We start from the raw sequence: 57671 nt of genomic DNA, 5'->3' as shown, positions 1-57671 counted from the left end.
AGGCCGTCGCCAAGATCACCCCGTCGGGCGTGTGGCTGGAGCGCCTCGAAACCGACCCGGCGCGGTTCCTGCCCGAGGTCACCGACGATGCGCTCGACGCCGAGATGGTCGTCCGGGTCGACCTCAACCGGCCGATGGACGAGATCCGCGCCGAGCTGTCCAAGTACCCGGTGAAGACCCGCCTGTCGTTGTCCGGCCCGCTCGTCGTGGCTCGGGACATCGCCCACGCCAAGATCGCCGAGCGGCTGGACGCCGGTGAGCCGATGCCGCAGTACCTGCGGGACCACGCCGTCTACTACGCCGGCCCGGCGAAGACCCCCGAGGGGTACGCGTCCGGCTCGTTCGGTCCCACCACGGCCGGCCGGATGGACGCCTACGTGGAGAAGTTCCAGGCCGCCGGCGGCTCGCAGGTGATGCTGGCCAAGGGCAACCGGTCGGGTCAGGTGACCCGCTCCTGCCAGCAGCACGGCGGCTTCTACCTCGGCTCGATCGGCGGCCCGGCGGCCCGCCTCGCCCAGGACTGCATCAAGCACGTCGAGGTGCTCGAATACCCGGAGCTGGGCATGGAGGCGGTCTGGAAGATCGAGGTGGAGGACTTCCCCGCCTTCATCGTGGTCGACGACAAGGGCAACGATTTCTTCGCCGAGGTCACCAAGCCGGTGCTGACCATCGGCCGTCGCTGACCGCTTCGTCACGCAGGAGGCGCCAGGCACACCGCCTGGCGCCTCCTGCGTCGGTGGTCGGACTGCGTCGCGCCGTGATCGCCGGACTACTCTGCTGGATGGTGTGCGATCGACGCGGGGGAGTAGATGCGGTTCGGGATCCTGGGGCCTCTGCGTGTCGGCGGTGGCGAGTCCACCGTCACCGCGGGCCGGGATCGGGTCGTGCTGGCGATGCTGCTGCTGCGTGCCGGTCGGCTGGTGCCGGTCGAGGAGCTGATTGACGCGGTCTGGGAGGACGATCCTCCGGCCACTGCCCGTGCCCAGTTGCAGACGTGTGTGTCGCGGCTGCGGCGTCGCCTCGCCGAGCTGGGATTCACCTCCGGGACCATCGTCACCGACCCGGCCGGGTACGGCGTGCGTATCGACCCCGCCGACCTGGATGCGAACCTGTTCGCCCGGGGGGTGGAGGTGGCCCGTGCCGCGGGTGCGGCCGGTCGTCTGGTGGATGCCCGTACGCATTTCCGGGCGGCCCTGGCCCTGTGGCGAGGTCCGGCGCTGAGTGGCATCACGAGCCGTAGTGTCCGTCGTCGGGCGCAGACGCTCGATGAGCAGCGGCTCACGGTGCTGGAGGAGTGCGTCGACGTCGAGCTGCGCCTGGGGCGGGCCGCCGAGCTGATCGAGGAGTTGACCGAGAGCGTCGACCGGCATCCGTTGCGGGATCGGCTGCGGGGTCAGCTGATGCTGGCGCTCTCGTCGGTGGGTCGGCAGGCCGACGCGTTGGCAATCTACCGGGAGGGTCGGCGGTTCTACGCGGACGAGTTGGGTCTTGAGCCGGGCGGCGCTTTGCAGGAGTTGCATCAGCGGGTGCTGGCCGGTGACCTGGCCCTGGCCGGCCGGGAGGTCCGGTCGGCGGCTCCGGTGCGCTCGTTGCCCCGCGCGATCGGCGACTTCACCGGCCGGCAGCAGACGTTGGCACGCCTGCTCAAGGACGTCGAGGCCGGGGCCCGGATCCAGCTCATCGACGGCATGGCCGGCAGCGGCAAGACCACCCTCGCCGTACAGGTCGCGACTGTCCTCGCGGAGAGCTACCCGGACGCCCAGCTCTTCATCGACCTGCACGGGCACAGCGAGCGCACCCCGCTGACGCCGTCGGCTGCGGTGGCAACCCTGCTGCGGCAGCTCGGTGTCCCCGCCGACCGGGTGCCGACGACCCAGGACGACCGGTTGGCGCTCTGGCGCACGGAGCTGGCCGGCCAGCGGGCAGTGCTGGTGCTGGACAACGCCGCCACGGCCGACCAGGTGACACCGCTGCTACCCAACGGCTCGCACTGTCTGGTCCTGGTCACCAGCCGTCGCCGGCTGGTCGGCGTGGACGAGGGACGACCCTTCTCGCTGCCGGTGCTGGACCAGGACGAGGCGGTCGAACTGCTCGGGCACGTGGTCGGCTCCGACCGGGTCGCCGCCGAGCCGGAGGCCGCGGCCGAGATGGTGCGGCGCTGCGGCCACCTGCCACTCGCGATCCGACTGGCCGGCGCCCGACTGGCCCACCGGCCCCACTGGCGCATCGCCGACCTCGCGGAGCGGCTGTCGAGCCGGTCCGACCCGTTGGCCGAGTTCGAGGCCGGCGAACGGTCCGTCGACCGGGCCTTCGCACTCTCGTACGCCCAGGTGTCACCGTCGGCGCAGCGTGCGTTCCGGCTGCTGGGCCTGCACCCGGGGGTCCGGTTCGACACCCCGGTCGCCGCCGTACTCGCGGAGGTGTCCCTTGCCGGCGCGCAGAATCTGTTGGACGAGTTGGTCGACGCGCACCTGGTGGAGGAGGTACAGCCGGGTCGGTACCGGTTACACGACCTCGTCCGCGAGTACGCCCGGACGTTGGTGGCTGATCCCGAACGGCCAGCGGAACGGCGGGGAGGCATCGAGCGGCTGCTCGAACATCACCTCCAGGCCGCCACGACAATCGCCCGCAGGTGGGAACTCTCCGCCGCTCGTCCGCTGCTCGTGGTGTCGGAGCCGCTCCGCCCCGACCTGGCCGCGACCGTCGCCGAACAGGGCAGAGCCTGGCTCGACGAGAACATCGCCCTGTGGCCCGCGCTGGTCCGGCTGGCCGAAACGGAGAGGCTTCTTCGCTACTGCTGGCAGTTGGCCAGATCGTGCTGGCACGCGCAGTTCGAGAGTGGCCGCCTCGACGAGCTGATCGAGACGCACTCTGTCGGCCTGCGCGCCGCGGAGGAGTTGGGCGACGAGAAGGCGGTGGCGACGTTGCTCAACTACCTCGCCTCGGCCCACTACCGGCTGAGCAACTTCCCCGAGGCTATCCGGGTGATGGAGAGGTCGCTCGAGATCTTCCACCGGCTCGGCCTGCGACGCGAGTACCGCAACACCCTCGGCAACCTGGGCACCTCGTACGCCGCCAACTTCGAGTTCGACCGGGCACTGGAGGCCTACGACGCCGCTCGGGCGCTGGCGATGCGCATGCGCGACGATGCCGCGCTGGCGAACGAACTCAACAACCTGTCGTTGACCCTGCTGCTCTGGGGCCGGCTCGACGAGGCGGTGCACGCCGCCCGCAGGCACCTGGGGATCGCCCGCGAGATCGGCGATCCGCGCCGGATCGCCAACGCCATCGGGCACCTCGGGATGGCCCGACACCGGATGGGCGACGTGCGGCCGGCCGGCCGGCTACTTCGGGCGGCGCTCCGACTGAAGCGACAGGTGGGCGCCCGGTTCGGTGAAGGCGAGGTGTTGAACGAGATCGGGATGATGGAACGGGAGGCCGGCCGCCCGGAGCGGGCCGCCGACCTGCACCGTTCGGCGCTCGTCGCGATGACCGGGGCGGGTGACCGTACCGGCCAGTGCGGCACGCGCAACCTGCTGGCCCGAGCGATCCTTGCCCAGGGGGACGTGACAAGCGCCCTGGACCTGTACCGCCGGGTGCTCGCCGATGCGACCCAGTTGGGTGTCCGGTACGAGCAGGGCCGGGCCCTGGAGGGCATCGGCCGGTGTCTGCTGTCGACCGACCCGGTGGCGGGCCGCGCGCACCTCACCCGGGCGTTGGCTCTGTTCCGGCAGATCGACGTGCCGGACCGGCATGACGTTGAGCAACTGCTCGCCGACCTTCGCTGATCGGTCGGTAACGGAACGAGGCGCCAGGCTTTCGCCTGACGCCTCGTCCGTCGGTAGCACCTCCACCGACATCGGTACGCCCGCCCGCTGGGGGGTGGGACGGTCGCACCGCCCCCGTCGGATGTCGTCACCGCCAACCTGGAACAAGTTTGCGGTGCGCCCCACTCGATCCGCTCTCAGATCACTATCACCGGACGATGTCGGTCGGTGACTCCCGGACTACGCTGCTGGATGGTTTGCACGACACGAGGGAAGAGATGCGGTTCGGAATCCTGGGGCCTCTGCGCGTGGGCGGTGGTGAGTCCACCGTCACCGCCGGCCGAGACCGGGTCGTGCTGGCGATGCTGCTGGTGCGCGCCGGTCGGCTGGTGCCGGTCGAGGAGCTGATCGACGCGGTCTGGGAGGAGAATCCTCCGGCCACCGCCCGTGCGCAGTTGCAGACGTGTGTGTCGCGGCTGCGGCGTCGCCTCGCCGAGCTGGGGCTGGCCCCGGAGACCATCGTCACCGACCCGGCCGGGTACGGCGTTCGTACCGCCCTCGCCGACGTGGACGCGCACCTCTTCAGCCGGGGCGTCGAGGTGGCCCGTGCCGCGGGCGCGGCCGGTCGTCTGGTGGATGCCCGTACGCATTTCCGGGCGGCCCTGGCCCTGTGGCGAGGTCCGGCGTTGGCTGGCATCACCAGCCGCAGCGTCCGTCGTCGGGCGCAGACGCTTGACGAGCAGCGGCTCACTGTCCTGGAGGAGTGCGTCGACGTCGAGCTGCGACTCGGGCGGGCCGCCGAGCTGATCGAGGAGTTGACCGAGAGCGTCGACCGGCATCCGCTGCGGGACCGGCTGCGCGGCCAACTGATGCTCGCGCTCTCGTCAGTGGGTCGGCAGGCCGACGCGTTGGCAATCTACCGGGAGGGCCGACGGTTCTACGCCGACGAGTTGGGCCTGGAACCGGGCGGCGCTTTGCAGGAGTTGCATCAGCGGGTGCTGGCCGGTGACCTGGCCCTGGCCGGCCGGGAGGTCCGGTCGAAGGCTCCGGTGCGCTCGTTGCCTCGGGCGATCGGCGATTTCACCGGCCGGCAGGAGACGGTGGCGCGTCTGGTGAAGGACGTGGAGGCCGGCACGCGGATCCAGCTCATCGACGGCATGGCCGGCAGCGGCAAGACGACGCTTGCGGTGCACGTCGCCACCGCTCTGGCTCACCACTATCCGGACGCCCAGCTCTACATCGACCTGCACGGGCACAGTGAACGCAGCCCGTTGACGCCGTCGGCTGCGGTGGCAACCCTGCTACGGCAGCTCGGTGTTCCCGCCGAGCGGTTGCCGGCCAACCAGGACGACCGGTTGGCGCTCTGGCGCACGGAACTTTCCGGCCGGCAAGTGGTGCTGGTGCTGGACAACGCCGCCACGGCCGACCAGGTGACACCGCTGCTACCCAACGCCTCGCACTGCCTGGTCCTGGTCACCAGCCGTCGCCGGTTGATCGGTGTGGACGAGGGGCGGCCGTTCTCGCTGCCGGTGCTGGACCAGGACGAGGCGGTCGAACTGCTCGGGCACGTGGCCGGCTCGGACCGGATTGCCGCCGAGCCGGAGGCGGCAGCCGAAGTGGTGCGGCGCTGCGGTCGCCTGCCACTCGCGATCCGACTGGCCGGCGCCCGACTGGCTCATCGGCCCCGCTGGCGCGTCGCCGACCTCGCGGAGCGGCTGTCGAGCCGGTCCGACCCGTTGGCCGAGTTCGAGGCCGGCGAACGGTCCGTCGACCGGGCCTTCGCCCTGTCGTACGCCCAGGTGTCGCCGTCGGCGCAGCGTGCGTTCCGGCTGCTGGGTCTGCACCCGGGGGTCCGGTTCGACACCCCGGTCGCCGCCGTCCTCGCCGAGCTGCCCCTCCCCGGCGCGCAGGATCTGTTGGACGAGCTGGTCGACGCGCACCTGGTGGAGGAGGCGCAGCCGGATCGGTACCGGTTACACGACCTGGTCCGCGAGTACGCCCGGACCTTGATAGCCCACCCGGATCGGGCGGTGGAGCGCCGGGACGGCGTCGAGCGTCTCCTCGATCACCATTTGCAGGTCGCCGTCGCGATCGGCCGCAAGCGGGAACTCTCCGCCTCTCGTCCGCGGCTCCTGGTGGCCGAGCCGCTCCGCGTCGACCTGGTCGCGACCGTCACCGAGCAGGGCGCAGCCTGGTTCGACGAGAACATGGCCCTGTGGCCCGCCCTGGTCCGCCTGGCCGAGACGGAGCGGTTCCTTCACTACTGCTGGCAGTTGACCAGGGCGTGCTGGTACGCCCAGTTCGAGAGCGGCCGTCTCGACGAGCTGATCGACACGCACTCCGTCGGCCTGCGCGCAGCACAGGAATTGGGTGACGAGACGGCGATGGCGACGCTGCTCAACTATCTCGCCTCGGCCCACTACCGGCTGGGCAACTTCCCCGAAGCGATCCGGGTGATGGAGATGTCGCTCGGCATCTTCCGCCGGCTCGATCTGCGTCGCGAGACCCGCAACACCCTCGTCAACCTGGGCACCTCGTACGCCGCCAACTTCGAGTTCCAGCGGGCCCGGGATGCCTACGACGCCTCCCGGTTGTTGGCGACGCGGATGCCCGACAACGACGCGCTGGCGAACGAACTCAACAACCGCTCGTTGAGCCTGCTGCTGTGGGGTCGGCTCGACGAGGCGGTCTTCACGGCCCGCAAGCACCTGATAGTCGCCCGCGAGATCGGCGATCCGCGCCGCATCGCCAACGCCATCGGGCACCTCGGAATGGCCCGGCACCGGATGGGTGACGTGGAGCCGGCCGGCCGGCTGTTGCGGGCCGCACTGCGCCTGAAACGACAGGTGGGCGCCCGGTTCGGTGAGGGCGAGGTGCTGAACGAGATCGGCATGATGGAGAGGGAGGCCGGCCGCCCCGAGCGGGCCGCCGACCTGCACCGCTCGGCGCTCGTCGCGATGACCGACGTGGGAGACCGCAACGGCCAGTGCGGCTCGCGCAACCTGTTGGCCCGAGCCATCCTGGCCCAGGGCGACGCGACAAGCGCCCTCGACCTGTATCGCCGGGTGCTCGCCGACGCGACCCAGTTGGGTGTCCGATACGAGCAGGGCCGGGCCCTGGAGGGCATCGGCCGCTGCCTGCTGACGACCGACCCGGCGGCGGCCCGCGCGCACCTGACCCGGGCGTTGTCCCTGTACCGGCAGATCGACGTGCCGGACCAGCATGCGGTGGAACGGCTGCTCGCCGAGCTGGGCTGACGGATCATCTGCGGTTCCGCGGCGGGCGCGGCAGGATGGTACGCGTGACGACTCCAGAGGCGACCGGTTACCGGATCGAACGTGACTCGATGGGCGAGGTGGAGGTGCCCGCCGAGGCGCTGTGGCGGGCGCAGACCCAGCGCGCGGTGCAGAACTTTCCGATCTCCGGCCGGGGCATCGAACCCGCCCAGATCAAGGCCCTGGCCCAGATCAAGGGCGCGGCGGCCGAGGTCAACGGCGAGCTTGGCGTGATCGACGCCAACGTGGCCGCCGCGATCGTCGCCGCTGCCGCGCACGTCGCCGACGGCGGGTACGACGACCAGTTCCCGGTCGACGTCTTCCAGACCGGTTCGGGGACGTCGTCCAACATGAACGCCAACGAGGTGATCGCGACCCTGGCGAGCCGGGAACTGGGCTCGCCGGTGCACCCGAACGACCACGTCAACGCGTCCCAGTCCAGCAACGACGTGTTCCCGTCCTCGATCCACCTGGCGGCCACCCAGTTCATCGCGGAGGACCTGCTGCCGTCGCTGACCCACCTCGCCGAGGCGCTGGAGGCCAAGGCGGCCGAGTTCGAGACGGTGGTGAAGGCGGGGCGTACGCACCTGATGGACGCCACGCCGGTCACCCTCGGGCAGGAGTTCGGCGGGTACGCGGCCCAGGTCCGCTACGGCATCGAGCGGTTGCAGGGTTCGCTGCCCCGGCTGGCCGAACTGCCGCTGGGCGGTACCGCCGTGGGCACCGGGATCAACACGCCGCTCGGCTTCGCCGCCGCCGTGATCGGCAAGCTGCGCGAGTCGACCGGGCTGCCACTGTCCGAGGCCCGTAACCACTTCGAGGCGCAGGGCGCACGCGACGCCCTCGTGGAGACCTCCGGGCAGCTCCGGACCATCGCCGTGGGCCTCTACAAGGTCGCCAACGACATCCGCTGGATGGGCTCCGGCCCCCGGGCCGGCCTGCGGGAGCTGCGCATCCCCGACCTTCAGCCCGGCTCGTCGATCATGCCGGGAAAGGTCAACCCGGTGGTCGCCGAGGCGATGCGGCAGGTCTGCGCCCAGGTCATCGGCAACGACGCGACCGTCGGGTTCGCCGGCTCCCAGGGCGACTTCGAGCTGAACGTCATGCTCCCGGTGATGGGTCGCAATCTGCTGGAGTCGATCCGGCTGCTGGCCGCCGCGAGTCGGCTGTTCGCCGACCGCCTGGTGGCCGGCCTGGTCGCGGACGCCGAGGTCTGCCTGGCGTACGCCGAGGGCTCACCGTCGATCGTCACCCCGCTGAACCGCTACCTCGGGTACGACGAGGCCGCCTCCATCGCCAAGGAGGCGCTGGCGAAGCAGGCGTCCATCCGTGAGGTCGTCATCTCCCGGGGACACGTCGACTCCGGCAAGCTCACCGAGACCCAGTTGGACGAGACCCTGGACCTGCTCCGGATGACCCACCCCTGACCGGTCGCCGGGTGACTCCGCGCCGGCCGCCTCAGGGCGGGTCGCCGCGCGGAGTCGCCCAGGCGAGGAACCGCGTGTAGAGGGCCTTCGGGTCCGGGCCGTCGTGCGGATTGAGCCGGTACAGGTCGGCGACCGCGTCGTGCAGGACCGTGCACAGGTAGATGCTCAGGGCGATCCGGTCGTGGGCGTACTCCTGGCGTAGGGCGAGTCGGGCCTCCGGGCACGGCCACGGTGCGGCGCAGACCCGGCAGAGCCACAGCGGCCGCAACGGCAGGTGCGGTCGACGGGGTGCGGTCGTGCGGTCGTCCGGGGTGGTCCGGGGCATGGTGTGGGGGTCCTTTCGAGCTGAATCGCTTGTGACATCGCCCCCGCGTCCGCCCCCCGCGTCCGCCCCCCGCGTCCGCCCCCCGCGTCCGCCCCCCGCGTCCGCCCCCCGCGTCCGCCCCCCGCGTCCGCCCCCCGCGTCCGCCCCCGCGTCCGCCCCCGCAGCCGGCCAGCGCCCGTCACCCGGCCCCAAGATCGTGCTCGATCCTGGATGTAGTGGTCTCGACGCGTACGAAAGGCCACTGTTTCCACGTTCCAGCACGATCTTGCGGGGTGGGACCGCCCGGCACGGGGGTTCGGGCGGTCCCGTGCGATGCCGCTGGGCCCGGGGGACGGGGAGCGGCGTCGCACCTCACAGTCTGGTGACCGGACGACTACGGTCGGAAGGGTTCGGCCGACCTGTCGGGGCTGCCCTGTTCCGGGGCCGTGCCGGCTCTGTTGGCCCTGTGGAGTTGATCGCCGGCGGGTTGGAGAGTGGTCGGGCATGGCCGATGGGCAGATGACGGCGGCGGCGTTCCTGGTCGCGGAGCTGCGCCGGGCGCGGGCCCGCCGGGGTTGGAGCCAGGACGAGCTGGCCAAGGCGGTCAACTACTCGCCGTCGATGGTCAGCGCGGTCGAGCTGGGTCAACAGCCGCCCACCGCGAAGTACCTGGAACTCCTCGACCGCGCCCTGGACACCGGCGGCCTCTTCAGCCGCATGTCCACCGAACTGGTCAGCCTGGACCGGACCCAGCCGTGGTTGCGCGGCTGGCAGGCGATTTTCGAGCAGGCGCGCACTGTCAGGTGGTATGAACCCCGCTATGTGCCCGGGCTCCTTCAGACGGAGGACTATGCGCGGGCGGTCTTTGAGGCGGGCAACTTGCTCGACTCCGACGAGGTCGACCGGCGGCTCGCCGACCGGATGAACCGCCAAGGCGTGCTACATGACGAGCGGTCGCCGCACATCGTGGCCGTGTTGGACGAAGCAGTGCTGCGGCGACGGGTGGGCAGCCGGAAGGTGATGCGCGACCAGACGCTGCACCTCGCACGCATTGCCACTGAGCATCCTCGGCTCCGGCTGCACGTGGTGCCGCTATCCGCCGATGAGTACCCGGGGCTCGGCGGACAATTCGCGCTAGCGACCCTGCCTGATGGCGTCGAACTGGCCTATATGGAGTGCCAGGTCCGCGGCCAGGAGTTAGACCAGCCGAAGGATCTACTGCGGTTGCAGCAGGTCTGGGAGGCTACCCTGGGCGAGGCCCTGCCCCCGCAGGCGTCCATCGAGTTGATGAGCGAGGTGGCCGAGTCGTGGAGCTGACCGGCGCTCGCTGGCGCAAGAGCAGCCGCAGCAACCAGGACAACAACTGCGTCGAGGTGGCTACGGATCTGGGGGGCGTGGTCGGGGTGCGAGACAGTAAGGACCCGGACGGACCCGTGCTGGTGGTCGACGCGTACTCCTGGCGGCTCTTCGTGGTCGCGCCCCCGCGCTGACGCGACCGCCCTGCCCGCGACGGTGGTCGCGGGTAATCGGGTCGACGGTGTCCCGCAGCGGCGCGATGATCCGGTCCATGGATGGACAACCTCCGGCGACCGAGCGGCTGCGGATGCGCCGGTTGACCATGGCTGACGTGGACGCGTTCGTCGAGTTGGACAGCGATCCCGAGGTGATGCGGTTCCTGACCGGCGGTGTCGCCACGCCGCGTGCCACTGTCCGGGACGAGCAGTTGCCGAGGCTGATCGCCCAGTACGAGCGGCATCCCGGCCTGGGTCGGTGGGCGGCGCTCGACCGGGCGTCCGGTGAGTTCCTCGGCTGGTTCGCGCTCGACCCGTCGGACGACGGCGCCGAGGCCGAGTTGGGCTACCGGCTGCGCCGCGCGGCGTGGGGGCGTGGCCTGGCGACGGAGGGGTCCCGGGCGCTGGTCCGGTACGCGCTCGACGTCGTGGGCGTGCGGCGGGTGTGGGCGCAGACGATGGCGGTGAACGAGCGGTCCCGCCGGGTGATGGAGAACGCGGGGCTGCGTTACGTGCGGACGTTCCACCTGGACTTCGACGACCCGATCCCGGGGACCGAGCAGGGTGAGGTGGAGTACGAGCTGCGGGCCGCCGACGTCGCTCAGGACCGGCCGGCGGCCTTGCGAGCCCGGTAGGCGGTCACGGCGGCGCGGTTGCCGCAGCCGGCCTCGCAGAACCGCCGCGACCGGTTGCGGGACAGGTCGACGACGACGTTGTCGCAGTCCGGGTGTTCGCAGATGCGCAGCCGGCTCAGCTCGCCCATCCGGACCAGGTCGGCAATCGCCATCGCCGCCTCCACCGCCATGCGGGTGGCCAGCGGCGCGTCGCGGGGCACGGCGTGCAGGTGGTACGGCTCGTCGTCGTGCTCGATGAGCTGCGGCAGCGCCCGGTGTTCGCGGAGCAGACCGTTGACGATGTCGACGACCTCAGGCGGTTCGGCGTCCCAGATGCGGCGCAGGTGGGGGCGCAACTGTCGGACGGCGCGCAGCTCCGCGTCGGTGTGTTCGTGCCGCCCGCTGTAGGTGTGTCGGATGAAGAACGCGTCCAGCGCGGCGACGTCGGGCAGTAGCTCCCCGTCCCGGCCACCGGTGTTGACCAGCGCGGCTGCGGCGGTCAGCGAGCATTCGGTGTCATGAGCGAACAGCAACTTGACTCCTGTCACGATGGCCGCCTAGCGTCATGGGCACAAGGATAGTTTGCCCATGACACCCGTGCGCAGCGAGGAGCGCGAGATGCCGCAACGACCCGCCGTCGGCGCCGCGCTGGCGCTGCTCTCCGCCGTCACGTTCGCCACCTCGGGCACCTTCGCGCGCTCGCTCATCGAGGCCGGCTGGTCGGCCGAGGCCGCCGTCGTCGTCCGGGTCGGGGTGGCCGCCCTGGTGCTCGCGATCCCCGCCCTGCTGTCGCTGCGCGGCAGGTGGCACGTGCTGCGCGACAACAGCCCGGCCGTCGTGATGTTCGGGCTGCTCGGCGTGGCCCTGGCGCAGGTGTGCTTCTTCAACGCCGTGCGCTACCTGCCGGTGGGCATCGCGCTCCTGCTGGAATACCTGGGCATCATCCTCGTCGTGGGCTGGATGTGGCTGCGGCACGGCCAGCGACCCCGGCGGCTCACCGTGGCCGGCTCCGCCGCCGCGCTGTGCGGGTTGGCGTTCGTCCTGGACCTCACCGGCGACGCCGGCTTCGACCCGGTCGGCGTGCTGTGGGGCATGGGAGCCGCGTTCGGCCTGGCCGGCTACTTCGTGCTCGCCGGCCGGGTCGACCCCCGACTGCCCTCGGTCGCCATGGCCAGCGGCGGGATGGCCGTCGGCGCCGCCGTGCTGCTGCTCGTCGGGCTGACCGGGCTGCTGCCGCTGCGCGCCACGTTCGGCGAGGTCACCTTCGCCGGGCACCGCACCACCTGGCTGCTGCCCATCGTCGGGCTCACGCTCGTCGCCGCCGTGATCGCGTACCTGGCCGGCATCGCCGGCAGCCGGATCCTCGGCCCCCGACTGTCGTCGTTCGTCGGGCTGACCGAGGTGCTGTTCGCCGTACTCATCGCCTGGCTGTTCCTCGACGAACTGCCCACCACCTGGCAACTCCTCGGCGGCCTGCTGATCGTCGCCGGGGTCGCCCTGGTACGCCTCGACGAGCTGCGCGGCGTGCCCGCGCCCGCCACGCCCGAGCCCGCGCTGGCGGCCGGCATCCGGTGAGGTCGCCGCTCGGTGCGGTCGGCCGCTCGGTGAGAGAGTGGCGGACGTGCTGACCACTGTGGTGTTCGACGCCGACGAGACCCTGCTCGACCTGCGGCCCGCGGTGACCGGCGGGCTGGCGGCCGTCCTCGACGAGATGCGGCGTCGCACGCCCGTCGCGGCCGGCGTGACGCTCGCCGAGCTGGAGTCGGACTGGGGGGCGGTCTTCGGTGAGCTGAGCGCCGCCCCGGTCATGGAGATCCGCCGCGCCGCCCTGGCCCGGTCGTTGGACCGCGCCGGCCTCGGCGACCACCTCGACGAGATCACCGCCCTCTTCTTCGCCCGCCGGTTCGCCCTCACCCGACCGTTCCCGGACGTTCCGCCGGCGCTGGCGGCGCTGCGCCGGCGGTACACGCTGGGCTTCGCCACCAACGGCAACAGCCGCGCCGAACGCTGCGGGCTCGCCGGCGAGTTCACCTTCGAGGTGTACGCGCACGAGAACGGCCTGCCGAAGAAGCCCGCCCCGGAGTTCTACGCTGCGGTCGTCGAAGCCGCAGGGGTGCCCGCCGAGCAGATCGTGTACGTCGGCGACTCGTGGGAGCACGACGTAGTGGGACCCCGGCAGGCCGGCCTGCGGTCGGTGTGGCTGAACCGGTACGGCCTGCCCCGCCCGGCCGGGCTCGCGCCCGACGCCGAGGTGGCCGCCCTGACCGATCTTCCGAAGGTGCTGGCCGACCTGCCGGCGGCATCGTCCGACCGGGCGAACGCGGGCATCGACCTGGGCGGATGACGAGGAGATTCACCGGCATAACGGACGTTCACCTGGCGGAAACCCGCCGCGTGTTGTGTGATGGCGCCACGTCCCTCAACGAGAGGATTCGATGTGGTGAGCAAGCGCTTCACCGTCGGTGCCGTCGCGACCGCGGCGGTACTGGCACTTACGGCAGCGGGCCTGGGTGTACCGGCCAGCGCCGCGCCGAGCACGTCCCGCACCTTCACGGTGGTCGCCGAGGACGGGGTTGCCGCCGACACGGCGGTCGCCGCCATCCGGGCCGCCGGCGGCACGGTGGTCTCCTCGTCCGACGAGGTCGGCATGTTCCGGGTCACCAGTGACCGGGCCGACTTCGCGGCCAGGGCCGCCGCCGCGCCGACCCTGATCGGCGCCGCCGAGCAGAAGGCCATCGGCCGCAAGCCGAAGCTGGACCGGGTCGAGCAGGAGCACCTGACGGTCGCCACCAAGGCCGCCGCCGGCGCTGCCGCCCGACGCGGGGCCAAGATGGACCCGCTCGACGACAAGCTCTGGGGCCTGGAGATGATCCGGGCCGACAAGGCCCGCAAGGTCGAGCCCGGTGACCGACGGGTGACCGTCGGCGTGCTCGACACCGGTGTCGACGCCAGCAACCCGGACATCGCGCCCAACTTCAACTGGGCGTTGTCGCGCAACTTCGCACCCGACCTGACCGACGTGGACGGCCCCTGCGAGGTGCCGAGCTGCCTCGACCCCGTCGGCACCGACGACGGTGGGCACGGCACCCACGTGGCCGGCACCATCGGCGCCGCCGCCAACGGCTTCGGCCTGTCCGGTGTCGCCCCGAACGTGTCGCTGGTCGAGCTCAAGGGCGGCCAGGACTCCGGCTACTTCTTCCTCGACCCGGTCGTCAACGCCCTGGTCTACGCCGGCCGCAACGGGCTCGACGTGGTCAACATGTCGTTCTACGTCGACCCGTGGCTCTACAACTGCACCGCCAACCCGGCCGACTCCCCCGAGGCGCAGGCCGAGCAGCGGGCCATCATCAAGGCCATGAAGCGGGCGCTGGTCTTCGCCCACAATAAGGGCGTCACCCTGGTCGGCGCGCTCGGCAACAACAACGAGGACCTGGGCGCACCGCGCACCGACACGTCCAGCCCGGACTACGGCGCCGACCCGTACCCGCGCCCGATCGACAACAACAGCTGCTGGGACCTGCCCACCGAGGGCCCGCACGTGATCGGTGTGTCGTCGGTCGGCCCGTCCGGCAAGAAGGCCGACTACTCCAACTACGGCACCGAGCAGATCTCGGTCGCCGCGCCGGGCGGCTGGTTCCGCGACGGCTTCGGCACGGACACCTTCCGCACCGACGCCAACATGATCCTGTCGTCCTACCCGAAGCACGTGCTCCAGGAGGAGGGCTCGGTCGACGCCGACGGCAACATCGTCGCCGGCTTCGAGGAGTCCGTCTTCAAGCAGTGCAAGCGCAACGGTGAGTGCGGCTACTACACCTACCTCCAGGGCACCTCGATGGCGTCCCCGCACGCCGCTGGTGTGGCCGCGCTGATCGTCAGCCGGTACGGCAAGCCGCAGGGCCGGGGCGGCTTCGGTATGTCCCCGGACCAGGTCGAGCAGCACCTCTACCGCACGGCGGCCGAGCACGCCTGCCCGGAGCCGCGCCTTCAGCAGTACCGCAACGAGGGCCGTGACGAGACCTACGACGCGTACTGCGCCGGTGGGGTCAACTTCAACGGCTTCTACGGGTACGGGATCGTCGACGCGTACGCGGCGGTGACCACCCCGTTCAAGGCCAACGCACGCCCGTAACGCACCCGCGGGGCCCGGTCGACACTCGTCGGCCGGGCCCTGCCGCGTCCGGCGGTCGCGTGCGGGCGTGCGTGCGGCGGTCGCGTGCGGTGCCTGCGTGATCGACTCCAGGTCGCCGATGTGGCGGCATCAGGTCGAATGGATACCCCCACATCGGCGAGCTGGAGACGATCACGGCCGGTGTGGTCAGCGGCGCCAGCCGCGGGAGAGCAGGGCCGACCGCACCTCGTTGAGCACCGCCGGGAAGTCCCTGTGGAGCCTCCTGCTGGTCACGTGCAGCACCAGCCAGCCTGCCCCGACGAGGAGATTGAGCCGTCGACGGTCGAGGTGCAGTTGCTCCGGGTCGGCGTGCCACCGGCCGTCGTACTCCACCGCCACGCGGAACTCGGGCCAGGCCAGGTCGGGATGGACCACCAGCCCGCCAGGCAGCCGGATCGGGTGCTGGGTGACCGGTCGAGGAAGGCCGCCCATCACCAGACGCACCCGCAGTTGCGACTCGGGTGGCGATTGCGCCCCCGGATCGGCGAGATCGAAGATCCAATACGCACGCCGTCCGCCGGGCCGGTCGGCATTGGCGGTGGCGACCGCGGCCAGCGCGGTGCGGGTCAGGCCGGCCGCGAGCAACGAGTCGACGATTCCGACCGCGCGCAGCGGATCCAACCAGACCGCCGTCTCCCACGCCGCTGATGCGGGATCGGTCCTGCGGAGGGTAGCGCCGCCGGATCGTGCGCCGGGCAGGGAGCGCACTGGCACGGGCGGCTGCGGGCCGGTGGCCTGCGTGGGCAACGGCGTCGCGGCGGTATCGGGGCCGAGCACGTGTACGTGCAGGCCGGGCCGAGAATCGACGCGGGCGGCCTTCGGCATCAGCACGTGCACGTCGTCGTCGAAGCCGGCGGCATGCTCGACGCCGTGCAGGTAGGCCGACGACGGCCCGGCGATCAGCGCCTGCGGTGGCAGCCGTAGGGCCGCGGCGCGGCAGGCCAGTTCGTGGTTGCGTTCGAGGCGGGCATCCGCGTACACGTCGTGGCGGAGTCGAACCCACGACGAGCCGCGTAGTTGGTGCCTGGTGATCAGACCTTGTTGGGTCACCGCGGAGCCACGGAAGACCTGCCAGGCGAGGGTGGGAGGCCGGTGGGGGTGTGGGGGCATGCGGCCAGCCTGCGATTTCCCAGGCGGCGGCGAACACCCCTGTGGACAGTGCCGGAGGCGCGCGCCGCACCTGCCTGTGGACAACCGCCGAGAGGCCGATGGACGTGCTATAGGGCGAGATCGTCAGCAGGTCGGCGTAGTGGCGCTATCGAAGGCTCGTGATGACGCCACATCGGCGAACTGGAGTGGATCAAGGGGTCAGCGGAGGGTGGCTGCCACCGTGGTCGCGGCGGCGAGCACCTGAGGGCCGACCAGGTCGACGTCCAGCGGGGCGAGCGCCACCACCCCGACGCTGGCCTCCAGACCCGGTACGCCGAGCACCGGCGCGGCCACCCCGTACGCCCCGGATTCCAACTCGCCGCTGCTGCTCACCGGCTCGGGCGCGCCGCTCCGGCCGGCCAGGATGGCCCGACCCGCCGCACCCCGGTCCAGGGGGTGTCGCGCCCCGGTCCGGTACGCGACGTGGAACGACGTCCAACTCGGCTCGACCACGGCCAGGGCGACACCCTCGTCGCCCTCGACCACGGTCAGGTGTGCGGTGGCGCCGGCCTGCTCGGCGAGTCGGCGCAGCGCCGGCAACGCCCCCTCGGCGAACAGCGGCTGGGCGCGTCGGGCCAGGTGCAGCACGCCCGCGCCGATCCGGAGCTTGCCATCGCTGCCCCGGCGCAGCATGCCGTGCGCGGTCAGCGGGCCGACCAGCCGGTAGACGGCCGCCCGGCCGACGCCGAGGAGGTTCGCCGCCTCGCTGACGGTCAGGCCCGTCGGCGTATCGGCGACCAGGTGCAGGAGCCGCAGACCCCGGTCGAGCGTCTGGGACGTCTCCCCGGTCCGGTTGGACCCTGCCGTCGCATCCACAGCACGCAGCGTACGACCCGGCACCGGCGGACCCGGACAGGCGCGGACGGCTACCCTTGTACGGTGACGCTACGCCTGTATGACACCGCCACCCGATCGGTGCGGGACTTCGTCCCGCGGGAAGCCGGCAAGGTGGGGGTCTACCTGTGTGGTCTCACCCTTCAGGCGCCGCCGCACATCGGTCATCTTCGCTCGGGCGTCAACTACGACGTGCTGCGCCGATGGTTGCTGGCCGCCGGTTACGAGGTCACGTTCATCCGGAACCTGACCGACATCGACGACAAGATCCTCGTCAAGGCGGGTGAGCAGGGTCGGCCGTTCTGGTCGATCGCGTACGCCAACGAGCTGGTTCTCGCCGAGTCGTACCGGGCGTTGAACGTGCTGTCGCCCACCTACGAGCCGCGTGCCACCGGGCACATCCCGGAGATGCACGAGCTGATCACGAAGCTGATCACGGACGGGCACGCGTACCCGGCGACCGACGGCTCCGGCGACGTCTACTTCGACGTGGCGTCCTGGCCGTCGTACGGGTCGCTGTCGGGTCAGTCGCCGGACGCGATGCAGTCGGCCGGTGACGCGCCGGACCGGGGCAAGCGCGATCCGCGCGACTTCGCCCTGTGGAAGGGCGCCAAGCCGGACGAGCCGGCGGACGCGTACTGGCCGTCCCCGTGGGGGCTGGGCCGTCCGGGCTGGCACATCGAGTGCTCGGCGATGTGCTGGCGCTACCTGGGCCCGGAGTTCGACATCCACGGCGGCGGCCTCGACCTGACGTTCCCCCACCACGAGAACGAGATCGCCCAGTCCCAGGCGGCCGGGCTGCCGTTCGCCCGCTACTGGGTGCACCACGGCCTGCTCAACATCGGCGGGGCCAAGATGGGCAAGTCGGCGGGTAACGCCCTGGGCCTCGCGTACGTCGACTCGCTCGGCGTGCGGCCGGTGGAGCTGCGGTACTACTACGCCGCCGCGCACTACCGCTCGGTGATCGACTACTCGGAGGACTCGCTGCGTGAGGCGGCCACCGCGTACCGCCGGATCGAGGGTTTCGTCCAGCGGGCCGTCGAGCGGGTGGGCGTCGGGCAGCTCGGCGAGCTGCCGGCCGGTTTCGTCGCGGCGATGGATGACGACCTCAACACGTCCGCCGCCCTGGCCGTGCTGCAACAGCACCTTCGGGACGGCAACACCGCTCTGAGCGCGGGCGACGATGTGACCGTCCGCACCACCCTGGCCGTCGTACGCGCGATGCTGGATATCCTCGGCATCGACCCCCTCGACGAGGCGTGGACCGGTGGCGGTCGCTCGGACGATCTGCGCGCCGTGGTGGACTCCCTGATCGCGCTGGCCCTGGAGCAGCGCGCGCAGGCCCGGGGCCGCAAGGACTGGGCTGCCGCCGACGCGGTACGTGACCAGCTCAAGCTGGCCGGCGTGGTGGTCGAGGACACCCCCCAGGGCCCCCGTTGGACTATTGGAGAGCAGGACTGATGGCCGGCAACTCGCAGCGCCGTGGCCGGCGTCTGACGCCGAAGGCGGGCGCCCCCAAGGGCTCCGGCGGCAAGAACAGGGACGCCCTGGCCGGGCGGGGGCGCACCCTGCCCGCCGACGAGCGGCCCTGGCACAAGGGCTACTCGGGCACCGAGAAGCTGCCGCAGCGCACCGCCTGGAAGCAGGACAAGGAGCGCCGCGCGGCGGCCGAGGAGGGGCGCGCCCCGAAGATCGGCCAGCCCGGCTCCAAGGACACCACCTGGGGCAAGGGTGGCGGTCGGGGCGTACCGGCCGGTCGAGGCACTGCCGGCCGGGGCGGCAAGCCCACCGGCCGGACCGGCCCCCGGGTCGCGCCGGGCCGCAAGTCCAACCCGTCGAAGGACTCCCCGGAGCTGCTGGTCGGGCGTAACCCGGTGCTGGAGGCGCTGCGCGCCCAGGTGCCGGCTACGGCGCTCTACACGGCCCAGGGCATCGACATGGACGACCGGGTCAACGAGATCATCCGGACGGCCGCCGATCGGGGCATCGCCAACCTGGAGATCAGCCGCGCCGAGCTGGACCGGATGACCGGTGGGGTGCTGCACCAGGGTGTCGGGTTGCAGGTGCCGCCGTTCGCGTACCAGCCCTTCGAGGACATGGTCGCCGCGTCGCTGGAGCAGCAGGCGCCGCTGCTGGTCGCGCTGGACGGGGTCACCGACCCGCGCAACCTGGGCGCCGTGATCCGTTCGGCCGCCGCGTTCGGCGCGCAGGGTGTCTTCGTACCCGAGCGGCGTGCTGCCGGGATCACCGCGACCGCCTGGCGGACCAGCGCCGGCGCGGCCGCGCGGGTGCCGGTGGCCCAGGTCACCAACCTGACCCGGTCGTTGAAGGCGTGCCGGGACGCCGGCTTCATGGTGGTCGGCCTGGACGCCGACGGCGACACCGACCTGTACGACCTGGAGGTCGCCGTCGGCCCGCTGGTCGTGGTCGTCGGCTCCGAGGGACGCGGGTTGTCCCGGCTGGTCGGGGAGACCTGCGACCTGACCGTCAGCATCCCGATGATCTCCGAGGTGGAGTCGCTCAACGCCAGCGTGGCCGCCGCGGTCACCCTGGCCGAGGTCGCCCGCCGCCGCTCGGTCGAGCTGTAACGACGTCGACGAGGCCCCCTACCGCCCGCAGCGGTAGGGGGCTTCGCCGTCAGATCTGGTGGAGCCAGGCGACGAAGAGGACCGCACCGGCCACCGCGATCAGCAGCGTGGTCGGCAGCAGCCAGGCCGGACCGCGTTCCCCGTCGAGGCGTCGGGTCAGGCGTTGGTGGACGGCGGCGATGCCGATCAACGCGGCCAGCCCGCCGGCCGCCAGCGGCAGGCCGACGAGGAAATGCGCCAGCCACGCGCCCTCCCGGCTCGGACCGCCCCAGGAGTGGTCGTACGGGCCGGGATCGACCACCCCGTACAGGACGCCGCGCAGCACCATCAACACCTCGACCCCGAGGGGCAGCAGCGCCACGAGGCCGAGCAGCAGGCTGAGCAGCGCGTGACCGAGCACCGCGAGCGTGCCGGGCCGCCGACCGGGCACGGCCGTCGGGGGTGCGCCGAGCAGGCCGGTCCGCAGGCCGCGCCACCGCGCGACGGCGGCATCGGCCCCACCCACCGGGGTGGTCGCCAGCGTGAACAGGGCGACCGGCACCAGCGTCGCGCAGTAGGCGAGGCTACGACCGGCCCGGCGGATGATCTGGTTCTTGTGAGCGGTGGCGGTGGCGGACACGGCGTCTCCTCGGGCTCGGTGTGCCGCGAACGCTAGGGGCACGGCACACCCCGCCGCGTCACCCTGGGGAGCCACCCGCACGCTGGCTCCCGGGGATGAGGACCCCTCCCGGGTACGACGAAAGGGGCGGCCCGCCGCAGCGGACCGCCCCTTTCCGGTAGTGCGTTACGTCAGATCCGGCTGCCCGTGGCGGCGTGGAAGACGTGGCTGCGGCCGGCGCGCGGCTTGACGAACACGGTGTCGCCCATGTTCGGCATGCTGCGCCGGTCGGTGCGGACAACGAACCGCTCCGAGTTGCCACCCAGGGCGGCGTGGCCGTAGACGTTGGCGTCCGAGCCGAGGTCCTCGACCAGCTCGACGACGACGGGCATGCCGCCCTCGGTCGGGCTGACCAGGTCGCAGTCCTCCGGACGGAAGCCGACGGTGACCTTTCCGTCGCCACCCTCGGCGCGGGCCGCCTCGACCTGCTCGCGGGTCAGCGGGATACGCAGCTCGGCGAACTCGGCGCCCTGCTCGTGCAGCGGGACGGTCTTGATGTTCATGGCGGGAGAGCCCATGAAGCCGGCGACGAACACGTTCGCCGGGGTGTCGTAGAGCGCCCGCGGGGTGTCCACCTGCTGGAGCACGCCGTCGAGCAGCACGGCGACCCGGTGACCCATGGTCATGGCCTCGACCTGGTCGTGCGTCACGTACACGGTGGTGACGCCCAGCTTGGCCTGGAGCGACGCGATCTGCGTACGGGTCTGCACACGCAGCTTGGCGTCGAGGTTCGACAGCGGCTCGTCCATGAGGAAGACCTGCGGCTCACGGACGATCGCCCGGCCCATGGCCACACGCTGACGCTGACCACCGGAGAGCGCCTTCGGCTTGCGGCTGAGGTACTCCTCGAGCTGGAGCAGCCCGGCCGCCTCCTTGACCCGCCGGTCGATCTCCGACTTGGAGGTCTTGCGCAGCTTCAGGGCGAACGCCATGTTCTCGTACACCGTCATGTGCGGGTAGAGGGCGTAGTTCTGGAAGACCATCGCGATGTCGCGGGCCTTCGGGGGAAGGTGGGTGACGTCGCGCTGGTCGATGTAGATCGAGCCGGCGTCGACGTCCTCCAGCCCGGCGAGCATCCGCAGGCTGGTGGACTTGCCGCAGCCCGACGGGCCGACGAGAACGAGGAACTCGCCGTCGCCGATCTCGAGGTTGAGCTCGTTGACGGCGGGACGCTCGGTGCCCGGGTAGATCCGGGACGCCTTGGAATAGGTGACCGTAGCCATGGTGGTGCGCTTCCTTTCACCGGCAGGAACGTGCCGGACGATCCGAGTGAAGGAGCGACCGGCACGAGCCCGTGCCGGTCAGCGGACGGCGGTCGGTCGCGGGGGCGGCCGGATCGTCGTCCGTGTCACTGCACCGTAATTGGCTTTCCCCGCGCTGCCAAGGCGAGGGACCCTCGGAAGTGACCCAATGCCTACGCATTACGGGCAGTCGGGCACGGGCAGGCATCAATCGGCGTCACGGTGGAGCGTCAGCCGTCGGGTTGTTGACGTTTCCCGTGCTCGGGAGCCCTCGCGAGCGGGATATCCGGACGTCAGTCGCTATGCTGGCGTCGACACACGCGCCCCTGTAGCTCAGCTGGCCAGAGCACTCGCCTTGTAAGCGAGATGTCGCCGGTTCGATCCCGGCCGGGGGCTCCAATTCCACAAGGCGTTCCGGGCCAACATGCCGCGTGAACCCACCGATTGACAGCAACGGGGGTCACGACAGCCGTCCGTCGAGCTTGCCGAGCGCCTGACGCATCGCGTCGAGGTTGGCGTGGGCGTAGACCTTGAGCATCACCTTGACGTCGGCGTGCCGTGCGATGGCCTGGACGACGTGCGGCGGGACGCCCAACTCCATTAGCAGTGAGACGACGGTGTGCCGTATGTCGTGCAGCCGGACGCCGGGTAGGCCGGCGGTCTCCCGGAGGCGGGCGAACGAGCGGCTGAGGTTGGTCGGCTCCATCGGCGTACCGCGCTCGGAGGAGAAGACGAGCCCGTGATCTTCCCAGACCTCGGGGAGGGCTGCCCGCTCCTCCTGCTGGCGCTCCCGGTGCTCCAACAGCGTGAGCCAGGTGAACTCGGGCAGCGGTAGCACCGCCTCGGAGTCCTCCGTCTTGGCGTCTAGGACGTGAAGCGTCCCGGGGACCCGCTGAACGGTCTGCTGCACTCGAAGGGTGCCGTCGTCGAGGTCGACGTCCAACCAGCGGAGACCGACTAGCTCACCACGGCGGAGGCCCATCGTGGCCGCCACGACGTAGAGGGCGTGTAGCCGATGGCCGGTCGAGGCGGCGAGGATCTTGCGCACCTGGTCGACGGACAGGCCCTTGCCGATTTTGTAGCGCGGGGAGGGGACACGTATGCGCTTTGCCACGTTGCGCGACACCAGATCCTCCCGCATCGCGTGTTGCCGCGCGTTACGGAGGACCGCATGTACGAACTGCACCTGACGAGCGCTCGGGTAGCTCTGGCAGCAGCGACCGACGGGGCAGCACCGACCTGACCACGCGCAAGGCTGTCGGGAGCATCAGCTACCTCGACATCTCACCGAACCGTCACAGCCTGGAGATCGGGTGGGCTTGGCTGACGCCGAGATACTGGCGTACTGGCGCGATCCGCGAAGCGTCGCACCTGCTCATGCGGCACGCCTTCAACGACCTGGGCACCATCCGTGTGGCCTTCAAGACCGACAGCCGCAACACCCGATCGCAGCAAGCCATCAAGGGCCTCGGTACAACAGAGGAAGGCACCTTCCGGAACCACCGCATCCTGCGAGACGCCACGTCCGGCATTCGATTAACTACAGCGTCACCAGCGAAGACTGGCCCGCAGTGAGCAGGAAACTCGACGTGGACCGGGCAGCCAAGGGAGCCCCGCCACTCGGTTGATCCGCCGGCTGCCGGCCTGTCTAGTCCCACCACATGCTTGACGAATCCGTCCCACGACATGCTTGACGGTTGGTCTAGGTCCTGTGAAAGCTCGGGCCGGTCACTGTGTGGGGCGTGACTGCTGGATGTGGCCCTGCGGGGTGAGTCCCTGTAGGGGCTGTGCCTCAGAATCGTGCCCATGAGCGCTTCTGACCTTGTAGCGGTCGATCTCACCGTAGATGAGCGGTTCCTGTTGAGCCGAGGGCTGGGTGAGTGGGGCGGACCCGCGAGTCCAACGGATGACCTCGCACGGGCTATTGGTTTCGTCAGCAAGGAGGACCTGTGGCGAGGCGAGGGACGCAGGCTGCGAGAGGCGCTGGAACACGGGGAGCCGTTGACGAGGTCGCAGTGGCGAAAGGCGGTGCTGGCCACTGAGATTGTCTTCGCGAGCGACGTGGTGGGTTCTGGCTGGGATTGGTCGATCACCACTGGCCTTTCCGATGAGGAGACGATCAAGCTCCTGCGGGTGGTGCAGCGGAAGGTGGCCCGCGCGCTGAGGATGCCCTAAACACCGGCAGCCACCTTGCGGGGTCGGCTTGCTTTTGAGGTTGCGGACGGGCTGGTCCGTGGTGCGTCGGACGATGCGGATGCCGTCGTCGCAGGCGATAGCCGGCTCGGTATCGGTGACGTGGATGGTGACGGTCTTACCGGCGTGGACCCGGCCGAGGGCGATCTTCTGCCCGACAACCATGACCACGCCGCTGTTGGATGCACGGCGCTGGACCTGCACGGGCCCGGTTGCAGGTTGCGGGGGTGGTCCGGCGGGTCGGGCGCCTCGCAGCCGCGCAACCTCGGCGGGGGTGAGCGGGTTGGGTCGGGTGCGCAGCAGTTGCCTGGTGTTGAGGTCGAAGAAGCTCAGGGTCTTGTCCTCAATACGGATGCCAACCCGTTGCCCGCCGAGGACCTCGGCGGCCAGGACGATGTGCTGGCCGAGGGACACGTGGCCACCGCGGCTGATGGTCCGGTCGACCTCGACCGCCTCACCGGGTGGTGCCGGCGGCAGGGGCGGTTCACCAGATGGTCGCCCGCCCTGCTGAAGCAGGCCAGCGAGATCGGCGACGGACAAGTGGGAACGCACGGACTTGATCCGGGCGCCGGCGATGAGCAGGTGGATGACGTCGGTGTCGGCCCAGAACGTCACCGTCACGCCGGAGCGGGCCGGGCCGAGCCAGAACTGCTTTCCCGCCACCTGCAGGTTTCCGGACGGTGGCACCACCCGGTCGAACTCCACCGCCTCCGGCAGCACCGGCATCGGCGCCGGGACCGGTGGTGAGACCAGAGCCTGGTCGACGGGCTGAGTGAGCCTGGCAGGCAGCTTCACCGGCACCGCCTGCTCCGGGACCGGGTTGAACCGGTCGGCGGGGAAGGCCATGTCCAGGGATTGGTGCGGCCGGTCGGTGTTGTATTCGTGCCGGAACGCGTCAACGGCGGCCTGGACACTCTCGATGTCGGGCCAGACCGGCACCTCATCGGGGAGTTCCCGGCGCAGGGTCTGATGGAACCGTTCCACCTTCCCGGTCGTGGTCGGCGACGCCGGTTGGGTGAGCCGGTGAATGATGCCGTTCTCCCGGCAGATCCGATCGAACATGACCTCCCCGCCCTTGCCGAACCGGTCGGTGAACTGCTTCCCGTTGTCAGTCAGCACCTCTTCTGGCACCCCGAACCGCTGCAGCGCGTCGGCGAAGGCCAAGCAGACGGCCCGGCCGGTGGCCCTCCTGACGACCTGGGCGATGACGCAGAACCGGGAATGGTCGTCCACGCCGGTGACGACCTTCGCCTCGGTGCCACCGGCGAGCATGATCCCGCCGACGATGTCCATCTGCCACAACTCCATCGGCCGAGCCCGCTGCCAGCGCACATAGTCCTTCCGACCCCGACGTCTCTTGGCCAGTTCGATCAAGCCGTGGCGAACCAGGATCCGATACACCGTCATCCGCGACGGCACCGGATCCGGACACCCGTGCCGGCTTAACTCGAACGCGATCCGCCGCGAGCCCCACCGCGGATGATGCCGGCGCAGCTCACACACCAACGCCTCCACCTCCGCCGACGCCTGATGGGCACACCCCTGCGGCCGGCGGGACCGGTCTTCCAACCCGGCCAGCCCCACCTCGGCATAACGGGCGAGCCAGGAATGGATCGTCTGCCTCGACACCCCGGTCCGGGCTGCCACTTCCACGACGGGTTCTCCGGCCCGCACGCCCAGGACCGCCCGATACCGCTGCTCCACGATCGACAACTCCACCAGCGCCAATCCCGGCCTCCCACCACGCGACATCCGCAAACACCACGCGATGAAGAAGCCGAATATCGATCATGTCAAGCATCTGGTGGGTACGCGAGTGTCAAGCATGTCCCGTGACGGGACACGCCGGCTGCCGGCCAAGTGGTTCAAAGTTTCTGTACGTCTTCATGGCGGCCCTTGACGGGCCGCACGCGCCGCCGCCTGGGCGCGCGCCCGTCGCTCCGCTGGCGCTCCGACTCCGGCCACGCAACACGCCCGGCGGCTGGCGCGGAAGCGTGAAGCCCAAGGGGCCGCCGCAGGACGACAGGCGGTTGACTGGGTGGGGGTGGGCCGGCAGCCAGCCGGGCCGCGCGGCCACGAGTCCGCGCGGCGTAGGGGAGGCATGCCGGCCGCGTGGCAAGCCCCAAGCATGGGGGCGGTGTCCGCGCGGGCAGCGTGCCGGTCGTCCAGGAGCCGGCTCACAGCCGCTCGAGGTCAGGTCAACTGCTCACTCGGGAGGGGAGGGGAGGCCGCCGGTGGCGAGATTCGACCCCGGGAGCCGGGTCCGGAGGCGGGCGAGGTTAGGTCAACTGCGCCACGGTGGCGGTGTCCGTCGGGGGCGCGGTCCGCGACACGAGAGCCGACTCAGTCTGTTCCCGCAACGTCCGTCCGTGTCAAGCTCCGCTTGACACAGCGGTCTGAATCGCGGCCAGATTTTTCACGCAGTGCGGGCCGCTGCCCGACGCAAGATCCCATTCTTAACGCCCAGGCGGTGCTTTTCTCACCGCAGGGTCGCCGCCGACTCTTCGCGTTCTTCGCTGGTCAGATCTCCCCGTCTACTGGTGTCGGTGCCGACCTGCGCTCACACGCTGATGAGCAGCGTCAGGGCCGCCGTCCTTGTAAGGCTCGTCCCAGTCGATCTCTTCCGGGCCGTTCCAGGGCTTGCCTTTGGCGTGTGTCAGTACGAGCACTGAGTCAGTTGCCGTGGCCTGTCCCTTAGTGTCCTTCCAGATCCGGCTGACCTTCCTGTCAATATCGATGAAGTCGTCGATGGTATCGACCAACCTCAGCGTCGTCTCACTGCTGACGTCTGCCCAAATCTTGCTTGCCAGCTGGATGGTCTCCTTGCCGGGATTGGCTACATCACCAATCACGATCGCAGCCACGCCGTTGGGCTTAAGGACTCGTTCTACGCCTTGGATGGTCCGCGTCATAAACTCGCGGTATGAGTCGTAGGTGTGGCGGTGATCGAGCGTCTTGTCAAGGTTGCGGCGCCCGGCCCCCCGTTCTCGGCCCACTTCCTCAATACCCAAAAGCCACAGCCGAATCCAGTTTGCCGTGCCGTAGTTGACAACCTGCAGATATGGCGGCGACGTCACCACAAGGTCCACGCTTTTGGCTCGGATGCTATCGCTCGACATGAGTTGGGCAGCGTCCTCATGGAACACCTGGCCCTCAGGTCCGTCTACCGCGTCCAGGTAGATGCGGGCCAGCTTTTCGCGCAGACGTTCGAACACATCCTGGGGGGGCTTCACCAGCCCCTTCTCGCGGATGAACTTCTCCACGTAAGAGGGCGACATGCTGAATGTGTTCGGCATACTAATGCTCAGATACTGCGACGTGCCATCACGACGGAATGAGCCGTGCATGATGCCTGCCAGGGAGCCCGCGATCACTGTCTCCGCAGCCGTCCACGCGGTGAACGGCTTGCGATGCAGCTCCTCGCGAAGGAAGACCAGCTGCCGTAAGGTTGTGGGATGGTAAAGCATCTCGATGTCAGCTGAGACATCCACCGGTTGGATTCGGGACTGCCGGTAACGCTTCTCCAACTGCCCGAGATACTCCAGCACGGTCTCGTAGTCTGGGGCCTTCGCCTTGGCATGCGTCAGAATGTAGGCGAGCGGGCTGAGGTCATTGCTGATCGACCGCCTGCCCTCAGCTCGGGCCTGCAGCGCCACGGTGCCGCGGCCGCTGAAAGGATCGAGTACAACGTCCCCGGGCCGGGTATACCGCTGGATAAAGTAATGCGCGAGCTTGGCCGGAAACATGCCGTGATAGGAGCACATGGTGTGCATGGAGTGGCCCCACCGCTGGGGCGCGATGTGCCACAGGTGCCCTTGAGAGGTAGTGCCCCCATCGAGTGGCTTGGCTTCAGGTGCCTCGAAAAATGCGTCTTCAGACCAGTCCAATGATGCAATGGTCATATCAGATACTCCGCTAGGGAACGGGCCGCCGCTTGGAGAACCGGTTCGGGAGACTCTCGGGCTACTCGGGACAGATGCCGTCGTGCCATCACCGTGCTGCGCCGCGACTGCGCCCCAACTGACGCAGCGGACTGGTGTTGCGCAGGCTCAGCAATCTCTGGTGCGGGAGCCCTTGGCTCCGGCGTCTCCGGCATCTCCGGCATCTCCGGCAGCGTCATGTTTATGGCCCGCCGCAGCCCCAGATCCTTCTTGACGAGCCGTAGGTCTTCGACTTCCCGGTAGTGCTCAGGGTTCAGATCGCCGGTCGTCGACTCCACCACGGCCGTCGGTACTCGCTGCACACTGCCGTGCCTGGCAGCGACAATCGTCCGGTCGATCCATTCATCCGGAGTCTCGCCGTCTTCGCAGAAGCTCTGCGTTAACACGTGCTCCAGGCCGCCGGCCGTCAGCCGCAGCCAAGCGTAAGGGTTCGAGGCCGGGAAGACCCCCGCGTCCATAAGCTCGACGATCCTGGCAAACAGGCCGCCGCGCTGCACGAGTCGCCACAAGCCAGTGTAGTTACGGACCGTTGCGGGCGACACTCCAAGGTACCGTGCAATGTCGGCCTTTTTCACCCGAGCGGACTGGTGTAGGTGCTCAACAAGTGACGCCAGCTGGCTGGGTAGCAGATCCTGGTAGATGTCCGTCTGGTATCGGATCTCGAACCGACGATCGTAGTCGGTGAGGTAGGCCGGTACGGTCTCGAACCGCTCCGGGTAGTCCTGCCGAATTGCCCGGATGGCACGTAACCGCATGGTGCCGTCAACCACCAAGTAGTTGCCGGTAGGCAGGTGTGCCACCTTAAGTGGCTCAGCCAGTCCGATCTCCTCAATAGAGGCCCTCAGTCGGTCTTCGAACTGCTTTGAACTCCCCGATCGCCGCAGCTCGTCGCTGAGCATCAGCTCATCCGGCCGCAGGCTAACGAGCTTCAACTCGCCACCGCCCGTCGCGGGCTCGGGCCGCCAAATTCAATCGGCAGCTCCGCTCCCAGCTGACCCAGCCGCGCTTCGATGGAGCCGGCCGGCAGCCGGTGCAACGTGGCGCAAGCCCAAGCCAACAACTTCAATCGAGCCAAGCGGTGCTCCGGCCCCAGATGTACCAGGTCTTTCCAGCCGAGCGCCTCGAACAGCACTTCGAGCTCCCTAGTCTTCAGCTTGAACCCCGCGATGGCGCTAACGGCGTCCGACCGCTCGTCGGGACCCATGTACCTCGCGATCACCGCGTGCAGTGCCAAGTTGACGTTGCCATCCTGCAGGGCGGCCACCTCACGGTTGCTGGCGCCCTCAAGCTGACTCTCCAGCCGCCGGACCGTCGCGGGGGTGACACCGAAGCGCCTGGCCACGCTGGCTGTTTCCTCACCATCCTGACGGGCCCGGGCGATGAGAACTGCTCGGTCGATGGGCCGCATCCGCAGCCGAGCCACGTTCTCAACGAGGAACTGCTGGACCTTCTCGTACTCGCCGAACTCGGCGTCGACCACTATTGCGGGGATTTTCTCGACGCCCAGGAGACGGCAAGCCAGCGTCCGGCCCTGGCCCTTGATGAGGAGATAGTCGCCGGAGCCGTCCGGCGCGACACGGACGGTCACCGGGGTGAGCACCCCGAACTGCTCGATGGACTGGCGCAACTCGCGGTGACCTTCTCGGTCGCGTTTGCGCCCCAGACCATCCTCCGGGCGGATCTTGGCAACTGGGATCGCCTGGACGCGCGGCTGCTTCACCCCACGTCGCGCCCGCGGCTCCCGGGCCTCAACTGAGCGTCGAGACTCAAGATCGCCGCGCCCCGTGGGGGCGTCTGTCGCCACGTCAGTCACCTCTCCTAACTTACACACCCGTTATTTCACCACTGAGGTACGACAGACCCTCCCAGGGTGGCGACCCGGCAGGCAACACAGGAACCGGAACTGTCCTCTGGCCTGCGCCGGTCGGATGTCGATGGACTGCTGCCGAGCGAAGCTCCTCTCCTCCGGCTCCCCCTGGCCCATCATCTGCCGGGGGGGGGGTGACCCGGGGGCGCCTGGGTGACAACACCGCGATGCGGGTCACGATGTTGAGACCCCGGGAGAGGCGAGACTCGGGAGAGGAAGTAGGGGGCTTGCTGCCGCTTTTGCCCAATTCAGGGTATTTCTCGCACCCGTGCTTGCGGCCTGCCCGGGTCGCACAGCTGTTTTTCGTGGAACCGCCTGGCACTCTGTAGGCGGAGACACTGGAGGTCCTCTCACAACGTGGTCGCAAAAGGCTGCGAAGAGTTGGCGGACTCAGATGGCCCGTACTTCGCCTCGGCGAAGCCGACCTCCCTCCCGCGCCCCCGGGTGCTTGAGTAGGAGATCGTCATGGTCAATGGGCTCAAGTCCGTCAATCCCCCCTCCCTCCACAGCAACACCAGCCTGCCGGTGCTCGGCGCGAACACGCTGACGCCGGAGGACGAGATGCTTATCCGTCGGGCTGCCTTGGCCGCGAAGCCCAAAGCCCAGGATCTCGAGGACGTGGAGCAGGCCGTCCGCGAGGAGTTCTGCCGCCGGCCCGGCGTGTACTCTGCCGCCGCCGGTGTGCCGTTCCACGGATACATGTGGCCTTACCTGGTGGGGGCCGCGCGACACGTCGTCCGCACCGACCGCGACGTGCGCAAGAACAAGGACCTCGGTTTCGACATCCCGGTCGAGGACGTGACCCTCTACGACGCTCCGGCGGCGCCCGAGCCCGAGATCGACCCCTTGACGGCACAGTCCGTCCGGCGGTTCGTCCGTGGCCTCGACCCGACGACCAGGTACATCATCTTCCGCCGGTACTGGCAGGACGTCCCCGTTGCGCAGATCGCCCGTGAGATCGGGATGCGGCCCCAGTCGGCCCAGCGGCGCCACGACAGGGCGCTGGCCGAAGGCCGCCTCACCGGGGCTGCCACCGCCACCTCCGCCACGGTTCTGACTGCGGTAGCAGCGTGAGCGCCGACCGTTACCAACAGACCCAGTTCGACATCGAGTTCCTGGAGCCCGTCATGACATCGAGCAGCCTCTCCGCCGACCCCGATCTCCTCGCGCAGCGCAACTTCGTCGAGAGCCTCAAACGACACGGACACGACTTCGGCATCGCCCACACGGCAGCCTTCATCCGGGGCATCCGGGACCTGGGATACAAGCACACGGGTACCGCCCTGGACGAGCAGATCGATAACGCCGACCAGGCGGGAGCCCACAGCATCCACGTCCTGTGGGACACGGCAGGGAAGAAGCCAACGTGGATTGCCGTCGCCGACGACGGTCACGGCATGGAGGCGGACATGATCCGCCTGGCCATGGCCTGGGGTGGCACGCACCGCGAGAACGACCGCAACGGCTTCGGCCGCTACGGCTACGGTCTGCCTAGCTCGGCGGTCAGCCAGGGCCGCCGCTTCACCGTCTTTTCAAAGACCGGAACGGCATCGGAGTATTCGAGCGTCACCCTCGATCTGGACGAAATGAGCGAGGGCAAGTACAACGACGGTCACCGCATTGTCATTCCGGAGGGCAAGGTGACGCCGCTTCCCCCGGCGCTCGCCGTCCGGCTCAATGATCTCAAGTTCGAGCCGTCCAGCGGCACGATCGTGCTCATCGAGAAACTCGACCGGCTCACTTGGACCACCGCTCTAGGCCTGAAGCAGAATCTGGTGCCCCACTTCGCCGTCACGTACCGCGACTACCTGCGGAACCTCGATATCTTCGTCGACGGCACCCAGATCAAGCCTATTGACCCGCTCTTCCTCACCCCCGGTGCGCTCTATTACGACGAGGACTTCCAGCGTGCTGAGGCGCTGCCGGAGGCCCGCTTCACGGTCACGAACTCTGAGGGGGTGGAGTGCCCAGTCGTTCTGCGCTATTCGTACATGCCGCCCCGATTCGGCCAGGTGGACAAGAGTAAGGAGCGCGGCAAGAACAACCAACGTTTCCGGATCCGTGCGGACAACAACGGCATCATCGTGATGCGCAACCACCGCCAAATCGATGTAGTGGGATCTAAGCGCGGCGTCCTCTACTTCAACAACGATGACCGCTATGTAGGCGTCGAGCTGGACTTCCCGCCGTCGCTCGACGAAGAGTTTTCAATCACCACCAGCAAGCAGTCCGTGGTCATCTCGGACCGCATGTGGGACAAGCTCAAGGAGCACGGCCTCATCGAGGCTGTGCAGCAGATGCGTACTAAGTACGACAAGGAGAAAGCGAAGCTGCGCGGCAGCGGCTCCTCCAAGGCCCCGACGCCCTCCGAGAAGACCATGGCGGAGGCGGAGAAGTTCTCCAAGACGCCGCCCTCCGACCGGGAACGACTGGAGCAGCGCGGCAAGGAGAACCTTGAACGCCAGGCCCAGAAGGTGGCCGAAAAGACCGGCCGCCCGAAGATCGAGGTCGTGAAGGAGCTTCAGGCTGAGACGATCGAGCGACCGTACGTCGTGAAGGAGGAGTCCAGCCCGGGTGCTCCGTTCTACCGAGTCGAGCAGCTCGGCGGAGCGCGGGTGGTTTGGCTCAACACCTCGCATCGCTTCTACACCCGCGTTTACAAGGGCCAAGACGCCACGCCCCGACTGAGGGCCGCTATCGAGGTGATGCTCTTCGTCATCGGGTCGTGCGAGGTGGAGAGCGTCGACGACCGTGCGCGGTTCTACGTCTCGGAGCGCTCCGAGTGGTCGACTCGGTTGGAGACCGCACTCGACATCCTCGACACCTATCTCTCCGAGGAGGGCGCCGGCGACTCGACCATCCGCGAGGAGGAGCAGCTGGACGACACCGCTGATGCAGCAGCTGTCGCCGCATGATCTGACGCAGGAGCGCTGCGACACTCGTCGTGGCGCTCCTGCGCTTTCCGTCGCGGGTTGCTTACGCTGGGGCGGCCTCGGCCGCCGGTGCTGTTCTCGCTGTCTCGGGATTCCCGTTGTAAGTATCCTCCGCGCGCCGTCGTTTGGTGCCGAGCTTGCCGGTACGCGGCCCGATTACTGCGTCCTCACTGATTAGTCCGAGCAACGCGGTGGTCAACGCAGGGTTTAGCAGCATGGCGTCGCGCTGCTCCTCGGAGAGCACGGTGCCGGCGAGCGCGTGCATGTGGGACACCTTTGCGACCGCGACCTCCTCGTAGGCTTCGCGGACAATCTTCTCGACCTGAGCGGCGACTGCTCTGGGGTACTGGTCCTGCCAGTACTCGATCTGCAATCGGATGACTGGATGATCCTCGTCCAAGTCGATGCAGCCGTTTGGGAATTGCGCCGTCGGCTTCTGCCAAGCAGCGATCATGCCTTGATCGTTAATATCAGTCGTCCTGACCCAACGAACCGCCGGGACACCGGCCGAGACGGTCGTTGTCTTGGCTGGGGTGTCACCGGTCTCGGGCTGCCCGATGCTTATCTCTCCTGCGCGGCCGCGGACAACGACCTTCTTGCGCTGACGGGGATTGCGCGGACGCGGTGTAGGACTATCGATCGGCGCTCGGGGCACGGACCCCGGTGAAGTCGGCATGGTCGTGGTGTCAGTGTTCTCGGTCTGCGTTCGCGCACGTGTGGCGCGCCACCGCTTCGAGAAGCGGTCCATGACTCGCTTGAGCCGCTCCTCTTGATCGTCGCCGTGGTCACGTGCGTCGTACTCCGCGTTGATCGCGTCGAGGATCTCCTTAGGGAGCTTCTCGCCGAACTCCTCGGACCAGTCCGCCGGCTTCACCGACCGGGGCGACTGTCCGGCCCCCATCCAGTAGAGATCAGCACGGCCTGTGGAGGGCGCAACGCCGGCCGCACCGGTCGCCTCATCATATTCGGGAGGCTTGATGATGAGGAAGACGCGCCGGCGCACGGTGTCGCTGCCGATACCGAACTGCCGATACACCGCTGCGCCGATGCGGGTATCCCCGTCCTCTTGGTCGGCGTGGGCCTGCCCATAGAGCTCGCCCCGGTATAGCACCCCGATGTAGCCGGACGTGGCGCCCAGGCCACCGGTGTCCACTTTCGGCACCGTTCGAAGCCACCATTGCACCTGCGTGCCCTCTGCGAGATCTATCTGACCTTTCGAAGCGATGAATTCGTCGCCGGTGCGGGTAGTGTACTCCACCAGTGACTTGCCCCCACGGACCCTGCGGAACTGGAACTTATTGGACTCGGCGGGAGACTTTGGCCATGCTGCTGGCTCTGCGGGCATCTCCATTACCTGAAGGGTTATGCCCTCTGGTATGTCCCAGAATCGCGTGTTGAAGTACTTGCGGCCCAGAAAACGGTGGCGCTCGCCGCGCTCGCTGTCGCCGTTGATCGTATTATCTGCGTCATTTCGGCCCAGCAGGATGAAGGTTGTGCCGTGACCGGCCTTTCCAATAAAGTCCGGCACCGTATCGGCCCAGTCGAACCCGAGCACGTCGTCGACGTAGGGCGGGTAGACGGTTGCGAGTCCCTCGTCGCCGTCGCCTTCCCAGTTGACTTCCTCAAGGACATACTCGCCCTCGCCGTTGGCGGCGTCCGGGTCGAACATCATCTTCACCATGTATGAGATGCCGTCGACCATGGAGATCACAACGACACCGTTCGGGTTCCATGGCAGCAGGGTCATGCGGCTTCCGAGTGCATAGTTATCGTGAGCGCCGCCGACGATCTTTCCGCCCTTGCCGAGCGTTAGCATGTACTCGCGGAGTTGATCCTTGGTCATGCCGTGACCGTCGTCGGCGTACTGCATCCGGTATGTGCCGGTGGCCTTGACGCCTTCCCACTCGACACCGAATCGGATGACCTTGGCGTCGGCCTCGATGCCGTTGCGGGCCAGCTCGCGCCCCCACTGATAAGCCGGACTGTTGCGGTACTCGCGGTCGAGCAGGTTGCCAACCCCGAGGAACCTTAGGGGAGTATTGCCGCTCATCGGCGGACTCCTTATCTGCCCTGGACGGCAACTAGGCCGACAGCTAAGCACTCTAGATCCTGGCGAACCTACCACCGGAGGGGCAGCCGCGCGTTGCCCAGAGCCTGCCGCCCGTATAGAAGGGACGGTGCCAGTTGAGAGAGCGGCAAAGTAGTCAGTCATCCGACACATCCGAGGTGAGCTGAAGCCCATGACCAACCACCACAAGTTAGCAATCGGGTTCCCTAGAGCGGATCGGGCCGCAATCGTCATGTCTGCCGCGGGCGGCGATGTCATAGGTGACCACACCGAGATCCTGCGCGCACCGATCCGCCCCTTTTGTCCTTACCCCGAAGTCACGCGAGGGACTCAGGGATCGAGTCTCCCTGCGAGATCGGCTGGGTGAGGTGTCGCCTCCGCCCTTAGTTCGAGCGGTAAAGTTGATCGACGGAACATCGGTCGCGGAGTGCGGAGGTTGGCATGCTCAGTGAGAACGGGCTGGGGGCGAGAGTCCTCGGGGCGATCCGGGATTCTGCCGCTGCTCGCGCGGATGGCGCATTCGCTGATGGTTATAATGAAGCGGCCAATATATGCGTAGCTGCGCTTGAGGGTAAGATTGACGGCCTGATGGGTCAGATCAGTGCGAATCGTTACCTGTCGGACCAAGAGCAATACCTGGTGGCGTCATTGCGTGAATTAAAATCGAACACTGAACGGGCATTACGCGACTTTTGGAACAGCGCTGACGGCGAGTGAGGGGTATTATCCTTCGTCACCATCAGTCGCAGACCTCGAAAGTTTGCGTGTCGCCTAGCCCTCGTTGACAGCAGAGAGACAGCAACCGGCCCGGACAGGGACAGCGGTCGGGCGCCGGCTGCGAACAGTCGCGAGGTCACGGACGCGGGCGGCCGACGGCGGACGCGGTGCACAGAGATTGTAAGCGAGATGTCGCCGGTTCGATCCCGGCCGGGGGCTCCAATTCCACAAGGCTTTTTCCCGACCGGCGCTGCCGCGAGTTGACCGTCTGGCAGCAAGGGCGCTCACGAGAGCGTCCCGCTCGGCCTGCTGCCGCTTCTGTGTTCGAGCAGCGTCCACCAGGTGACCTCGGGTAGCGGGGTGCGTGGGATCGGCACCTGGAGTCAATGAGTCGGCACGCGGAGTCAACGATATCCGGCGACGGATAAAAGAGGGTCGACTTATGAGAACAGGATTCAATGCCGCACCACGCTTCCGAGCGATCCTCGCTGCTGTCGTCCTCGCCGCTGTGGCGGCGGTCACTCCGGTCCTCGCCATGGCAGAGCCGGCCCGCGCTGCTACCGACTGCCGACAGCCGAGGATCCTGAACGGCGAGGGAGCGGCGACCGTCGACCGCAGCTTCTACCTGAGAACGGCACCCGAATCGGCCTGCCCCAACGCGAACCGGGTCACCGCAGGCTCCAGGGTTTACTACTACTGCTACTACTTCAACCAGTACGGAAACATGTGGTGGTACGTCCGCATCGCAGGAACGAACCAGTACGGGTGGCTGTCCGACTCGGACATCACCGATATCTTCGAATACGACGACGACGGTGACGGCAACGTGGAGTGGCTGGGCTGCAATCCGCAGTCGTACCTCGACTGGTAGTAGCCCCCTTCTGGTGCAACGGCCGACAAGGCCTGGGCCGTTGACACCGACCCCGGCGTACCCCTGGCTGTGCGGGCGGCACGGGCCATCGATGGTCGGCCACTCCTATAGTTCGGGTATCACCCGACCGTCGAGGAGTCGCATGAGCCCGCTCGTCGCGATCGCCGGCAGCGCCCAGGTCAACCGCTCCTACTCGCCCGCCGTACGCGATCCCGAGGCCGCTCCCGGGGCGGCGGCCGAGATGGGCGCGGAGCTCGCGCGGCAGGGCTGTCGCATCGTCGTTTACTCCAGCGATCCCGACTACCTGGAACGCGATGTCGTGCGCGGTTACGTAAGTTCCGGCCGGGCGATGCACGGGTCGATTCTGGTCCGTGGGCGGTACCAGCAGGACGTGGATTTCGAGGAGGTCCAGCGGCATCCGGAGTTGTTCACCGTCGTGCCCGAGCCGACCGACGACTGGGAGGTCAGCTTCTACCGGTGGCTGCTGACGGCCGACGCGCTGCTGCTGGTGGGCGGTGGACGCTCCACGTTCATCGCCGGGCTCATCGGCCTGTCCCGTCGTATCCCGGTCGCGGCGGTCGCGGCGTTCGGCGGCGGAGCGGAGAAGACCTGGCAACGACTCACCGACGAGCGCGGCGTCGCCACCGAGGAGGAGGTGGCGCTCCTGGCCCGTCCGTGGCAGACGGGCGCTGCCGGCCCGATCGTCGCCGCGTTGTGCGCGCAGGTGCGACGCCGCGGCGAGGAGGAACGCGCCGCCCGCGAGGCCGAGGGCGCAGCCGGTCGGCGTACGGTGGCGGGCCTGGTCACCGCGCTGGTCCTGCTCCTGCTGGCCCTGGCCACGATCCCGTTGGCGTACGCCGCGCCGGCCGGTGGGTGGCAGAACGTGGCGGTCCTGGTGGCCGCGCCGATGTTCGCGTCGGTGTGGGGCGCGATCGTGCGCAACGCGTACGACGGCAACGGCAACTGGTTGCGGGCGGCGGCGTTGGGGTCGGCCGCCGGTGTCATCGCCTTCCTGCTGTTCGTGGCGGCGCAGCTCAGCACCAATCCCGACCTGCTCGACGGTGACGCGGCCCGGCAGTTGGTCTTCTTCGTGCTGGCCATCGGGTTCATCGGCGGGTTCACGTCCGAGGTCGTGTACGCCAAGCTGCGCGATCAGGACGTGACGCAGACGCCGATCCTGCCGCCCGGGGGCCCACGGTGAGCCGGGCCGTGGAGGAGTCCAACCGGGCGATGTTGCGCGCCCGTGACGCGATGGACCGGGCGTACGCCGAACCGCTGGACATCCCGGCACTGGCCCGGATCGCGCACGTCTCCGAGGCGCACTTCATCCGGACGTTCCGGGCGACCTTCGGTGAGACGCCGCACCGCTACCTGCAACGCCGCCGGGTGGAGCGGGCCATGACGCTGTTGGTGGAGACCGACCGGGACGTGACGGACATCTGCTACGCGGTCGGCTTCGGCAGCCTGGGCACGTTCAGCCGGACGTTCCGGCAGATCGTGGGGGAGTCGCCCTCGGATTTCCGGCGTCGCCGCGTGGCCGCCGGCAACGTGCCGTCCTGCTTCACCAAGGCGTGGACGCGTCCCAGCAGTTTTGGATAAGCAGCAGGTCAGGGCCACCCTTTACGGTCATGGGCATGACGATGAACGCGATCAGCCGCTCCCAGATCTACGTCCTCGACCAGGACGAGGCGCTTGACTTCTACGTGAACAAGCTCGGCATGGAGGTCAACACCGATCAGGATCTCGGCTTCATGCGCTGGCTGACGGTCAACCTGCCCGGCGACCCGGAGCGCGAGATCCTGTTGGAGAAGCCCGGCCCGCCGGCGTTGGACCCGGCGACGGCCGAGCAGGTGCGGGAGCTGCTCACCAAGGGCGCCCTGGGCGGGTACCTCTTCATGACCACCGACGACGCCCACAAGACCCACGAGGACCTGGTGGCGAAGGGCGTCGAGATCACCGACGAGCCGACCGAGCGCCCGTACGGGATCGACTTCGGCATCCGGGACCCGTTCGGGAACAAGATCCGTATCGGCCAGATGTTCCCCCGGGCGTAGCCACAAGATCAAGCAACCGGAGGGCGCGGGCCAGCACCGCGCCCTCCGGTGTGTTGGGGTGTACGGCATGCGAACGCGGCTGCTGTACCTGACCCGACACGGCGAGCAGGACCTCACCGGGCACACCGACACGGGCGCGACCGAGCCGGACACCGGCCTGTCCGAGCGCGGCCGGCGGCAGGCGGCGCTGCTCGGCGAGCGGCTGCGGGGCCGGTCGTTCGCGGCCGTCCACCACGGGCCGCTGCGCCGGGCCGCGCAGACCGCCGAAGTGGTCGCCGCGGCACTGCCCGGCGTTCCGGTGTACGCCACCGAGCTGGCCGGTGACCACCTCCCGCACGACACGGACCCGACCGGCCTGCCGTCGGCGTACGCCACGTTCCTGGCCGGATTTTCGGCGGTCGAGCGGGCCGACGGGCCGCGCGTGACGGCGGAGGCCGTGCGGCGCTTCACCGGACCGGCCGCCCCCGACGACGCGGCGGGCGAGGGGGAGCCGGTCCGCGAGCTGGTGGTGACGCACACCTTCCTGATCGCCTGGCTGATCCGGCACGCCCTGGACGCGCCGGAGCGGCGGTGGCTGGGTGTGAACCACCACAACGCGGGGTTGACCGTCATCCGGTACGGCCCGGCCGGGCCGCCGAACCTGATCGCCGTCAACGACGTGGCGCACCTGCCGGCCGAGCTGCGGGGCACCGGTCTTCCCCCGGACTACCTCGTGTGACCTGCCGTCAGGCGGTGACCTTCAGCAGCAGCTCGACGAGTTCCCGGGTGGCGGGCGGCGGCGCGGGATCGGCGGGGCAGTCGACGTACCCGGTCTCGACGGTCCCGACGGTGAGGCGGTAGCTGAACGCGTCGGCGCAGCTCGACGTGGTGGCCGTGCGACGGGCCTCGGCGCTCAGCCGTGGGTCGGCGGCCAGTCCGTGCAGCCGGCCCAGGTCGGCGGTGCCGAGTTTGCCGGTACGACGGCCGCCGCCCCGGTCCACCACGGTCCACCGCCCGTCCGGCTCGACGGTGATGTTGTCGCCGCGCCCGGCGAAGCCACCGGAGCGGAACAGCGCGACCCGAGCCCGGTCGTCGGCCTTCGGGCCGCTCGGCGCAGCGCCGCTCGGGGCCGGGCCGCTCGGCACAGGCCCGCTCGGGACCATGCCGCTCGGCGCGGGGATGTTCGAGAGGTCCGGGCCCGCGGTCGCGCCGGTGCCCGGTGGCAGGTCGGTGGGGGTGGCGGACCGGTCGGTGCCGGTGCAGCCGGCCAGGAGAGCGGCCAGGAGCGCGATGGTGACGCCGGTCGTGGAGGCGGATCTCATGTCCGTCGGACGTGCCGATGCCGGCGTTGGTTCCCTTGTCAAGGCACTCATCCGTTCGGCCAATCTCAATGTCTGGGAGCGGTCGAAGACTTCTCTTTTCTTCAACGCATAGCTATATCTACATGCGTGACTACCCCCGTCACACCCTTTCTCCTTCCAGGAGGGCACGTGAAACGACCCCTCGCGGCCGTCAGCGCAGCGCTGCTCACCAGTGGCCTGTTGACCTGCGTCGCCACCGCGGCGCACGCCGCCGCACCTCCCGCTCCCGCGCCGGACGCCTCCGCCGCGGCCCGAGCGGCGACCGTCCTGCGAACGAACCCCGGCGCCGTCCAGGGTTCCGGCGCCGAGTCCTACCAGGTGCAGAGCACCCGGTTGGACGCCTCCGGCGCGGCGCACACCCGCTACACCCGCACCTACCAGGGACTGCGGGTGTACGGCGGTGACTTCGTCATCCACACCGCGCCGAACGGCACGTACGCCGGCAGTTCGGTCGGACTCGCCGCACCGCTGACCCTCCTCACCACGCCACGGGTCAGCGCCGACGCGGCGAAGAAGACGGCCCGCGCCGGATTCACCGGCAAGGCCGAGACCGTGGGCACTCCCGAACTGTTCGTCGACGCCAGCTCGGGCAAGGGCCGACTGGCCTGGGAGACGGTGGTCGCCGGCTGGCAGCCGGACGGGCAGACGCCGTCGCGGCTGCACGTCATCACCGACGCCACCTCCGGCGCGACCGTCGGGTCGTACGACGAGATCGTGTCGGTCACCGGCAGCGGCCAGGGCCTCTACACCGGCACGGTGAGCATCGACACGACGCTCTCCGGCAGCACGTACCAGATGGTCGACCCGGTGCGCGGCAACGGCCGTACCTGCGACATGAACAACGGCACGTCGTCCTGCACCACGTTCACCGACGCGGACAACGCGTGGGGCACCGGCACCACCTCCAGCCGGCAGTCCGCCGCCGTGGACGCGCACTTCGGCGCGGCCAAGACATTCGACTACTTCAAGAACGTCCACGGCCGTAACGGCATCTTCGGCAACGGCAGCGGTGTGCCGAGCCGGGTCCACTACGGCAACAACTACGTCAACGCCTTCTGGGACGGCGCCCAGATGACCTACGGCGACGGGTCGAGCAACGCCCGCCCGCTGGTCGCGCTGGACGTGGCCGGGCACGAGATGAGCCACGGTGTCACCGAGGCGCTGGCCGGCCTGGTCTACTCCGGCGAGTCCGGTGGCCTCAACGAGTCCACCAGCGACATCTTCGGCAACATGGTGGAGTTCTACGCCGCCGCGCCGAGCGACCCGGGTGACTACCAGGTCGGTGAGAAGATCAACATCAATGGCAACGGTACGCCGCTGCGCTACATGTACAACCCGTCGCTCGACGGCGCGTCCGACTCCTGCTGGTCCACCAGCACCAAGAACAAGGACGTGCACTACTCCTCCGGCGTCGGCAACCACTTCTACTTCAACCTCGCCGAGGGCACCGGCGCGACCTCGTACGGCACCTCGCCGGTCTGCGGCTCCGCCCCGGCGGTGACCGGCATCGGTCGTACCAAGGCGGAGAAGATCTGGTACCGCGCCCTGGACGTCTACTTCACCTCCAACACGTCGTACGTCAACACCAGCAACCCGGCGAACACGGCCCGGGCCTACAGCCTGCGGGCGGCCACCGACCTGTACGGCAGCTGCTCGACCGAGTACAAGGCCGTGCAGGCCGCCTGGACGGCGGTCAACGTCGCCGGTAACGACGCGCCCTGCTCCACCGGCAACGACTTCTCCGTGTCGCTGTCGCCGACCGCCGGCTCGGTGAACCCGGGCAGCGCGGTCTCCACCACCGTGTCGACCGCCACCACGAGCGGCTCGGCGCAGACCGTGACGTTCTCCGCGTCCGGCCTGCCCAGCGGCGCGAGCGCCGCGTTCAGCCCCGCCTCGGTGACCTCGGGCGGGTCGTCCACCCTCACCATCAGCACCTCCGCGAGCACCCCACCGGGCACCTACTCGGTCACCGTGAACGGCGCGGGATCGGTCACCCGTACCGCGACCTACACGTTGACCGTGAACGGCACCGGCGGCGGCTGCACCTCGGCGGGCCAGAAGCTGGCCAACCCGGGCTTCGAGTCGGGCGGCACCGGCTGGACGGCCAGTTCCGGGGTGATCACCAACTCCAGCGGCCAGGCGGCACACGGTGGGTCGTACAAGGCATGGCTGAACGGGTACGGCAGCACCCACACCGACACGCTCGCCCAGTCGGTGGCCCTCCCGGCCGGGTGCTCGTCGTACACGCTGAGCTTCTGGCTGCACATCGACTCGGCCGAGACGACCACCAGCACCGCGTACGACAAGCTCAACGTGCAGGTGCTCAACTCGGGCGGGACGGTGCTGGCCACGCTGGCGACCTACTCCAACCTGAACAAGGCCTCCGGCTACAGCCAGAAGTCCTTCTCCCTGGCCGGGTACGCCGGTCAGACCGTCACCCTGAAGTTCACCGGCACGGAGGACTCCTCGCTCCAGACGTCCTTCGTCGTCGACGACACGGCGGTCAACGTCTCCTGACCTGACCGACACCCCGGGCCCGGCGACCACCGCAACGGTGGTCGCCGGGTTCGCGTCCGGGCCGTTCTGGCAATCTGGGTCGGTTCGGGTGGCGTTGGAGGAGGGGTTTGCGTGTCGGACGCGGAGTTGACTGTCGCGGTGACCGGACCGGTGGCGACCGTCGTGATCCACAATCGGCCCGCCGGAACGCGATGACGGCGGCCATGTGGCGGCAGCTCCCCGAACTGCTCGACCGGCTGGAACCCGACCCCGACGTACGGGCCCTGGTGCTCACCGGCGCGGGCGACGCCTTCTGCGCCGGCGCCGACCTGGGCGATCTGGCCGAGCTGCTGGACGCCGGCGACACCAGCATCGCGGTCGCCGCCGAGGAGCGGCTGGCAAGCTTCGCCAAGCCGACGATCGCCGCGATCCGGGGCGCCTGCGTCGGGGGAGGCGCGCAGCTCGCGGTCGCCTGTGACCTGCGGATAGCGTCGGAGGACGCCCGGTTCGGCGTACCTCCGGCCCGGCTCGGGCTGGTCTATCCGGCGCCGACGACGCGCCGGCTGGCGCGGCTGGTCGGCCCGTCGGCGGCGAAGCACCTTCTTTTCACCGCCGAGTTGATCGACGCCGAGCGGGCCCTGCGGATCGGTCTGGTCGACGAGGTGCTGCCGGGCGACCGCCTCGCCGAGCGGATGGACGACGTCACCGCGACGATCGCCAAACGGTCGGCGCTGAGCGTCGCCGCCGCCAAGGAGATCGTGGACGACCGCGCGGGGCCGGCCCGGATCGCCTGGTGGCACCGGAAGGTCGCGGACAGCGGCGAGGCCCGCGAGGGCGTGGCGGCCATGGCCGAGCGCCGTACGCCCCGCTTCGCCTGGCGGGCACCGACCGAGCGCTGAAGCTGCCGGACCCGGCCCCTGATCCAGTCGGGTTCCAGGAAGGCGGGGTGTCCCGTGCGCGGGGACACGCCGATGTCCTGCAACCCGAGTCGAGCCCGGTAACCGGTCCTCGGCGGCAGCCACCGCGGTTCCACCCATTGCGAAACCTCGATCCCGGGTGGTGCTGAACGTGAGTCGTACGGCAGTCTGTCGGTCGTGCAGCGTGATCAGTTGCTCGCGGGCCGCTACCGGCTCCTGGAGCGTCTCGGCAGCGGCGGCATGTCGGTGGTGTACCGGGCGTACGACGACGTGCTCGAACGGGACGTGGCGGTGAAGGTGCTCGTCGCTTCGGACCCCAACGCCCGGCAGCGGATCGGGGCCGAGGCCAAGGCGGCAGCTCGGTTGTCGCACCCGCACGTCACAAACGTCTACGACTTCGGCGAGTCGCGTCTCGACGGTGTCCAGGTGCCGTTCGTGGTGCTGGAACTGCTCAACGGCGACACCCTCGAAAGACGGCTGCTCGCCGGGCCGTTGCCGCCACGCGCCGCGCTGCGGGTCTGTGCCGAGGTGGCGTCGGCCCTCTCGGCGGCGCACGCCCAGGGGCTGGTGCACCGGGACGTGAAACCGGGCAACGTGATGCTCACCCCCACCGGCGCGAAGGTGCTCGACTTCGGTATCGCGGCGGCCGCCGGTGACTCCGAGATCGACTTCGACGGCCGGCTGCTCGGCACGCCCGCGTACCTCGCCCCGGAGCGACTGGCGGCCGGCGAGGTCCTGCCGGCCTCCGACGTGTACGCGCTCGGCCTGCTCCTGCACCGGACGCTCACCGGTCGGCTGCCGTGGGCCGCCGAGACGCAGACCGGGATGCTCCGCGCACACGTGCACGTCGATCCGGACCCGCTACCCGAGATCGACCGGGTGCCCGCCGAGGTCCACCGGCTCTACCACTGGTGTCTGGCCCGGAACCCCGACGACCGGCCCCCGGCGGCCGAAGTGGCCCGCATCCTGCTCACGGTCGTCTCCGGGCTGGCCGGTGCGACCACTGCTCCCGGGCCGGCGGCCGCGGATGAGGCCGCGACCCCGGAGCGTACGGACGCAGCGGGTGCGGACCCGGAGGTGGATGACGGCGCGTCCGCCCAGTCGACCGACGGCGTGAACCGCGCCCCCCGGCGTCGGTCCTGGCGTCGCCACCGGCTGGCGCTGGTGGTCGGCGGGGCGGTGATCGCCGCCGTGGCGGTGGCCGGGTCGCTCGGCGACTACAGCGCACGACGGCACGACGGCGCCACTCCGGAAACCGGCGTCGGCACGGGTGACACCACCACGGTGGGGCTGCCGCAGGACGTCGCGCAGCCCGAACCGTCCACTGTGCGCCCGCCCGCCGACCCGACGGCCCCTGCCACGTCGGCCGCTCCCCGCCCTGGCCCCGGAGCGGGCCCGGCCCGGACGCCGCCCCCTGGTCAGCCCTCGCCGACCCTCGCGCCGACGGCCGCCCCCACGACCGCCTCCCCGCCCGCCCAGGCCCCGGGGGTGACCGTGCGCGCCCAGGGCGGGACAGTCACCGTCCGCTGCGTCGGGGGATCGGCCGAGCTGCTCACGGTCACCCCCGCGTCGGGTTACCAGGCGGAGCCGTACGACGCGGGGCCGGCGAAGCAGGTCCAGGTCGAGTTGACCTCACCCGAGCACAGCAGCGAGATCCGGGTCCACTGCGCCGCCGGGCGGCCGAAGCCGAAGGTCACCGAGCGCGCCGCCTGACCGGGGCCGACGGGTGCCGCGCCGGGGCGTACCCCGGACGCGGCCCCCCGTTCCCGCCGGCCGGTCGGTCACCGCCCGGCGAGAGCCGACCAGCCCGGGTTCACCGGCTCGCGGCGCAGCGGCATGCCCGCCTCCGCCGGCGTACGGTCACCCTTGCGCTGGTTGCAGCCGTAGCAGGCGGCGGTGGTGTTTCGCCACGTGTTCCGGCCACCCCGGGAACGCGGCAGGATGTGGTCGATGGTTGAGGCGGGGCCACCGCAGTACGCGCAGCAGCGGTCGTCGCGGCGCAGCACTCCGGCCCGTGACCAGGCCGGCCCGGCGTTGAACCGCCACCGGGTGACCACGTAGCGGACCAGCCGCACCACCCGGGGCAGTGGGAAGACGCCGATCACCCGATCGGGCTCCGCCTCGTGGATCTCGGCCACCCGTCGGCAGAGCATCCGGACGGCGTGTTGGACGGTGACCCGGTGCAACGGGCCGAGGTCGGCGTTGACGACGAGAACGGCGTCCACCGGGACTCCTTTCGACAGTGGCGACGGACAGCGAAGAGCCGCCCGGTCCGGCGTTCGGACGGGCGGCTCGGCGTACGGGTACGCGTCAGCCGGGCCGGCCCGCCCGGGGGTGTTCCGCCGGCCGACCGCGACCGGTGAGCAGCGACGACGGCACGGTGGTGACGTGCGACATCGTCATGAGCTGCTCCCTCGGTGGTGGTTGACCGTGCGCGATCACGGTAGGTCCGCACGGGAGAGAGGGGCAACGTATTTCGATCGGCTGCCCGGCTCCTCGGGAGCACGCGGACGCCGGGTGCGGGGAGTGGCCCCCGCCGTGCGACGGGCGGCCGTCAGTGGCCGGTCCAGACGCAGCGCCATCCGCACGGTGAGTTCGCTGTCCAGCAGCGGCCGGTTGACCTCGCCGGCGACCGCCAGCGCGGGTCCCGAGACGGAGCGCCAGATGGCGGCCAGCCCGGCGCCCAGGCCGAGCAGGGCCACGGCGGCCCGCGTGGTCGGTGAACCGGCCGCCGCGGCGGCGCTCACCCCGACCAGCGCGAAGAGCACCACCAGCAGTGGCACCAGCACCGGCCAGAAGATGCCCCGGGCGGCCTGGGCCACCAGCCGCCGGTCCCGGATGATCAGGTTCCGGGCGACCACCGCGTAGTCCTCCTCGTCGAGCAGGTCACGCGGGTGCAGGCCGCCGGTGAGCACGCCGCGCCACAGGTCACCCTGGTTCCGCAGCTCGCGGCTCAGCTCGGCGGGCTCCGGTTCGGCCGGGTCACCCCGGCCGGCCCGTTCCACGGCTACCGCCCAGGCGGCCAGCGAGCGGCGCACCACCGCGGCCGAGTACGGCGGCAGCACGCTCGCCAACTCGTCCAACCACCGGCTGATCTGGACCTGCCGGCCGTCGAACCGGCGCAGCAGTTGGGCGGCGTCACCGGGCCGGACCGTGTCGGCCAGGGAGCGGCCCAGCCGGTAGGCCAGTCCGACCCGGAGGTTGGTGGCCATCGCCCAGCGCAACACGTCCACGTTGAGGTCGTCGAGAGCGAGCAGCAGCGGTTCGGTGTCGACCAGGTGCGGCTGTTCCCGATCGGGCAGCCGGTCCAGATCGGGCAGCCGGTCCAGGTCGGGTAGCCGGTCCAGGTCGGGTAGGCGCGTGCGGGCGGCGGACGTGTCGGGCAACGAACCGGTGTGCCGGGTGAGCGCGGAGATCTGGGCCAGCGCGACATCGACGCCGTCGAGGTACATCCGCATCCGGCGGGGGAGTGACATCTCGGTCAGGTTGGAGAGCTTGGCCGGTGGATGGGCCGGCGTGGCCGGCCCCGGCTCGGCGTGCTGTCCGTGGTGGTAGGCGTCCGCCATCCACCAGCCCAGCCGCAGCGCGGTGACGACGCAGGCGCGCTCGTCACGGATCAGCGGGTACGCGTCGTCCCGGGCGGCCTCGTCGGCCGGTCGTACGTCCGCCGCGCCGGCGCGGTGCAGTGGTGACATCGCCGCTGCCCTCCCGCCCGATCGATCGACGGTTGATCAATCGAGCGTACGGCAGCGTACCGTCGCTTATGTCGCTTTTTGTCGGTTTGGGGTGACCCGCCCGGCCAGCAGGCCACGCGGGCGGACCGAGCGCACCGGCTCGGTCGCGGCGCCCTGTGCCCGCAGGATGTGGTTCGCCGCGATGATTCCGGTCGCCGCGGAGCGTTCCATCAGGGCGCTCGGGAAGTCCGTCGCGATCCCGTCGCCGGCCAGATAGACACCCGGCGCCTCGGTGCGGACCCCCGGACGCCAGGCGTGGCTGCCCGGCGTGAACGCCGGTGCCTGCGCCTCCACCCGTGCGCGCAGCTCGCGGACCCGCAGCGCCGAAGCCTCCGGCCAGAGCGCGACCAGCTCGCGGCGCATCCGCTCGGCCAACTCATCGGCCGGCACACCGGGCTCGCAGGCGTACGCGTGCAACTCGACGACCGAACCACCGGTCCCGCGCGCCCAGCGCCGCGACTCGTTCTCCAGCCGGTGGTACAGCGTCACCGAGTCCAGTGTGGGCTGCCGGGACACGCCGCTGAACACCGCCCGGTCGGCGGCGACGTCGCCGTCACACCAGTACCGCGCCACCGCGTACGGCGGGCCGGGCCTGCCGAAGCGCGGCATCCGTTCCGCCAGCTCCGGCGCCCGCGCGACCAGGTCGGGAGAGGCCGCCACCAGCGCGGCGAGCGCCGGCGGGTCGACGGCCAGCACCACGTGGGCCGCCCGGTGGTCGCCGCCGTCGGTGGTCGTCACCCGCCAACAGTCGCCGTCGCGGTGCACCCCCGTCGCGGCGGAGCGGGTCAGCACACGACCGCCGTGCTTCTCCACGTGCCGCGTCAGCGGCTGCCAGATCGCCGTCGCATAGTCCTCGTCCGGGCAGTCGAAGGCCAGCCCCTCCGGATTGCCGAGCAGGTAGAAGTGGAACTGGGCGACCATCTCGGCCGCCGACATCTCCGCCTCGTGGTTGAAGAACGAGTGGGAGAAGACCTCGAACAGCATCGCCCGCGCCCGGTCCGGCAGCCGCAGTGACGCCAGCAAATCGTCGGCCGTCGTGTCGTCCAGCTCGGCGTAGGTGCGGACCGGATCGTAGGTGAGCAGCGGCAACGCCGCGTCCCGGTCCATCGACCGCAGGTCCGCCAGGCGCAGGCTGGGACTGCGCAGCAGCAGCGCGAGCAGGTTCGCCGGAGGCGCGGGGGGCAGCTTGCCGAACTCCTCGGTCGGCCACTCGGCGCTCAGGATCGGATAGCCCGGGATCGGTTTGAGAAAGCCCAGGTCCGGTTCGACACGACGGAGGATGGACCGCCAGTTGTAGTACTGCCGGAAGAACGCGTGGAAGCCGTGCTCGTTCTGCTGCTCCCCGTCGGGCAGGGCCTCCGGCCAGGCGCCGAGCCGCCCACCGATGGTCGGCGCCGCCTCCAGCACGGTCACGTCGACGCCACGCTCGGCGAGCACCACAGCCGCCGACATGCCGGCGATGCCACCGCCCACCACGACCGCCGCGACCGGTCGCGGCACGCGGTCGGCGCCACCACCGCCGGGGTCCACCTCATGCTGGCGTACGCCGATGAGCCGACCCACCACACGCGACAGCGCCACGGGCACCTCCCTCGTCTGCCGCCAGTCTCCTACGGCAGGCAGCGCGGCGCGCGGTCGGACGCGGGCCAGACGTACTCCAGGTCGTCCGGCGTGTCGGCGTCGAAGATCGGGCCGTAGTGCGTCGGGTCCTTGCGCAGCAGGGAGGAACGGTGGCTCAGGTGCAGGTCGTCACGGCCGAGCCAGGGCGGCAGGTCACCGGCGCTGGCCAGCTCGTCCTGGGTGCGTACGACACCTGCCCCGCAGGCGGCGGCGAGGTCGACGGTCAACGTGGTGGCACAGGTGTCCGCCCGGCCCGGTTCGGTCCAGACGGCACACATGTCCAGCCCGTACCGGGTCAGCGCCTCCTCGTACCCGGCCCACATCTTCACCGCCGGGTGGTTGCGCCACCCGTACCCCGGCCAGGTGAGCCCGCGCAGCACCTGGATGGCCTCCACCCGCTGCTTGCCCAGCCGCTTCTGGTCGAGCGCGCGGGCGCTGGCCAGAAAGTCCGGGTACGGGAGGAAGGTCTGCATGGCAGGTGCTCTACCCACGGCCCGGGTCGCCATGCCTGCGGTGGGGACGATCCGGGTCGGGTCGCCCAGGGTGATCGTGCTGGTTACGATCCGGGCATGGCGGAGCCGTGGCGGGACCGGGCGCGACGGGCGGTCGAGTGGAACTGGCGGCTCCGCTCCGCCGGCGACCCGCGCCCGCACTACGTGATCTGTGGCCGGGACGCCCTCGCCTACTACGTGGCCCGCGCGCTGCTCGAATCCGACCTGCCCGTGGGTGGCGCACGGGTGACCGTCGTGGTGCCGGAGCGCTACCGCAGCACCGGTCCGGACGTGGCGAGTCTGCGCGGCGTCCGCGTGATCCGCTCGGAGCGCCTGGACGTGGGGACCTTCGAGGCCGCCGGGCTGGCCGGGGCGACCGGACTGGCCCTGCTGCACCAGGACGACGTGGGCAATCTGCACGCCGCGCTCTGCGCGCAGGCCGTCGACCAACGCGTCCGGCAGGTGCTGCGAATGTTCAACGGCACCCTCGCCGACGGCGTCCGCAAGCTGATCAGGGCGCCCGTCGAGGTGCTCTCCGATGCCGAGATGGCCGCCCCGGCGTTCGTGGCCGCCGCGCTCGGCGAGGTCGACCCCAGTTCCTTCCAGCACCGGGACAAGACGTTGCGGGTGGCGCGGCGTGCCGACGTGCGGACGCAGGACGTGGTGTGCGCGTTGGCCCGCCCCGACGGGCGACAGGGGGTGGAGCTGCTGCCGGCCGAGCAGGCCGGAGCGGACCTGGTGCTCGCCGAGGCGACCGGTCAGCCGCCGGGCACCGAGGTCGCCGCGCGGCGGCTGGTCCGGGCCAGACGTCGACGCCGTCCGGTCGCGGTGCTGGTGCGTGCCGTACGCGGCTTCGCCACCCGCAAGATCGGCATCGCGGTGATGCTGGTGCTGGCCGTGATCGCGGTGTTGGGCGCGCTGATCTCCCGCGCCGAGAACGTCTCGCCGCTGGAGGCGCTGTACCTGACGTTGGTCACCACGCTCAGCGGCGCCGATCCGGACACCGGCAAGGCGGCCGACGCCCAGATCATGCAGGTGGTGCTCAACCTGGCCGGGCTCGCGCTGATCCCGCTGATCACCGCCGTCGTCGTGGACGGCATCGTCAACGCCCGTCTCGCCCTGCACACCGGTCTGCTGCAACCGGCCCGCGCCGGGCACGTCGTGGTGATCGGCCTCGGCAACGTCGGCACGCGGGTGATGGCCCAACTGCGTGAGTACGACGTCGAGGTCGTGGCGATCGACAAGGACCCGGCGCCGCGTGGCGCGGCCCTGGCCCGCCAGTTGGAGGTGCCGCTGGTCGTCGGTGATGCCGCGCTGCCCGAGACCCTGGCCGCCGCGTCGGTGGCGAACTGTCAGGCGCTGGTGGTGGCGTCCACCGACGACGTCGCCAACCTGGAGGCGGCCCTGGCCGCCCGCGACCTCCGCGACGACCTGCGGGTGGTGTTGCGGCTCTTCGACGGTGACTTCGCCGAGCGGGTCGAGGAGACCTTCGCGCTCGGGGTGTCCCGATCGGTGTCCTATCTGGCGGCGCCGGCCTTCATCGGCGCGCTCACCGAACGCGCGGTCATCACCACCATCCCGGTCGACCGGCACGCGCTGCCGGTCGCCGAGGTGCCGGTCGCCGCCGGCTCCGAGCTGGACGGCCGGCCGTTGGACACCGTCAACCGGGACGGGCAGGTCCGGCTGATCGCCCGGACCCCGGCCGGTGGCGCGAGGACGATCTGGTGGAAGGACCTCGACCCGCGACAGGTGATCTTCGCCGGTGACCGGCTCACCGTGGTCGCCCGCCGACGCGGCCTGGACTGGCTGACCCGGCAGGCCGCCCCGCCCGCCGGTCTAGCGACCCCGCTGCCGCAGGCCGTGCCACACGGCACCGGCGGCGAGTACGCCGAGGCCGGCGAGGACGCTCCCCAGCGGCAGGTTGAGCGCGAGCAGCAGGCAACCGACCAGCCCGAGCCCGGCGAGCACCTGCACCGGTAGCCGCCGGTCCGGGTCCCGGCCCAACGTGAGCGCCGCCGCGTTGGTGATCGCGTAGTAGACCAGCACCGTGCAGCTGGAGAAGCCGATCGCCTGCCGTACGTCGCCGAGCAGCACCACCACGATCACCACGGCGGCGACGGCCAGCTCGGCGCGGTGCGGTACCCGGCGCACGGGGTGCACGGCGGCCAGCGCGCCGGGCAGGTCGCGCCGGCGGGCCATGGCGAGCGTGGTGCGGCCGACCCCGGCGACGAGGGAGAGCAGCACCCCGACGACGGCGATGGTCGCCCCGGCCCGGATCGCCCAGGCCAGGCCGGGCAGCCCGGCGGCGGTCACCACGTCGACCAGGGGCGCTGCGGACCCGGCCAGCCGGTCGGCGCCGAGCACGCCGAGCGTGATCACGGCCAGGACCAGGTAGATCGCCAGCACCGCTCCCAGTGCCAGCGGCACCGCACGGGGGATGGTCCGCTCCGGGTCGCGGACCTCCTCGCCGAGCGTGGCGATCCGCGCGTACCCGGCGAAGGCGAAGAACAGCAACCCGGCGGCGGTGAGCACACCCCGGGCGGAGCCGCCGGCATCGGTCAGCCGGTCCAGGTGCACCGGCCCGCCGACCAGACCGACGACGGCGACGAGGGCCAGCACGGCGAGCACCAGCGCGACGAGCGCCTTCGTGGCGGTGGCCGTCTTGCCGATGCCGCGCAGGTTCACGGCGGTCACCGCGAGCACCGCGCCGACGGCGACGAGCCGGGTCTGCCCCGGCCACAGGTACGCCCCGATGGTCAGCGCCATCGCCGCGCAGCTCGCCGTCTTGCCGACCACGAACCCCCAGCCCGCCACGAATCCCGCCAGCGGGCCGAGGCGTTCCCGCCCGTAGACGTAGGTCCCGCCGGACTCCGGATACCGGGCCGCCAGCCGCGCTGAGCTGGTCGCGTTGCAGAAGGCCACGAAGCCGGCGAGCACCAGCGCGGGCAGCAGACCGGCGCCGCCGGCCGCCGCCGCGGCCGGGGCGAAGACCACGAAGACGCCCGCGCCGAGCATCGAGCCCAACCCGATGACAACCGCATCGGGTACGCCCAGCCGCCGCGCCAGTTGATCCATGAGCGGAAACCCTAGGTGTACGACGTGAACGGCCGGTCCCACTCGCGCAACCGGCCGGGGATCGGCACATCGTCCCACGGCACCCGGTGCAGCAGCCGGTCCAGGAAGAGGCCGAGCAGTAGGGCCGCGACGCCGTCGGTGAGCCAGTGGAAGTTCAAGTACGTCGTGGTGACCAGCAGGATCGCCGGCGGTGCGAAACGGATCAGGCGGTACACGCTCGGGTGCAGTCGTCCGGCCGTCAGCGCGGTCAGCAGCACGGCGATCACCCCGTACCAGACGATCGCGTTGGCGACGTGCCCCGACGGATAGGAGAGGTCGTACTCGGTGGGCGGCAGGTCGTTGAAGATCCGGACGGACTGAGCCGGCGGCAGATCCGAGCTGGGCGCTGCCCGATCGGTCACGATCTTGAGCGGGCCGACCGTCAGGTACAGGAGCACGAATGTCGCCGCCAGCAGCAGCAGCGGCCGAACCGTGCGGGAACGCCACGCGACGGCCAGGCCGAGAGCCCCGGCGATCGGCATCAGCAGCCAACCACCCTGCCCGAGGAAGTTGAACGCCCGCGCCGTCCAGTAGATCGGCGCCGGGTGATGGGCGTAGGCCCAGTCCCGGACCGCGAGGTCCAGCCCGAGCAGCGCCCCGTTGGCGAGCGCCAGGGTCACCGCCCCGAAACCGGCCAGCAGCAGGGCGTCGAACCACCAGCCGGCCGGCCGGACGGCCCGGAGCCGCAGGTCACGTCGTACACCCGTGGGTTTGAGCACGCGACCACGCTACCGGCCGGGATGTGCGGCGCTGTGGGCCCAGCCACGATGTGCGGCGGATGCGGGGGTGACCCGTCATGCTTGTCCCCGTGCGGATCACGTCTGCCCTCGTCGACCCGGCGCTGCTCGACCTCCCGTGGTCGACGCCGCTGGAGGAGTGGCCTGCCCAGCACCTGGTCGCGCTGCCCCAGGGCATCTCCCGGCACATCGTCCGGTTCGTCCGGTTGGGCGACTACGTGTACGCCTTCAAGGAGACCCGGGAGCGGATCGCCGAGCGGGAGTACGACCTGCTGCGGGCGTTGGAGCGCATCGACTTCCCGTCGGTGGAGGCGGTGGCCGTCGTCGCCGACCGGCAGACCGAGGACGGCGAGCCCCTCGAATCGGTGCTGATCACCCGGCACCTCCAGTTCTCGCTGCCGTACCGGGCGCTCTTCTCGCACACCCTGCGGCCGGAGACGATGAGCCGGCTGCTCGACGCGCTCGCCGCCCTGATCGTGCGGATGCACCTGACCGGCTTCTTCTGGGGCGACTGCTCGCTGTCGAACACGCTGTTCCGCCGGGACGCGGGAGCCTTCGCCGCCTACCTGGTCGACGCGGAGACGGGGGCGCTGCACAATTCGCTCTCCAACGGGCAACGCGGCGAGGACCTGGAGATCGCCCGGGTGAACATCTTCGGAGAGGCGTTGGACCTGCAGGCCGCCGGGCTGCTGCACGAGTCCATCGACCCGGAGGTGGTCTGCGAGGAGGTCGTGCAGCGTTACGAGCGGCTGTGGCACGAGATCACCTACGAGCAGGCGATCGAGCGGCAGGCACGGCACGACATCGAGGGCCGGATCCGTCGCCTCAACGACCTGGGTTTCGACGTGGCCGAGGTCGCCATGTCGAGCGCCGCGGACGGGCGTTACCTGGTCCGGCCGAAGGTCGTCGACGCCGGCTACCACACGCGGCGGCTACTGCGGCTGACCGGCCTGGACGCCGAGGAGAACCAGGCCCGCAAGCTGCTCAACGACCTCGACGCCTACCGTGCGGAGAGCGATCTGACCGACGAGCAGCAGGCGGCGCACCGCTGGCTCACCGAGGTCTTCGAGCCGGTCGTCCGGGCCGTGCCCGCCCACCTGCGGCGCAAGTTGGAGCCGCAGGAGCTGTTCGCGCAGATCATCGAGCACAAGTGGCTGCTCTCCGAGCAGGCCGGCCGGGACGTGGGGATGCGCCACGCGGTCCAGTCGTACCTGTCCGACGTGCTGGTGCACCGCCCCGACGAGCAGGCAGTCCTCGGCGTCGACGTCCCCGCCCTCGGCTGACGGACCGGCTGATCCCACGGGGTGGGGTAGTCGCCCGACTGCGCTGCTGGCGGGGTAGTCGCCCCAGCGCGGTACTGCCACCGGGACGCTTTGGAGCTGAATCGTTTACGACATCGGCCTCCCAGCCGACGACTCGACGCGGCACAGTCGCACGCGGCACGGTCAGCAGCATTGGCCACGACGAGCCGATTCGTTTACGACATCAGCTCCAAAGCGTCCCGGTGGCAGTAGCCGGGTCGGGGTGGCGCGGGGGTGGCGCTGCGCCACGACCGATCGCGCGGGGACCGCTGAGCACGGGCCGCCGGGCACAGGCCGCCGGGCACAGGCCGCCGGGCACGGGCCGCCGGGCAGGGGGTGCCCAGCGGGTCGGTCACTCCACCCAGGAACCGCCGCGCAGCACCCGTACCACGTTGAGGTCGTCGTCGAGCACGACCAGATCGGCGCGCAGACCCACCTGGAGGGCGCCGACGCGGTCGCCCAGGCCGATCGCGCGGGCCGGGGTGGTCGCCGCCATCCGGGCGGCGTCGGCCATCGGGATTCCGGCGTGCACGGCGTGCCGCAGCGCCGCGTCCATGGTCAGCGTGCTGCCGGCGATCGCGCCGTCGCGGGCCAGCCGGGCCACCCCGTCGGTCACCGTGACGGCCTGACCGCCCAACTCGTACTCACCGTCGGCCATCCCTGCGGCGGCCATGGCGTCGGTGATCAGCGCGGCCCGGTCGGGGCCGGCGGTCGTGGTGGTGAAGGCGAGCATGCCGTCGTGCAGGTGGACGCCGTCGGCGACCAGTTCGCAGACCACGGTGGACGCGTCGAGCAGGGCCACCACCGGGCCCGGTTCGCGGTGGTGCACCGGTCGCATGCCGTTGAAGAGGTGCGTACCGACGCTCGCTCCGGCGGCGACCGCGGCCTGGGTCTGCTCGTAGGTGGCGTCGGTGTGACCCACGGCGGCCACCACGCGCTGCGCGGCGAGCAGCTTGATCGCCTCCAGCGCGCCATCGCGTTCCGGGGCGAGAGTGACCATGCGGACCGCGCCGTGGCCCAACTCGATCAGCTCGGCCAGCTCGTCCGTGGACGGGTCACGCAGGTACTCGGGGTTCTGCGCGCCGCAACGGGCGGCGGAGAGGTAGGGGCCCTCGAAGTGGATCCCCGCCAGCACACCCTCGTCGACGAGCGGCGCGAACGCCTCGGTGGCCGAGCGCATCACCGCGAAGGGCGCGCTGACCAGGCTGGCCAGCAGCGTGGTGGTGCCGTGTCCCAGGTGGAAGGTGGCCGCCGCGCGGGCCTGGTCGGCGTCCCCCGTAGTGAAGGTGTGCCCGCCGCCGCCGTGCGTGTGCATGTCCACGAAGCCCGGCAGGATCCAGTGTCCGTCGCGGACCGACGGGTACTCGGCCACCGCGGTGATCCGTTCACCGTCCCACTCGACGCAGCCCTGCCGGATGACACCGGTCGGGGTCACCACTCGGCCGTTCACCCGTTCGGTCATCGTTCCTCCTGTTGGTCAAGCACGGTCGGCGGTCAGGGTGTCCAACACGAGCAGGGCCGACCCCAGGCAGCCCGCCTCGTCGCCGAGGGCCGCCGTAACGAGCCGCGGCTCACGGTGGAAGGTCATCCGCTCGTGCACGGCCGCCCGGAGGGGGACGAGCAGCAGGTCGCCCGCCTGGGCGAGACCGCCGCCGAGCACGATCGTCGTCACGTCGAACAGTGCCTGCCCGGTGGCCAGGCCGTCGGCGAGCGCCTCGACGGCCGACTGCCAGACCTGGGCGGCGAGCGGCTCGCCGGCCGCCGCACGTTCGGCCACGGCGGCAGCCGTCACGGGAACGTCGGGCCGTCCGCCGGCCAGCTCGGCGTAGCGCCGGCCGATCGCGGACGCCGACGCGACCGCCTCCAGGCAGCCGGGCCGCCCACATCCGCAGCGCGGGCCGTCCGGTCGGACCATGATGTGGCCTATCTCGCCGGCCGCGCCGTGCGCGCCGACGGCCGCCACGCCGTCGACGACGTGCGCGGCAGCGATGCCGGTGCCGATCGCCACGAAGAGCACGTGGTCGGCGCCGCGCCCGGCCCCGAGCCGCGCCTCGGCGAGACCACCGACGCGCACGTCGTGGCCGAGCGCGGTGGGCAGCCCGAGCCGTCGCACCGCCAGGTCCCGCAGCGGTACGTCCCGGAAGCCCACGTTCGCCGACCACACCGCGACACCGCGCGCCTCGTCCACCACCCCGGGGACCGCGATGCCGATGGCGACCGGGGTGAGACCGTCGGCGTGGGCCTTGGCGGCCAGCCCTTCGGCGATGTCGAGGATGGTGTCGACCACGGCCGCCGGCCCGCGCGCCGCGTCGGTGGGGTGTCGTTCGGTGCGTACGGCGACGCCGTCCGGCCGGACCAGGGCGCACTTCATGCCGGTGCCGCCGACGTCCAGCGCCACGACCACCCGGTCGTCGCGCGCGGCACCGCTCACGCCAGTACCACTGACCGGGACACGTGTCGGGGCGCATCCGGGTCGAGGCCACGGCTGGTCGCCAGGGCGACCGCGAACCGCTGGGCCAGGCTCGCGATCTCCGCGTCCACGTACGCCATGGGCAACTCCTCGCAGGGCCGACCTGTCTGCGCAATACGGCTCGTAAGGGCCGTATTTCGCGCGTTATTCTGCGCGAACCGGGGTGCTCGTGGCAACCGGCCGACCGATCGCGCAGGCCAGCCTTTTGCGCGAGGCTAGTTTCGCGCACTAGTGTGCACGCAATCAATCACCGAACGTGCAGTAACTGGGAGGGCCCCCGAGGTGGACCGGTACGCCAGATGGAACGCCCTGCTGGAGATGCTGACCGACAACGGTCGGGTCAGCGTGGAGGCGGCCGCCGAGCGGCTGGACGTCTCTCAGGCGACCATCCGGCGTGACTTCGACCAGCTCGCCCAGCAACAGATGATCACCAGGACCCGGGGTGGCGCGGTCGCCAACGGTGTCTCGTACGACCTGCCGCTGCGCTACAAGACGGCCAAGCACTCGGCGGAGAAGCAGCGGATCGGCGCCGCCGCCGCGGCCCTCGTCACGCCCGGAACGGTGGTCGGGCTGAACGGCGGCACCACGAGCACCGAGGTTGCCCGGGCGCTGGCCGTTCGGCCGGACCTCAACACCAGTGCCGAGGGCGCCCAGCTCACCGTGGTGACGAACGCGCTGAACATCGCAAACGAGCTGCTCGTGCGGTCCCGGATGAAGGTGGTGGTGGCCGGCGGGGTCGTGCGCCCGAAGTCGTTCGAGCTGGTCGGCCCGCTGGGTGGCGCGTTGCTGCGGGAGGTCACCCTGGATGTCGCCCTGCTCGGCGTGGACGCGATCGACCCGCAGCTCGGCGCCGCCGCCCACCACGAGGGAGAGGCGGCCATGAACAACCTGATGGTCGCCCGCGCCAAGCGGGTCGTGATCATCGCGGACTCGTCCAAGCTGGGCGGTCACGCCTTCGCCCGGATCTGCCCGGTCGAGCGGGTCGAGACGCTGGTGACCGACTCCGGGGCCGCGCCCGAGGTGGTGGAGGCCTTCCGGGCGGCCGGCGTGCAGGTCGTCTGCGCCTGAGCGGTCACGCTCCGTCGATGAAATGCATCGACCGGCGTGTCACTGCATACCCGGTATTGCGCAGCGCTGCATACCGCGTATGGTGTCGGCTGTCACGCCCACCATCGGGGGAGGTGCAGCTTGCCAGCTGTCCTGGAGATCGAAGGTCTACGTAAGACGTACAAGAGTCGTCGACGCGGCACCCGCAACGCGCTCGACGGCTT

Annotated in this window: 47 protein-coding genes, 1 tRNA gene and 3 pseudogenes (2 of these 51 only partly in view); 29 read left to right on the top strand and 22 right to left on the bottom strand. The window is 70.2% G+C overall.

Translation table 11 applies throughout. The features are described 5' to 3' along the window. The 4 genes from ACTFTM_RS30210 to ACTFTM_RS30195 form a co-directional block, all read left to right on the top strand. Window positions 1–683, top strand: the end of a protein-coding gene (locus ACTFTM_RS30210) for a fumarate hydratase (RefSeq protein WP_449563697.1). Its footprint begins 985 nt before the window's first position; only the last 683 of its 1668 coding nucleotides appear in the window; its start codon lies beyond the left edge, outside the window; its stop codon occupies window positions 681–683. A 126-nt stretch (window positions 684–809) separates the two neighbouring features. Further along, entirely contained in the window at window positions 810–3788 is a 2979-nt protein-coding gene (locus ACTFTM_RS30205) for a BTAD domain-containing putative transcriptional regulator (protein ID WP_449563696.1), read from the top strand. A 257-nt stretch (window positions 3789–4045) separates the two neighbouring features. Beyond that, window positions 4046–7024 carry a BTAD domain-containing putative transcriptional regulator gene (locus tag ACTFTM_RS30200; protein WP_449563695.1) on the top strand — a complete coding sequence of 993 codons (2979 nt, stop codon included), beginning with the start codon at window positions 4046–4048 and terminating at the stop codon, window positions 7022–7024. Window positions 7025–7059: 35 nt separating this feature from the next. Beyond that, entirely contained in the window at window positions 7060–8469 is a 1410-nt protein-coding gene (locus ACTFTM_RS30195; protein ID WP_449563694.1) for a class II fumarate hydratase, read from the top strand. 31 nt (window positions 8470–8500) lie between these two features. On the opposite strand, the gene ACTFTM_RS30190 is transcribed toward ACTFTM_RS30195, so the two are convergent. Further along, window positions 8501–8794 (bottom strand): hypothetical protein, encoded by a 294-nt coding sequence (locus ACTFTM_RS30190; RefSeq protein ID WP_449563693.1) that lies wholly within the window; start codon window positions 8792–8794, stop codon window positions 8501–8503. 483 nt (window positions 8795–9277) lie between these two features. Here ACTFTM_RS30190 and ACTFTM_RS30185 point away from each other — a divergent pair, with 483 nt between their 5' ends. The 3 genes from ACTFTM_RS30185 (at window position 9278) to ACTFTM_RS30175 (ending at window position 10919) form a co-directional block, all read left to right on the top strand. Continuing rightward, entirely contained in the window at window positions 9278–10090 is an 813-nt protein-coding gene (locus ACTFTM_RS30185; RefSeq protein WP_449563692.1) for a helix-turn-helix domain-containing protein, read from the top strand. Further along, window positions 10081–10263 carry a DUF397 domain-containing protein gene (locus ACTFTM_RS30180; protein ID WP_449563691.1) on the top strand — a complete coding sequence of 61 codons (183 nt, stop codon included), beginning with the start codon at window positions 10081–10083 and terminating at the stop codon, window positions 10261–10263. Before ACTFTM_RS30185 ends, ACTFTM_RS30180 begins: the two co-directional genes overlap by 10 nt. Before the next feature lie 77 nt (window positions 10264–10340). Then, on the top strand, window positions 10341–10919 hold the full coding sequence (locus ACTFTM_RS30175) for a GNAT family N-acetyltransferase (RefSeq protein ID WP_449563690.1): 579 nt from the start codon (window positions 10341–10343) through the stop codon (window positions 10917–10919). On the opposite strand, the gene ACTFTM_RS30170 is transcribed toward ACTFTM_RS30175, so the two are convergent. After that, window positions 10886–11431, bottom strand: a complete 546-nt coding sequence (locus tag ACTFTM_RS30170) for a CGNR zinc finger domain-containing protein (RefSeq protein ID WP_449566772.1) — start codon at window positions 11429–11431, stop codon at window positions 10886–10888. The genes ACTFTM_RS30175 and ACTFTM_RS30170 overlap by 34 nt on opposite strands. Window positions 11432–11516: 85 nt before the next feature. Between ACTFTM_RS30170 and ACTFTM_RS30165 the strand changes: the two genes are divergently transcribed. The 3 genes from ACTFTM_RS30165 (at window position 11517) to ACTFTM_RS30155 (ending at window position 15027) form a co-directional block, all read left to right on the top strand. After that, on the top strand, window positions 11517–12473 hold the full coding sequence (locus tag ACTFTM_RS30165) for an EamA family transporter (protein ID WP_449566771.1): 957 nt from the start codon (window positions 11517–11519) through the stop codon (window positions 12471–12473). 46 nt (window positions 12474–12519) lie between these two features. Continuing rightward, window positions 12520–13242 (top strand): HAD family hydrolase, encoded by a 723-nt coding sequence (locus ACTFTM_RS30160; protein ID WP_449563689.1) that lies wholly within the window; start codon window positions 12520–12522, stop codon window positions 13240–13242. A 96-nt stretch (window positions 13243–13338) separates the two neighbouring features. Continuing rightward, a complete protein-coding gene (locus ACTFTM_RS30155) occupies window positions 13339–15027 on the top strand; it encodes a S8 family serine peptidase (RefSeq protein ID WP_449563688.1) in 1689 nt (562 codons plus the stop codon). A gap of 186 nt (window positions 15028–15213) precedes the next feature. On the opposite strand, the gene ACTFTM_RS30150 is transcribed toward ACTFTM_RS30155, so the two are convergent. Both ACTFTM_RS30150 and ACTFTM_RS30145 read right to left on the bottom strand, forming a co-directional pair. Beyond that, on the bottom strand, window positions 15214–16176 hold the full coding sequence (locus ACTFTM_RS30150) for a hypothetical protein (protein ID WP_449563687.1): 963 nt from the start codon (window positions 16174–16176) through the stop codon (window positions 15214–15216). Window positions 16177–16374: 198 nt separating this feature from the next. Next, window positions 16375–17040: an IclR family transcriptional regulator gene (locus ACTFTM_RS30145; RefSeq protein ID WP_449566770.1), complete on the bottom strand. Its 666-nt coding sequence runs from the start codon at window positions 17038–17040 to the stop codon at window positions 16375–16377. Window positions 17041–17094: 54 nt separating this feature from the next. On the opposite strand from ACTFTM_RS30145, the gene cysS reads away from it, so the two are divergent. Next, entirely contained in the window at window positions 17095–18510 is a 1416-nt protein-coding gene (gene cysS / locus ACTFTM_RS30140) for a cysteine--tRNA ligase (protein ID WP_449563686.1), read from the top strand. Beyond that, window positions 18510–19637: a 23S rRNA (guanosine(2251)-2'-O)-methyltransferase RlmB gene (gene rlmB / locus ACTFTM_RS30135; protein WP_449563685.1), complete on the top strand. Its 1128-nt coding sequence runs from the start codon at window positions 18510–18512 to the stop codon at window positions 19635–19637. Before cysS ends, rlmB begins: the two co-directional genes overlap by 1 nt. A 49-nt stretch (window positions 19638–19686) precedes the next feature. On the opposite strand, the gene ACTFTM_RS30130 is transcribed toward rlmB, so the two are convergent. Both ACTFTM_RS30130 and ACTFTM_RS30125 read right to left on the bottom strand, forming a co-directional pair. Then, complete coding sequence (locus ACTFTM_RS30130; protein WP_449563684.1) at window positions 19687–20256, bottom strand: hypothetical protein; 570 nt, start codon at window positions 20254–20256, stop codon at window positions 19687–19689. A gap of 170 nt (window positions 20257–20426) precedes the next feature. Further along, entirely contained in the window at window positions 20427–21518 is a 1092-nt protein-coding gene (locus tag ACTFTM_RS30125) for an ABC transporter ATP-binding protein (RefSeq protein ID WP_355050957.1), read from the bottom strand. Window positions 21519–21858: 340 nt separating this feature from the next. On the opposite strand from ACTFTM_RS30125, the gene ACTFTM_RS30120 reads away from it, so the two are divergent. After that, window positions 21859–21935: transfer RNA gene (locus ACTFTM_RS30120), tRNA-Thr, on the top strand. A gap of 61 nt (window positions 21936–21996) precedes the next feature. On the opposite strand, the gene ACTFTM_RS30115 is transcribed toward ACTFTM_RS30120, so the two are convergent. Beyond that, on the bottom strand, window positions 21997–22677 hold the full coding sequence (locus ACTFTM_RS30115; protein WP_449563683.1) for a tyrosine-type recombinase/integrase: 681 nt from the start codon (window positions 22675–22677) through the stop codon (window positions 21997–21999). Between ACTFTM_RS30115 and ACTFTM_RS30110 the strand changes: the two genes are divergently transcribed. Continuing rightward, window positions 22644–23111, top strand: a complete 468-nt coding sequence (locus ACTFTM_RS30110; RefSeq protein WP_449563682.1) for a GNAT family N-acetyltransferase — start codon at window positions 22644–22646, stop codon at window positions 23109–23111. The genes ACTFTM_RS30115 and ACTFTM_RS30110 overlap by 34 nt on opposite strands. A 1440-nt stretch (window positions 23112–24551) precedes the next feature. Here ACTFTM_RS30110 and ACTFTM_RS30105 read toward each other — a convergent pair. The 4 genes and pseudogenes from ACTFTM_RS30105 to ACTFTM_RS30090 all read right to left on the bottom strand — a co-directional run. Beyond that, a pseudogene (locus ACTFTM_RS30105) lies at window positions 24552–25481 on the bottom strand (IS481 family transposase); the annotation flags it as partial. A 782-nt stretch (window positions 25482–26263) separates the two neighbouring features. Then, complete coding sequence (locus ACTFTM_RS30100; protein ID WP_449563681.1) at window positions 26264–27631, bottom strand: DNA methyltransferase; 1368 nt, start codon at window positions 27629–27631, stop codon at window positions 26264–26266. Further along, a complete protein-coding gene (locus ACTFTM_RS30095; protein WP_449563680.1) occupies window positions 27628–28569 on the bottom strand; it encodes a ParB/RepB/Spo0J family partition protein in 942 nt (313 codons plus the stop codon). The genes ACTFTM_RS30100 and ACTFTM_RS30095 overlap by 4 nt, the downstream gene beginning before the upstream one ends. A 29-nt stretch (window positions 28570–28598) precedes the next feature. Next, a complete protein-coding gene (locus ACTFTM_RS30090; RefSeq protein WP_449563679.1) occupies window positions 28599–29390 on the bottom strand; it encodes a ParB/RepB/Spo0J family partition protein in 792 nt (263 codons plus the stop codon). A gap of 612 nt (window positions 29391–30002) precedes the next feature. On the opposite strand from ACTFTM_RS30090, the gene ACTFTM_RS30085 reads away from it, so the two are divergent. Further along, on the top strand, window positions 30003–30611 hold the full coding sequence (locus ACTFTM_RS30085; protein ID WP_449563678.1) for a sigma-70 family RNA polymerase sigma factor: 609 nt from the start codon (window positions 30003–30005) through the stop codon (window positions 30609–30611). Beyond that, the gene (locus ACTFTM_RS30080; RefSeq protein WP_449563677.1) at window positions 30608–32452 is read left to right on the top strand and encodes an ATP-binding protein; all 1845 of its coding nucleotides are present in this window, start codon (window positions 30608–30610) and stop codon (window positions 32450–32452) included. The genes ACTFTM_RS30085 and ACTFTM_RS30080 overlap by 4 nt, the downstream gene beginning before the upstream one ends. A gap of 61 nt (window positions 32453–32513) precedes the next feature. Here ACTFTM_RS30080 and ACTFTM_RS30075 read toward each other — a convergent pair whose 3' ends face one another. Then, window positions 32514–34520: a hypothetical protein gene (locus ACTFTM_RS30075; protein WP_449563676.1), complete on the bottom strand. Its 2007-nt coding sequence runs from the start codon at window positions 34518–34520 to the stop codon at window positions 32514–32516. A gap of 459 nt (window positions 34521–34979) precedes the next feature. Here ACTFTM_RS30075 and ACTFTM_RS30070 point away from each other — a divergent pair, with 459 nt between their 5' ends. The 6 genes from ACTFTM_RS30070 to ACTFTM_RS30045 all read left to right on the top strand — a co-directional run bounded on the left by ACTFTM_RS30070 (window position 34980) and on the right by ACTFTM_RS30045 (window position 38898). Further along, complete coding sequence (locus ACTFTM_RS30070; RefSeq protein ID WP_449563675.1) at window positions 34980–35255, top strand: hypothetical protein; 276 nt, start codon at window positions 34980–34982, stop codon at window positions 35253–35255. Between the two features lie 442 nt (window positions 35256–35697). Then, window positions 35698–36126: a hypothetical protein gene (locus ACTFTM_RS30065; RefSeq protein ID WP_449566787.1), complete on the top strand. Its 429-nt coding sequence runs from the start codon at window positions 35698–35700 to the stop codon at window positions 36124–36126. A 142-nt stretch (window positions 36127–36268) separates the two neighbouring features. Further along, window positions 36269–37327 carry a hypothetical protein gene (locus ACTFTM_RS30060; RefSeq protein WP_449563674.1) on the top strand — a complete coding sequence of 353 codons (1059 nt, stop codon included), beginning with the start codon at window positions 36269–36271 and terminating at the stop codon, window positions 37325–37327. After that, on the top strand, window positions 37324–37725 hold the full coding sequence (locus tag ACTFTM_RS30055; protein WP_449563673.1) for a helix-turn-helix domain-containing protein: 402 nt from the start codon (window positions 37324–37326) through the stop codon (window positions 37723–37725). Before ACTFTM_RS30060 ends, ACTFTM_RS30055 begins: the two co-directional genes overlap by 4 nt. 35 nt (window positions 37726–37760) lie before the next feature. Next, window positions 37761–38180: a VOC family protein gene (locus tag ACTFTM_RS30050; RefSeq protein WP_355050955.1), complete on the top strand. Its 420-nt coding sequence runs from the start codon at window positions 37761–37763 to the stop codon at window positions 38178–38180. Window positions 38181–38247: 67 nt separating this feature from the next. Beyond that, on the top strand, window positions 38248–38898 hold the full coding sequence (locus ACTFTM_RS30045; RefSeq protein ID WP_449563672.1) for a histidine phosphatase family protein: 651 nt from the start codon (window positions 38248–38250) through the stop codon (window positions 38896–38898). 7 nt (window positions 38899–38905) lie between these two features. On the opposite strand, the gene ACTFTM_RS30040 is transcribed toward ACTFTM_RS30045, so the two are convergent. Beyond that, entirely contained in the window at window positions 38906–39481 is a 576-nt protein-coding gene (locus ACTFTM_RS30040; RefSeq protein WP_449563671.1) for a hypothetical protein, read from the bottom strand. A gap of 168 nt (window positions 39482–39649) precedes the next feature. Between ACTFTM_RS30040 and ACTFTM_RS30035 the strand changes: the two genes are divergently transcribed. The 3 genes and pseudogenes from ACTFTM_RS30035 to ACTFTM_RS30025 all read left to right on the top strand — a co-directional run bounded on the left by ACTFTM_RS30035 (window position 39650) and on the right by ACTFTM_RS30025 (window position 44646). After that, complete coding sequence (locus tag ACTFTM_RS30035; protein WP_449563670.1) at window positions 39650–42037, top strand: M4 family metallopeptidase; 2388 nt, start codon at window positions 39650–39652, stop codon at window positions 42035–42037. A 111-nt stretch (window positions 42038–42148) separates the two neighbouring features. Beyond that, window positions 42149–42915, top strand: a pseudogene (locus ACTFTM_RS30030) (enoyl-CoA hydratase/isomerase family protein). Between the two features lie 195 nt (window positions 42916–43110). Further along, on the top strand, window positions 43111–44646 hold the full coding sequence (locus ACTFTM_RS30025; protein WP_449563669.1) for a protein kinase domain-containing protein: 1536 nt from the start codon (window positions 43111–43113) through the stop codon (window positions 44644–44646). 68 nt (window positions 44647–44714) lie between these two features. Here the strand turns inward: ACTFTM_RS30025 and ACTFTM_RS30020 are convergent, their stop codons facing one another. The 4 genes from ACTFTM_RS30020 to ACTFTM_RS30005 all read right to left on the bottom strand — a co-directional run bounded on the left by ACTFTM_RS30020 (window position 44715) and on the right by ACTFTM_RS30005 (window position 48760). Beyond that, complete coding sequence (locus ACTFTM_RS30020) at window positions 44715–45158, bottom strand: HNH endonuclease (RefSeq protein WP_449563668.1); 444 nt, start codon at window positions 45156–45158, stop codon at window positions 44715–44717. A gap of 213 nt (window positions 45159–45371) precedes the next feature. Then, the gene (locus ACTFTM_RS30015; protein WP_449563667.1) at window positions 45372–46628 is read right to left on the bottom strand and encodes a hypothetical protein; all 1257 of its coding nucleotides are present in this window, start codon (window positions 46626–46628) and stop codon (window positions 45372–45374) included. A 66-nt stretch (window positions 46629–46694) separates the two neighbouring features. Further along, window positions 46695–48248 (bottom strand): FAD-dependent oxidoreductase, encoded by a 1554-nt coding sequence (locus ACTFTM_RS30010; protein WP_449563666.1) that lies wholly within the window; start codon window positions 48246–48248, stop codon window positions 46695–46697. A 29-nt stretch (window positions 48249–48277) separates the two neighbouring features. Further along, window positions 48278–48760, bottom strand: coding sequence for an MSMEG_6728 family protein (locus tag ACTFTM_RS30005; protein WP_449563665.1), 483 nt, complete (start codon window positions 48758–48760; stop codon window positions 48278–48280). A 96-nt stretch (window positions 48761–48856) separates the two neighbouring features. Between ACTFTM_RS30005 and ACTFTM_RS30000 the strand changes: the two are divergent. After that, window positions 48857–50203 (top strand): annotated as a pseudogene (locus tag ACTFTM_RS30000) (potassium channel family protein); the annotation flags it as partial. Window positions 50204–50614: 411 nt separating this feature from the next. Here the strand turns inward: ACTFTM_RS30000 and ACTFTM_RS29995 are convergent. Together ACTFTM_RS29995 and ACTFTM_RS29990 are read right to left on the bottom strand one after the other, a co-directional pair. Further along, entirely contained in the window at window positions 50615–51853 is a 1239-nt protein-coding gene (locus ACTFTM_RS29995) for an APC family permease (RefSeq protein WP_449563664.1), read from the bottom strand. An 11-nt stretch (window positions 51854–51864) separates the two neighbouring features. Continuing rightward, window positions 51865–52581 (bottom strand): phosphatase PAP2 family protein, encoded by a 717-nt coding sequence (locus ACTFTM_RS29990; RefSeq protein ID WP_449566769.1) that lies wholly within the window; start codon window positions 52579–52581, stop codon window positions 51865–51867. Between the two features lie 107 nt (window positions 52582–52688). Here ACTFTM_RS29990 and ACTFTM_RS29985 point away from each other — a divergent pair, with 107 nt between their 5' ends. Next, window positions 52689–53912 (top strand): DUF4032 domain-containing protein, encoded by a 1224-nt coding sequence (locus ACTFTM_RS29985; protein ID WP_449563663.1) that lies wholly within the window; start codon window positions 52689–52691, stop codon window positions 53910–53912. A gap of 370 nt (window positions 53913–54282) precedes the next feature. Here ACTFTM_RS29985 and nagA read toward each other — a convergent pair whose 3' ends face one another. The 3 genes from nagA to ACTFTM_RS29970 are packed head-to-tail and all read right to left on the bottom strand — an operon-like array spanning window position 54283 to window position 56480. After that, window positions 54283–55392, bottom strand: a complete 1110-nt coding sequence (nagA, locus tag ACTFTM_RS29980; protein WP_449563662.1) for an N-acetylglucosamine-6-phosphate deacetylase — start codon at window positions 55390–55392, stop codon at window positions 54283–54285. Between the two features lie 15 nt (window positions 55393–55407). Further along, window positions 55408–56361: an ROK family protein gene (locus ACTFTM_RS29975; protein WP_449563661.1), complete on the bottom strand. Its 954-nt coding sequence runs from the start codon at window positions 56359–56361 to the stop codon at window positions 55408–55410. Then, window positions 56358–56480: a hypothetical protein gene (locus tag ACTFTM_RS29970; RefSeq protein ID WP_449566786.1), complete on the bottom strand. Its 123-nt coding sequence runs from the start codon at window positions 56478–56480 to the stop codon at window positions 56358–56360. Before ACTFTM_RS29970 ends, ACTFTM_RS29975 begins: the two co-directional genes overlap by 4 nt. 202 nt (window positions 56481–56682) lie before the next feature. Between ACTFTM_RS29970 and ACTFTM_RS29965 the strand changes: the two genes are divergently transcribed. Next, window positions 56683–57468: a DeoR/GlpR family DNA-binding transcription regulator gene (locus ACTFTM_RS29965; protein WP_088987368.1), complete on the top strand. Its 786-nt coding sequence runs from the start codon at window positions 56683–56685 to the stop codon at window positions 57466–57468. A 120-nt stretch (window positions 57469–57588) separates the two neighbouring features. After that, a protein-coding gene (locus ACTFTM_RS29960; protein ID WP_449563660.1) for an ABC transporter ATP-binding protein crosses the window boundary here: on the top strand, window positions 57589–57671 show its beginning. Its footprint extends 928 nt past the window's final position; only the first 83 of its 1011 coding nucleotides appear in the window; its start codon is at window positions 57589–57591; its stop codon lies beyond the right edge, outside the window.

Source organism: Micromonospora sp. RB23 (genome assembly GCF_053585025.1).
This window is presented reverse-complemented; position numbering and strand designations above follow the sequence as displayed.

What these genes read in the sequence shown, in the direction of transcription:
- ACTFTM_RS30050 (WP_355050955.1), top strand. Translation starts at nt 37,761, where the DNA reads ATGACGATGAACGCGATCAGCCGCTCCCAGATCTACGTCCTCGACCAG.
- ACTFTM_RS30005 (WP_449563665.1), bottom strand. Translation starts at nt 48,760, where the DNA reads ATGCAGACCTTCCTCCCGTACCCGGACTTTCTGGCCAGCGCCCGCGCG.
- ACTFTM_RS30045 (WP_449563672.1), top strand. Translation starts at nt 38,248, where the DNA reads ATGCGAACGCGGCTGCTGTACCTGACCCGACACGGCGAGCAGGACCTC.
- ACTFTM_RS30040 (WP_449563671.1), bottom strand. Translation starts at nt 39,481, where the DNA reads ATGAGATCCGCCTCCACGACCGGCGTCACCATCGCGCTCCTGGCCGCT.
- ACTFTM_RS30200 (WP_449563695.1), top strand. Translation starts at nt 4,046, where the DNA reads ATGCGGTTCGGAATCCTGGGGCCTCTGCGCGTGGGCGGTGGTGAGTCC.
- ACTFTM_RS30065 (WP_449566787.1), top strand. Translation starts at nt 35,698, where the DNA reads ATGAGAACAGGATTCAATGCCGCACCACGCTTCCGAGCGATCCTCGCT.
- ACTFTM_RS30185 (WP_449563692.1), top strand. Translation starts at nt 9,278, where the DNA reads ATGGCCGATGGGCAGATGACGGCGGCGGCGTTCCTGGTCGCGGAGCTG.
- ACTFTM_RS30205 (WP_449563696.1), top strand. Translation starts at nt 810, where the DNA reads ATGCGGTTCGGGATCCTGGGGCCTCTGCGTGTCGGCGGTGGCGAGTCC.
- ACTFTM_RS30100 (WP_449563681.1), bottom strand. Translation starts at nt 27,631, where the DNA reads ATGACCATTGCATCATTGGACTGGTCTGAAGACGCATTTTTCGAGGCA.
- ACTFTM_RS30175 (WP_449563690.1), top strand. Translation starts at nt 10,341, where the DNA reads ATGGATGGACAACCTCCGGCGACCGAGCGGCTGCGGATGCGCCGGTTG.
- ACTFTM_RS30060 (WP_449563674.1), top strand. Translation starts at nt 36,269, where the DNA reads ATGAGCCCGCTCGTCGCGATCGCCGGCAGCGCCCAGGTCAACCGCTCC.
- ACTFTM_RS30165 (WP_449566771.1), top strand. Translation starts at nt 11,517, where the DNA reads ATGCCGCAACGACCCGCCGTCGGCGCCGCGCTGGCGCTGCTCTCCGCC.
- rlmB (WP_449563685.1), top strand. Translation starts at nt 18,510, where the DNA reads ATGGCCGGCAACTCGCAGCGCCGTGGCCGGCGTCTGACGCCGAAGGCG.
- ACTFTM_RS29995 (WP_449563664.1), bottom strand. Translation starts at nt 51,853, where the DNA reads ATGGATCAACTGGCGCGGCGGCTGGGCGTACCCGATGCGGTTGTCATC.
- nagA (WP_449563662.1), bottom strand. Translation starts at nt 55,392, where the DNA reads ATGACCGAACGGGTGAACGGCCGAGTGGTGACCCCGACCGGTGTCATC.
- ACTFTM_RS30150 (WP_449563687.1), bottom strand. Translation starts at nt 16,176, where the DNA reads ATGCCCCCACACCCCCACCGGCCTCCCACCCTCGCCTGGCAGGTCTTC.
- ACTFTM_RS30075 (WP_449563676.1), bottom strand. Translation starts at nt 34,520, where the DNA reads ATGAGCGGCAATACTCCCCTAAGGTTCCTCGGGGTTGGCAACCTGCTC.
- ACTFTM_RS30115 (WP_449563683.1), bottom strand. Translation starts at nt 22,677, where the DNA reads ATGCGGGAGGATCTGGTGTCGCGCAACGTGGCAAAGCGCATACGTGTC.
- ACTFTM_RS30085 (WP_449563678.1), top strand. Translation starts at nt 30,003, where the DNA reads ATGGTCAATGGGCTCAAGTCCGTCAATCCCCCCTCCCTCCACAGCAAC.
- ACTFTM_RS30190 (WP_449563693.1), bottom strand. Translation starts at nt 8,794, where the DNA reads ATGCCCCGGACCACCCCGGACGACCGCACGACCGCACCCCGTCGACCG.
- ACTFTM_RS29970 (WP_449566786.1), bottom strand. Translation starts at nt 56,480, where the DNA reads ATGGCGTACGTGGACGCGGAGATCGCGAGCCTGGCCCAGCGGTTCGCG.
- ACTFTM_RS29985 (WP_449563663.1), top strand. Translation starts at nt 52,689, where the DNA reads ATGCTTGTCCCCGTGCGGATCACGTCTGCCCTCGTCGACCCGGCGCTG.
- ACTFTM_RS30095 (WP_449563680.1), bottom strand. Translation starts at nt 28,569, where the DNA reads ATGCTCAGCGACGAGCTGCGGCGATCGGGGAGTTCAAAGCAGTTCGAA.
- ACTFTM_RS30195 (WP_449563694.1), top strand. Translation starts at nt 7,060, where the DNA reads ATGGTACGCGTGACGACTCCAGAGGCGACCGGTTACCGGATCGAACGT.
- ACTFTM_RS30125 (WP_355050957.1), bottom strand. Translation starts at nt 21,518, where the DNA reads ATGGCTACGGTCACCTATTCCAAGGCGTCCCGGATCTACCCGGGCACC.
- ACTFTM_RS30070 (WP_449563675.1), top strand. Translation starts at nt 34,980, where the DNA reads ATGCTCAGTGAGAACGGGCTGGGGGCGAGAGTCCTCGGGGCGATCCGG.
- ACTFTM_RS30015 (WP_449563667.1), bottom strand. Translation starts at nt 46,628, where the DNA reads ATGTCACCACTGCACCGCGCCGGCGCGGCGGACGTACGACCGGCCGAC.